This is a genomic window from Paludibacterium flexuosum, from assembly GCF_037076605.1.
In the GTDB taxonomy this organism is placed as follows: domain Bacteria; phylum Pseudomonadota; class Gammaproteobacteria; order Burkholderiales; family Chromobacteriaceae; genus Paludibacterium.
This window is the reverse complement of sequence record NZ_AP029060.1, coordinates 3,072,457-3,130,127: the sequence shown is the minus strand read 5'-3', so window position 1 is coordinate 3,130,127 and position 57,671 is coordinate 3,072,457. Positions and strand designations below refer to the sequence as shown.

The following is a 57,671-nucleotide window of genomic DNA, read 5'->3' as shown; positions in this document are numbered from 1 at the left end:
CAACACCAGCGGCGCCAGCGCCCCCTGCAAGCCCATGCCCGTCAACACCCGCTCGGCCAGATCCAGCGCGGCATCTCCCTCGATCTGTACCCGCGGGCGCAGGCGCGCGGCCTCGGCACCACGCAAGCCAGCGACTACGGCGGTCAGCGCGCGTCCCGGCAGACTGCGACGCAGCAACTTGCCCACATAGCCCAGACCGAGCGCCTCGACCTGCAGGAAAGACGAAGCCGGCATGCGGGCAAACGGCTGCGCCGCCTGACGGCGCAGCAGCCGTCTCTGTCTCAGGGTGGTCAGACGCTGATCCAGCCCCGACTGTCCACTACTCTCGACCGCCGTCATCGTCGGACTCAGCAGACCGGGCAACTGCGGCTGACGCAGCGCCATCCCCAGCGGTTCAAACGCAATCGGCAAGCCGAAAAAGCCGGCAAAGCCACGCGTCTCGATGCGGCTGTCCTGTTGCTCCAGATGGCGCCGCAACACCTCGGAACGCACATCAATGCAAAACACCATCTGCACCGACGGCGTGGTTGCCGCCGCTGGCCGTACCCCGGCCAGCTGTCGCGCCAGCGGCAGCTGATAGGCCAGCTCGCGGGCACGCAGCCACAAGGCCGCCGCCTGATCGACCCGGGGCGAAGGCCGTTGCTGCCAGGCCTGCAGCCAGTCATGCCACACGCTGCCTGCCTCACGCCGGCCATCATCCAGCAGACATTCCCAGGCCAGCCGGATGGCCAGCAACTCACGCAACTGACCCGCCTGCGGTCGCTCGGGCCAGTCACGCCAGGCACAATGCGCTGCCCAGCCATTGACCGACAACAGCAGGGCCTGCAGATAGTCTGCCCACAACGGCTCGGGCAGCCCCAGCACGGAGAGGGCATGGCACAGCAGCGCCTCAGCCTGATCGGGCAAGCCACGCGCCCGCGCCGCCAGCCAGGGCGCGTTCAGCAACAGACTGACGGCATGATCATGCTGCACACCATGCAACCAGGCCTGATACAGGCTGCCCTCATGCGGCGCATGCCAATCCGCCTGACCATCGTCAAACCAGGCGGCACAAAACTGGCTGATCTGCTGCGTCAGCACCGTACTCCAGGCCGGGGCATGCCCCAGATCTCTCCGCGCATCCAGGACATGCACCAGCAAAGGCCAGCGCTGCGCGGGTGGCTCAGGCTGATCCAGCCACGCGATCAGCCGGGCACGCGACCAGCTGTGGTCGCCCTCCTGCAAGGCCAGATCCAGATGCCCGGGCTGAATACGGCCCTGGCGCCAGTCTTCGGCAAAACGCTGACGGGATGGAAACAGCGAACGCCCCATCAGCCGCGTCAGTCGTGCCCCCTGCTCGGCAAACGGCAGGTCGATGGCGCCCCAGTGCGGATTGACCGCAATCAGCTGATCCAGAGGCCAGGCCGGGGCAATGCCGCCACAGGCACGCTCCACCGCGGCACACAAGGTCGTCTGCTGGCTGACGGCAGCGTCGCTACGGGCATTCATGGGCGTTCTCCTGCAGACAGCGGCCGCGCCAGCGGCCAGAGACGAAAAGTCAGGCGGGTAAACCACTCATCCAGATAGAAACCACCATATGCACGGGGATAGAGCCACTGCGCCAGACGTCCGGCCGGATGACAAGCCAGCCAGCTCTGCAGGCCATACAGCAGCGTCAGCCAGGCCACGGCCCACCAGGCCGCCCCTTCGGGGGCAAGACCATGAGGCAGCCACTGGCCAAATACCGCATGCCAGAGCAGATACAGCGCCAGCAGGCCAGCCACGCGCAAGCCCCCCCAGAGCGCCAGTGACGGCGAAGCCACCTGCCACAGGCAGGGTGCCAGCCCCAGGGACAGCATCCCGCAAAGGGGAGCAGGCAACCCTGTCGGCAGCAGCATGACAAACAGCAGCAGCGGCACCACACACAGCCAGGGCCAGCCAGGCAGGGACAGCGCCGGCCACCCCTGGCGCTGACGATAATGCTGCAGCACCTCGCCGGCCGACAGGAAGGCATGCGCTTTATAAAGTGAATGCGCCAGCAGATGCAGCAGAGCCAGCGAATACCAGCCCAGACCACACTCCAGCAACATGAAACCTATCTGGGCGCAGGTCGACCAGGCCAGCCGCAGTTTGATACTCACCCGGGTCATCATCACCAGGCCGGCCACCGAAGCCGTCAGACTGCCCACCAGCACCAGCAGCCATTGCGCCAGCGGGACGACCTCCAGCAAGGGCGCCAGCCGGATTAGCACCACCCCCCCCAGATTGACCACTCCGGCATGCAGCAGCGCCGACACCGGCGTCGGCGCCTCCATCACCTGCAGCAGCCAGCCATGCACCGGCAATTGCGCCGTCTTCAGGCACACGGCAAACACCAGCAGGATGGCGGCAAGCTGCAGCCCCGGCGTCCCTCCCTGGCGCGCCAGCTCGCTGCTCAGCGCCGCCAGCGAACCGCTGCCGACCTGTTGATAGATCAGGGTCAGTGCCAGCCACAGACAAACATCGGCCAGCCGGCTGGCAATGAACTTCTTGTGCGCAGCCACCTGCGCCGCCTCACGCCGCGGATAAAAAAGCAACAGACGGTGCAAGGTCAGGCTGGTGGCGGTCCAGGCCAGCGCCAGCCACAGCAAATGATCGGTCTGCACCACCGTGGCCGCGCCGGCCAGGGTCCACAGCATGGCCAGCAAATAGCGGCGCTGTCCGGGCTCGCCACGCAAATAGCGCCGTGAATAGCGCACGATCACCCAGCCCAGCAAAGCGATCAGCAGGCTGACGGCGACCATCACCCCCTGAGCAGCCAGCCAGGCCGGCCAGGCGCCCGCCAGCACAAAAAACAAGGCCAGCAGACTGATGGCCTCGGCCCATGACCACGCCTGGTCATCGCGCCGAAACACTGGCAGCAGCGCCCCGGCCAGCAGATAGCTCAGTGGCAACAGCGCGAGCAGAGAAAGGGAATTCGGCATGAGCGCCTCCTGAAAACAACCATGGCGCATACTTTGCCTTGCCCTTTAACTCTCGTAAAATAGAATAAAATTCACATTACGTTCTATTTTAAAGAACCATGCACAGACTGAACTTCCACCACCTGCATTACTTCTGGGCCGTGGCACGCGAAGGCCACCTGACACGCGCAGCAGAGCGCCTGCATGTGTCGCAATCGGCGCTGTCCTCACAAATCCGTCAGCTGGAAGCGCAGCTCGGCCAGCCATTGTTCGAGCGTGAGGGCCGCAGTCTCAGCCTGACCGAGACCGGTCGCATGGTATTGAGTTACGCCGAGAGCATTTTTTCTCTGGGCAAGGAAATGATGGCGGCGCTGGACAACCACCGAGCCGCCGGGATCCGGCGGCTGCGTGTCGGCAGTGACGCCACCCTGTCGCGCAATTTTCAGGAGAACTTCCTGCGTCCGCTGCTGGCCGCGAGCGACACGCAATTGTTGTTGAGGTCCGGTCAGCTGGAAACCCTGCTGCCCCTGCTCAAGGCCCACGAGCTGGACGTGATTCTGTCCAACCGGCCAGTCAGCAGCGATGCACGCCAACCCTGGCGCTGCCGCCCGCTCTCACGCCAGAGTGTCTGTCTGGTCGGCCCGCCGCGCCGGGACGACCAGCCCTTCCGGCTACCGCAGAGCCTGCAGGATTGCGCCATGATCCTGCCCGGTCCGGACAGCGAACTGCGCGGACGCTTCAGCACGCTGTGTGAACAATGGGGGGTGACGCCGAAGATCCGTGCCGAAGTCGACGACATGGCAATGCTGCGCCTGCTGGCGCGCGATGCCGGCTGCGTGGCGCTGGTGCCGGCTGTGGTGGTACAGGATGAATTGCAACAGGGGCAGCTGGTGCAGTACTGCACCCTGCCCCAGGTCGAAGAGACGTTTTACGCCATTACTGTCGAACGGCAGTTCCAGCCGCCGGGACTCGCGGCGCTGCTGGCGGCATGGAAGACTTAAAGGATCGCATTGATTCCCTTCGACATTTCGTCAATTAAGATAGGACCTACAGACAACATCGGGTACAGGACAAGAAGATACGCACGTCACACTGACAGCAACCAAAACCATCGGCGTCAGGCACGTGTCGTCGTCGAATTTTTTATTTTTGTCCTGCACCAGACGCGCCAGGATCACGGCAAGGCTGAGTGCTGGCTCTGACTTTTCTGGCCAAGATGATCAAAAAACACATTCTTTCCTCCATGCTTTCCACCTGTTTGCTCCTCGGCGCGTCCACAGGCGCTCAGGCGGCCCCCGTCAGTCTCCCGCAGGGCGCTGACAACGCCATGCCGGGTTATTCCGCCACCATCAATATTCCGGAAAACTGGCAATGGGGAGGGAATGCGCTGATCGTACGCATCTATCAACCCTGGGGAGATGGCAGCGAAACGGGGTGGCAAAAAGACATGACCCCACCCACCGTCACGCTGGACGACGGCAGCACGGTTGATCTGCTCTATCTCAGCGGCTTTGGTGGTCTCGATTATCTGGGGGGATCCAATTTGCTGGGCTATGACCAATATGCGCAATACTATGCCGCGTTTGTTCCGGCTTATGCGAACCAGGTGACCATACATGGCACCTTCCAGCAGTACGCCTTCATGAACGTTTCGCTCGACAATCTCTCCTCCGGCGAGCAAATCCAGATCTACGATCAGGATATGGCCACCAGCAAGGCGAACCCTTTCCGACAGCTGAACCCGTCGGTGTTCGCCTACCAGGAACCATTCAGCACTCAAGCAAACAAGGCGGCGCAACACAAAGCGGCACCCCAGCCCTCTGCCATCCCGCCGTTGCGGTCTGCGCAGTTGCTTCGTCCTGCCACGCTGAGCAGCAATGATGATGGTGCCATTGCGTTTTACCGCCCTGATCAGCAGACATCGCAAAATGGCAATAACCATCTGGACGGCATTGCCGCAGATGGCTGCAGCGCCAACTACCTGACTGCCTACAAACAGCCCAATCAGGAAATGATGATCATGCGCATTAAGGTCCCCAAGACTTTCATCAGCGCTGACAAACCAGATCTGGTCTTCAAGTCCTATCAGGCCCGTTACTTCAGCGTCAGTGCCAACACCACGCAAAGCAACCCGACCATGCCCTACTGGACGGTCAACGGCCGCATGCTCGACAGCCAGAAAGACCAGGATGGCTATGCCTACGTCTTCTTTGGTCCAAACAGCGACTCGCGAGCCAAGAGTTTGCAATACAGCGACGATCCCAACACACCGCCGGTCATTACCTGGGGGAAATACAGGGGCTATTATCTGGGCAACCCGGATTACGCTGTGATCTTGCGGTACAAGCTGGCGGATGAGAACTGGCAAGGCTCCCCGATTCATGCGGCTTGTTATGCCTCACCGGCCGTACAGCAGCCGGTGACTGCCGCGGAACTGGGGGATTATTTGCCGGAGATGTATGGTGACAGCATGGATAACTTCAATGCAGGCCATATCGGCGCTGTTTCCCAGAATCAGGACTGGCCGTCTCATTGACCATCCGGTAGTGATCAAAAAAACCGCATGCTGCTGGCGTGCGGTTTTTTTATGGAGAACGGAAAGCCATTTCGTCAGACCGGCTGACTGGCGCGATGGAGGCGGTCGTGCACGGCCGCCCAGGCGGGCGTGTCGGGCGGGGTTTGAATCAGCAAACGGCTGATGCCCTCAAGGTGATCGAGCTGGTAAAGCGCATCGTACAGCGCACGCGCATAGGCTTTGGGATCGTCCCCCAGATCCAGCGCCGGACCGGCGCTGGCCTGGGCACCACCGCACCACAGCCAGGCACAGCCAGCATCCGCCAGCGCTTCGGCCGGCACCTCACTAAAGCGCCAGGCCGGCGTATGCGGGGCATAGTGACGGTGATGCTGGCCGGGCACGCGCAGCCCGCCTTTGGCACCGACCTCCAGCTTGCAGCCCAGCACCGCTTCCAGCTCGGCCGCAGACAACATGCCGTGGCGCAGCAGACGCGGCGGCTCGCCGGGCAGCAGGCCGACAATGGTCGACTCCAGTCCGACCTTGCAGGCGCCGCCATCCAGAATCAGCAAATCCTCGCCGGCAAACTGGCGCGCCACATGCGCCGCCGAGGTCGGACTGATCGACATATAGCGATTGGCTGACGGTGCCACCAGCCCGCCGCCAAAACGATGCAGCAGTTCGCGTGCCTGCGGGTGGGCCGGCACACGCAGCGCCACACTGCCCTGACCGGCGGTAATCACCCGCGACACATGGTCGGCCGCCGGCAACACCAGCGTCAGCGGCCCGGGCCAGAAGGTTTTCATCAGCTTTTCTGCGGCGGGCGGGACATCCTTGACCCAGTTGACCGACTGCGCGGCTTCCGCCAGATGCACGATCAGCGGATTGCTGGCCGGACGACGCTTGAGCCGGAACACCTTCTGCACCGCGTCCAGATTGCAGGCATCGGCCGCCAGTCCATAAACGGTTTCAGTGGGAATGGCAACCAGTTGGCCCACGCGCAAGCGTGCACAGGCCTGATCGATATCGGTGGTAACAGTGGGATTCACGGCAGCAGCAATCGAGACAGAGAACCGCCATTATCCATGCTGCGGCTGCAGCATGCAAAAAACGGTCCGGGGCAGTGCCCCGGAACCGTCTCATTCCTGCTGTCAGACCCTGCAAGGGTGCTACGCCGTTTCCGGCCGGATCATCTCAGACCAGCGCGGCTGACCGTCATCAGTCAGCGTCAGCATGCGCAGCGCACCATCGGCACACGTCAGCCACAAAGCCGTGCCGCGGGACTGCACTGCGCGCACACCACGCAGCGGCAGGCAGCTCAGCGCCCCACCTGGTACGCCCGCCTGCAAGGCCTCACTCAACCACAGCTGGCCGCTGGAGGCTGACCAGCACAACAGGCGCGCACCGGCCGGCGTGTGCCAGACATGAACCGGCACCTGGTCTGCAATCCCGGCCTCCAGCACCTGCCAGCACCCCTGCGCCGGCAGGCAGACCAGGCGACGCGCGGTGCTCGTCTCCATTAACAACCAGGGTGCCAGCACCGTCTCGATCACCTGTGGCGAGGTCAGCTGTACGCCACGTCCTGGTGCGGCACCGGTCAGCAGCGACTGCCAGGGCGCCAGCAGATTTTCGCCCGCCACCGGGGGCCGCCAGCCGGCCAGCCAGGCATGCAGCGGGCGCTCTTCCAGCCCCTGCACACTGTGCAACACCATTTGCCCATCTTGCAGCACATAACGCAAGCCGAGCGCAGGCCGCCCTTCGCCTTCGATGCGCTGGCTCACCAGACAATGCGCCCCGGCGGCTACCACCGACTCGATCAGGCTCTGCTCGCCGCCAAAACACAGCGGGATGCGGCCGTCAAACCGGTCGCTGTCACGCGCACTGCGCCAGAACGCCAGTTGCAGCGGATTAAAGTAATAGGCATGTTCGGCAGTCACGCCGACACAACGCAGACCGATCGCCAGACGACCAACATCGTCAATGCCATTGGACAGCAGGCGCCCCTGCCGACTGTCGTACCATTGCTCCCTGCAGTATGACTGTTGCTCGGACCATTGCCGGCGCCAGACTGCGCGAGCTGCGGCGGATGCCGAAGCGGGCAGCGGCGCCGGCAGTTGCCCGTGAATCAGCCGCACCAGCGGGGCGACGCGCCCCTGGCGCTGCCACTGCTGCCACTGCTCGCGTGCCGGCACAGGCGATCCGCTGCGCAAATCCAGCGCCTGCAGGCGCACCACCCCGCTCAACAGATCGATCTGCCAGCGACCGATACTGCCCGCCACCTGCAAACTGCCGCGCAAGCCATGCATTCCCACCGTCAATACGCCACCCTGATCATCGTGCAGCAACAATTGACCATCTTGCAGCTGCACGGTCTCCGGCGTGGCCAGCCGGGCATCCGGCAGCGACAACTCGAAATGTGAAGGCTGCGCCTCGCTCAGCTGCAGACGGACACCGGCATGCAGCCCCATCAGCCGGTAGCTGCCCCCCTGCCCCTGCAGGCGATACGCCATCTCGCCACTGCCCCGGCTGAACCACAACGTCTGCGCCCCGCGTGCCAGGATCACCGACAGGGACAGCGCCTGACGGCGCAGCGTCAGCGCCCCGGCCGAGTAAATACCGCGGGCAAAGGCAAACACCCCGGCCTGCTCCAGCAACGTCACCACTTGCTGCTCGCGCTCGCTCAGACTGACCCGGCCGGCGGTGTACTGATAATCCAGCCACAAAGCCGGTGTCGACGGCAGTACCCACTCGGCATCGCTGTCCGGCAAGGCCAGCTGGCGCGGCACGCCGAACGCCTCGCGCAAGGCGAAATGCTGGCCATGACGCCGACTGGGGCGACTCAGCGCATCGTCATAACCGCTCTTGACCATCTGCTGGCTGCCGAAGGTCAGCTGACCGTTGAGAAAGTCGAGCTGTTCGATCACCACATAAGGGTCGGCCACCATGGCGCCGCTTTCCTCATCACGCAGAAAACCACCACGCCGATAGCCATCGCGCACCTTGCTCAGGTAGTCCAGCAAGCCATGGCTCTGCTGCTGATGCGCGGCGATCTGCCCCGCCAGCGCGGAAAAGCCGAAACCGGCCGCCGCCAGCGGCAGTGCCAGCAGGCCAAAGGGCCCCGCCAGCGCCGCTTCAGGCAACAGGCGCGTCAGCACACCGCTGCCCAGCTGCAGCAACAGCGCCGCCGAAGAAAAGCCGAACTGTGTTCCCGCTGCCGCACGGCTGACCGGGTCCGGCGCATGAAAAAAGCGCCAGCCATCCCAGACCACCGACCCGGCCATGAACAGCATGTTACCGGTCTCGAAAGCCCTGGCGAGCAAGGCCAGCGAAGACAGCGCGGCACTCTCCGGCGCTGCCAGCTCAAGCACCAGACGGCCGAACTGCACGCCGTCACCGGCCACGGCGGTCCCCATGGCGGCCAGATTCCAGTAAGCGGACAGGCGCGCCTCGGTCGACAACGCGCGTCCGGACAGCCAGGACATCAGCGCCATGATCAGGAAGGCCGAGTTCATGCTGTTGAGCCCGCCGGCCTCCCCCTCCACAGCGGGCTTCAACCGCAACGCCGACCCTGCCGGGCCAACCTCGACCTGTGACGCCAGCTGCCGCCAGAGATCTCGCAACGATGCCTGGGCCCGCGCCAGTGCAGCCCCTTCGGCCAACATCACCTGGCGCACCTCGCCACGCTGACGATGTACCAGACTCAGGCGATACCCCCCGTCAGCCAGACGTTGCAGACTGTCCGGCACCGCCAGCCATTCCCTGCGCGACAAGCCCTGCGTCTCGTAGACCGCGCTCAGGATGCGTTCCTGCGTGCCCAGCCAGTCCTCGACCTGCACCTGTGCCGCCCGGGCCTCCGCCTGCTGCTGCCACAGATCGAAGGGGCCCACCACCCCGTGGCCCCCATCGTTCACCACCGTGGTCGCTCGGGGATAGGGTGACGGCACATGACGCGCTACCTGCAGGCTGCCGTCAGGCTGGGGGGTCAACTGCCATTTGCCGACATGGCCGCCATGCTGCAACTGATTGCCCACCCGGTAGACATGGCGACCGGGCTGAATGGTGCCCTGCAGCGGGCCGCCACGCCGCACCAGATAAACCTGTTGCTCAGAGCCGCTCAGGCGCGACAAGGACAACTCGGGATGAGCCTGACGCAAGGCGTGATAGAGCAAGGCACCGGTTTCGGGCTCACTCTGGCAGGCCAACAGTGCCAGATGCCCGATGGCCCGCACCTCGGACAGCATCCCCGCCAGTTGCGCCGGCAAATCCGGCTGGCGCATGGCACTGACCAGCCCCAGATCACCCTCGCCATGCCCCAGCACCGTCAGCTTGGCGAAGCGACCACGCAGGGGCTCGGCCAGACGCACCCAGCCATCACGCCCGCTGCCCTCGCCGAGCGGGCGCATCACCCACTGACGCCAGACGCCATCCTGCTCGCTCAAGGCATAAAACTCGGTCTCCGGATGTTTGTGCCGCAAGCTGTACACCGCCTGATGAAACAAGGTGCCGCCGGCACGCTGCAACACCTCCTGCGGCACCACCAGCAGCACGGCGCGCCGGCTGACCGCCTCGCCCGGCAGAGCCACGGCATAGGGCGGCTGATAACGCGCCAGCCCGGGCACACCGGCCTCAGGGACCGGCTCACGGACAAACTGCTCGCCCTCCAGCCGCGCCAGATAGCGCAGGCCGCCGCCACGCTGCCAGGACTCGCCACCCGGCATGTCGCTCTGCCACACCTGGCCGAACACATCGACCACCAGCTCACTGCCATAACTCTTGACCGTCGCCCCGTCGACACCTTCGGCACGCAGCGCGCGCAGCAGGTTTTCCACATAGTCCGGCCCGCGGCCAGGTGCCAGCGGCAGACTGGCATTGGCCACCAGCTTGATGCGGGCAATCTGCCCGCCAGGCGGGAGCAGCTGGGCGATCAGCCGCGCCAGCGCCGCCGCCGGCAGATCGCCCAGCTCGCGCTGATCGGCGCTCAGTTGCCCGACCAGCACCAGACGGCTGTTGTCATCCCACTGACTGGCATCCAGTTGCTGAACCAGACGGTTGTCCAGCCGCAGCGCCCCATCCCCCTGGCGCACGATATGCCGCGAGTTCGGGTGACGGTTGTTCAGATAGCGGGCGGCGGTCTGCGTGAGTTCACGCTGGTCGAGCGACAACACCAACTGCCGGGCATACTTCGACGCCTCGCTCAGCGACAGACGCGCCGGCAAGGGGGCGCCGCGCCAGGACGACTCGATATCCGCCGGGGTATCCGACGCCAGCCACGCCGGCGCGGCATACAGCGGCAAAGCATCCTCCGCCGTGAGTTGCTGCCAGTCGCGCCAGGCCATCCAGGGCATGGCATCGGCCTCACGGACAGCAGAACCCTCCTCCTCATCGCTGATCTCGCTGGCGGCACTGTCCCCCGAGGTGTCACTCTGCGCACTGTCGTCGCTGTCATCTTGCGGCTCATCCGGTGCCAGCGCCTGCAAGATGGCGCGTGCAAAGGCATTCGGTCCGGTCAGATAGCCGGTTACCCCCGAATCCACCTCCATGCCATCCAGCCGGTACAGACCGTGGGCACGCTCACGATAGTCGGCATCTTCGGGCAGGGCTTGCGGGAGGTCCGGATACCACAGCAACTGTCGTTCAGACAGCTCGCGATAGCGTTGCTGCACCAGTTGCCAATAGTGGGCAAAGGCGGGAGCCCCGGCACGAGCATGCATGACATCAATGTCGAAGCCGATGGTCAGGCGCGGACGACGCTGCATCGCCAGCCCCACGGCGCCAACCGTCGCCCGCGGGATCGGCTCGAACAAGGCCGGCAACACCTGCGAAAGTTCCTGCCCGATCCCTTGCAGGCGCCTGGCCGGTGCTCCCTGCACTTCCTGCAAATATCGCTGAGCCAGCTCGGCAATCTCCGGCACGAACTGCACCATCAGATTGTCGCGCAGCGCCTGATAGGCCTGATCCCCCGCCAGCGCCGCCACGCCGAACGGATCGCCCGGCCACTGCGCAAGATGATTGTGAGTCGCCTGCACCCGAATGGCGTGCAACTGGGTGGAGAACACCGCCAGATTACCGGTCAGGGTGTCTGGCGAACTATGACGTGCCACCCGTGCCAGCAATTCACGCTCCAGCGTGGGCAAGGTACGGCCGCTGAACACCTCGGCCCGCGGCCGCAGACTGACATCGGCATCCAGATAGCTGCCGCCGTACTGGTTCAGCAGCAGGGAGCGCCCCAGATCCGCCGCCGCCGGCAAATTGCCGCGCAGCCATAACTCCTGCAGATAAATCGGGTACAACGCATGCTCCGCCGGCAACAGGCTGGCCAGATCGACGCGTTGCAGGCTGCCGGCGCCGAAACGCTCGGCAAAGATCTGCTCGACCGAGGCCCACTCCTGACGCGCCGCCGCCAGCCAGGCTTGCAACTCGGCCCGTGGCTGACCATGTACCTCGACCATGAAATCGATCACCACCTGCGACGGGTCACTGCCCGACGGCATCAGCCGCGGCAGCAGGGCCTCATAGGCCTGGTTCTGCAACTGCAGCCAGCGTTGCCGGAACAGTGCCGTGCGCTCGCTGTCAGCCGGGAGGCCATTGATACTGGCCAGCGCCAGCTTTTTCAACAACTGATTCAGGCGTGGCGCCATCAGCGCCCGCTCGTCACTGGCCAGATAGAAGCGCAGCGGCACCGCATCGGCAGCCTGCTGACGAGCCAGAAACAGACGCAGACTGGCCTTGAGCGTGGCCGGCAACGCCCCCAGCCAGAGAAAGTGCACATTGCCCGGCACCGGCTTGGCCAACTGCTGCAGCCGTGCCGTGGCCTGGCGTGCCAGACGGGCCAGCGTGGCGCTGGCACGCGGCACACTCCGCAGTGCGGCTTGCAACAGCGCCAGACGCTGGGTCTGCGCCATACGACTCAGCCCGGGCTGCAGGGCGTTGATCAGATAAAGCCGCACATCCTGCAGGCGCATCAGCCACAAGGGACGGTAATGCCCGCCGGACGGGTTCAGTACGATGCCCTCGGCTTCCAGGCCCTGACGCCATGCCGCCTCCGACATCAATTCACCGCTTTCCGCCACCTCGGCCTCATCGGTCTCATCCGCCAGTTCGATCTGGCCAAGCTGTTCGGTGCGCAGGGCCTGATGGGCGGCACGTGCCGCCGCGGCGGCAGACTGCCACAAGGCACGGGCCTGTTGCAGGGACTGCTCATAGTGCTGGCGGGCCTCGGCCAGCGCGGCACGGTCGGCCGACGGGTCCTGGCGCAAGACACGCAGCGCCTCGTGCGCCTGCTCGCACTGCAGTCGGGCTGCATCGGCCTGGTCCAGCGCCTGCTGGATCGCTGGCAGGGCCTCAACGGCCAGCGCTTCGTCCATGGCGGCAGCCTGACGCACTGCCTCCAGCGCGGCAGCCGCCTGCGGGTCAAGAGACAATGCCGACACCCCGGGCTCAAGAGGGAAATCTGTATCAATCATGAATGGCTTCGCTTTCCAGCACCGGTCCTGGCCGATGCCCATCAAAAAGAATCGAGGCGTCCCGATGGAACGCCCCGATACTCTAGACAACCCGCCTTCACGCAACTTGCAGGAAGCGCTCACGCGTCGACGACTAACCCTCCAGCGTCACCCAATCGCAGTGTTGCTCCTGTCCGCCGGCATCCACGACCACCAACTGCTGATCACCACACACCAGCCAGACCAGCCCGCCCTGATGGTCCACCGCGACAATGCCCCGGGTCGCCAGCGGCTGCACCGCCACCAGACCATGTTCATCCAGCTGCAGCCGCCAGGCTCGCCCCTGACGCGGCGACCAGCACAGCAGGCTCACCCCGGCATCATGCGGCCAATGGTGTGCCAGCAAGACATCGTCCGCGCCGGTCTGCAGCAGATCGACCACCCGTCCCTGCATCAATTGCACGGCATGACGGAACTCGGCCCCATCCTGATGGCGCCCCTCCACCTGCAACCAGGGAGCCAGAGCGACCTCGTGCTGTGGCAGCGATGGCGACAGCTGCCGTGCGCTTGCTGCCTGCAGTCCCAATGCCACGGCCAGCGCCGGCCAGAGTGCCTCCCCAGGCTGGTGCACCATCTGGGCCAGCATGGCCTGCCAGGCAGTCAGTGCCTTCCCCTGCAAGCCACCGAGCACCCGCAGCTGCATCGGGCCATCGGCGGTCATGCCATAGGCCAGCTGTAATGTGTCCCCCTCCAGCACGATGCGCTGGCGCACCAGCAACAGATTGCCCTGGAGGCGTACTTCTTCGACCTGGCCCTCAGCATGGTTCAGCGGCAGCACATACTGCGCCACGGCGCGGTCATCCTGACGCGAGGTGCACCAGAAGCCCTGATGCAACCCATTGAAAAAGTAGGCGTGCTGCTCAGAGGCCCCGACAAAGCGCGTACCGAACTGCAGGGCTGTTTCGTGCTCCAGTCCATGACGCAACAGACGTCCCTGCCCGGCATCGAACACCGTCTGGTTCGACAGACGGGTCATGGCCGCCAGGCGCAGCGCCTCGTCTTGTGCCGGCAGATCCGCCACGGGCAAGGGCAGCTTGCCCTGAATCACCCGTACCAGTGGCGCACATTGCTGCTGTGCAGCCAGGCGGCTGAGGCGCAACAACCAGGGCGCATCCCCCAGACGCCGCACATCCAGCGTCATCAGCACCATGCGGCCACGCAGCGGATCGATGTCCCAACTACCGGCCGTCCCGCTGACCAGAAGCCGCCCCTGCAGCCCCGAGACCCCTACTGACAACCAGCGCCCCTGATCATCGCGCAGCCGCAACTGCCCCTGCGCCAGCTGCAGATCACCCGCGTCCATCAGACGGGCCTCCGGCAACTGCAACTGGAACAACGACGGGGCCGACAGACCGTCAGCATCGGTCAATTGCAGCGACAGACCGGCATGCAGACCTTTGAGCTGATAGCAGGCTCCATGCCCCTGCAGGCGATAGCTGACCGGCTGTGCCGTCTGGCTGAACCAGCAGGTCTGCGCCTCACGTGCCAGCAGCACCTCGATCTGCAGAGGCGAGGCCAGCAACTGCAGCTTGCTGGCGGAATAAATCCCGCCATCGAACCAGAACACCCCGGCCTGCTCCAGCCGGCTGACCAGCGCCTGCTCCTCTGCGTTCAGCGACACCTCGCCGGCCAGGTACTCATAGTGCAGCGACAACTGTGGCGTCGAAGGCAGTAACCACTCATCAGCCGTGAAACGCAGGGGCACCGTGGCCGGCAGACCCAGCGAATCGCGCAGCGGAAACTCGTGATACATGTCCAGATGCGGCGCACTGATCGGGCGCGGGCTACTGCGCAGCAGCATCTGACTGCCAAAGGTCACTTCGCCGCGCACAAAGTCCAGCCGGGTAATCACGGCATAGGGGTCGGCAGCAGCACGCAGGCCGCTCTCCTCCAGCTGGAATCCCCCCTGACGGTAGGCCTTCTGCGCTTTGAGCAGATAATCCAGCAGTTGATGGCTTCCCTGCTGATGGGCGGCAATCTGACTGGCGAATGCCGACCACCCCAGACCCAGCGCCATCACCGGCGCCGCCAGCAGACCAAAGGCCGTGGCACTGGCGGCCCCGGGCAGCGCCCAGGCCAGCAGACTGGCACCAAACTGCAGTGCCAGCGCCCCGCTGGTCATGCCCAACTGCACCGCGCGGCTCACCTGGCTGACCCAATCCTGGCTGTTGCTCAGATGCCAGGCGTCCCACACCAGCGACCCCGCCAGGAACAGCAAATTGCCGGCCTCGAAGACCCGGGACAGCAGGGCCAGCGATTGCGCCACGGCGCCATCCGGGGCCGTGGCGGCCAGCACCAGTTGCCCCAGCTGCACGCCGTCCCCGGTGGCGGCGGTGCCCATGGCGGCCAGATTCCACCAGGCAGACAACCGCGCTTCATCACTGAGTTGTCCTGCCTGCAGGCAGGACATCAGCGCCATGATCAGGAAGGCGCCATTGCTGCTGCCCGGAGTGCCGCCCTGCCAGATCTGCCCGGAAGCCGCCCCATGCCATTGCAGCCGGTGGGCATCATCACGCTGCAACTGTGGCGCCAACTGGCGCCACAGCGTGGACAAGGCACCGTGCACAGCGGCCAGGCGCTCACCGTCAGGACACACCACCTCACGCACCACACCCTGGCGACGATCACTCACCGACAGGAGATACTGCCCGCGGCCATCACGCCGCAAGCTGTCCGGCAGCGCCAGCCACTGCGCCCGCGGCAAATCGTGCTCGCCATAGAACCGGGTCAGCAGATCTTCCTGCTCATTCAGCCAGGCTGCGACCTGACGCCGTGCCTGGACCGCCTGCCGCTGCCAGAGCAGCAGATCAAACGGCCCGATCAGTGGTGCCGCCAGCGGACGCAACTGCACCGGCTTGTCGTGCAGATTGGCCAGCAGGCTGTCGACCTGCAGACTGCCATCCTCCCTGGCGCTCACCTGCCACTTGCCGGCATGGCCGCCGTGCTGCGCCACCTCGCCGACACGATACAGACGACGCCCGGCCGACAGCGGGGTCGGATTGACATCGCCCGGCCCCATGATGAACACCTGACGCTCCGAGCCGGTGATACGACCGATGCGCGGCCCGGGCGAGGTACTCAGTGCCCGCAGCAACAACACGCCATTCTCCGGCCGCATGGCGCAGGCCAGCACACTCAGGTGCCCGATGGTCTGCACCTCGGACAACATCGCCGACAATGCCGACAGCCGTGCCCCATCCTGCAGCAAGTCCACCAGCCCCAGATCCCCCTGGGCGTGCCCGAGCAAGGTCAGCTTGGCGAAAGCGCCGGCCAGCGGTGCCGGCAGGGGCTGCCAGCGCATGCCCCAGGGACGGTCCAGCCCCGGCGGCATGCGCTGCACCCACTGGCGCCATACGCCATGCTGCTCGGTCAGGGCATAAAATTCGGTGGTGGGGTGTTTGCGGGTCAGGCTGTCGATGGCCAGATGGAAAGCATCTCCGCCCATCCCCTGCAGCGCGGCCTCCGGCGCCAGCAGCAACACCGCCCGCCGCTGAGTCGGCACCAGCGGCAAGGGCGCAGCAAACGGTGGCAATCGCGGTGCCGGCAACGCGGCCGTGCGGCCCTGCACCGGCACACACTCGAAGCGCTCTCCCTGCAAGCGCGCCAGTAAACGCAGCGACTCCGCATGGCGCACCGGCATGCCGCGCTGCCCGTCCTGCACCCAGACATGGCCAAACACATCCACGGCAATCGGTCCGGCATAGCCCTTCAGCGCACCGATGGACACGCCGACCTGGCGCAGAGCGCGCAACAGCTGTTCGGCATAGCTCGGCCCGCTCAACAGGGTCCCGGGAGCCGGCATGGCATGACTGGCCACCAGTCGCAGTCGCTCGATATGCAGTGGCGTCTCGCTGTCAGACGGCAGCAAATCCCCCAGTAACTGCGCCAGCGTGCTCGCCGGCAACTCGCCCAGCGTGCGCTGATCGGCGCTGAGGTGTCCGACCAGCACCACCCGGGGACGACTGCCCCAGTCCTCCAGCTTCAGTTGCACGATGGCCCGCTTGCCGCTGAGCAGGGTGCCATCGGCCAGGCGCACGATCAGCATGGAGTGCGGATGGGCGTTGTTCAAATAGCGCGCCGCATTCAGCGAGGACATCCCCTTGTCGAGCAACACCACCACCTGGCGGTCATAGGGCGAGGAACCCGGCTCATCGCGCAGCGCCGACAGGCCGCTGGCGCGCCAGGAAGAGGCCAGATCCCCCGGCGTATCCATCTCCAGCCGCACCGGCGCCAGACACAGGGCCTTGCGATCCAGGAAATCCATCCTGGCCCAGAGACTGCGTGCCGGCTCTTCCTCGGGTTGAAGACTGTCGTAGACCGCACGCAAATAGGCTTGCGGCCCGGTCATGTACCCGGTCGCCGCCGACTCCTCGACCAGGCCATCCAGTCGGTATATGCCATGGGCCTTGCCGGCGAACATTGAATCAGGTGCCAGTGACTCAGGCACTTGCGGGAACCAGCGCTGACCGCTGGCCGACATCGCGCGGTAGCGCCGCTGCACCGTCTGCCAGTAGTGCGCAAACACCGCCGCGCCAGCCTGGCCATGCATCACGGAGATGTCCACCCCCAGATCGATGTTCAGCTGCACCTGCAGGGACAGACCGGCAGGACCGACGACCCCGGGACTCAGCCGCTGGAATAACTGCGGCAAGGCCTCGCCTGGCGCGATACCAAGCGCCCGCACCCGCGCAGCCGGCGCCTGCGCCACCAGCGGCAGATATTCGGCGATCAGCGCGCGCAAACCGGGCAAATGCTGGCACAGCAGACTGTCGCGCAAGGCCTCATAGGCCAGCTCACCTTGCAGCCCCCTCACCCCATAAGGATCGCCCGGCAACTCAGCCAGATAATTGCCGAGCGCCTGGATACGTGCGGCACACAGTCGGGCAGAGAACACAATGCGATTGGTCAGTCTTTGCTCGCCCGGCTGGCTGGCCAAATCGATCTCGCGCAGGATTTGCGTCTCCAGCGCCGACACGCTCTGGCCGAACGCCTCATCCACGGGTAACAGGCTGACATCGGTATCCAGATAGGTGCCGCCATAGCGGTGCAGCATGGTGGAGCGGGCCAGATCGGCAGCCGCCGGCAGATTGCCGCGCAGCCACAGCTCCTGCAGATAGGCGTCGTATACCGGATGATCCGGTGGCAGCAGCTCGCCCAGATCGACCAGGGTCAGCGCCCCGGCCCCGAAACGCTGGCGCAAGTCAGCGTCGAATTCGATCCAGCGCTGTCTGACCTCGCTCAGCCATTGCGTGAGTTCGGCCCGCGACTGCGCCTGAAACTCGACCAGAAAATCGATGGCGGCCAGATTGAAATCGCCGCCATTTTGCTGCGCCCCGGCCAGTACCGCCTGATAAGCCTGGTTCTGCATCTGCAGCACGGCCCGCTGATAGCGCAGATCCCGCGCCGCGCCCGGCGGGCTGCCGGCCACACTGGCCCGGCCAACGCGGGCAATGATCTGACGCAGCCGCGGCGCCATCAGCGCACGCGGATCATGACCAAGATAAAACTGCCATGGCAACTCGCCTGGTAAGGCATCTGCCTGCATCTGGCGCGCCAGCAACAGGCGCAGGGCAGCACGAGCCGCATCAGGCAGATCGCCGATCCACAATGCATGCACCCTGTTTGGCGCCGGTTCACCCAGGGCCGCCAGCCGGGCCATGGTCTGCAGACGCAGGCGACGCAGGGTCGGACTGAGTGCCGGATCCACCTCTGTCGCAGACAAGGCCGCCAGCAAGACCCCCAGTTGTTGCGCCTGGCTGCGTGGTGTCAGGGTCTGTTGCTGCAGGGTCTCCAGCGCCGCGCGCACGTCGCCGAAATGCACCATCTGCGGACGGGCATAGGGATCGTCACTGACCGCAACCATCAGTCCCTCCGCCTGCATCCCGCGCTCAAAATCCTCCGGCGACATGAGTTGAGGATCGCCGTGCAAGGCATCGGCCCCTTCCTGAAGCGCCACGCGCTGCGCGCCCATCCGGCGGATTTCCCCCGCCACCTGACGCGCCAGCTGCTCGGCCTGCTGGCGCATTTGCTCGGCCTGCTGGCGCTGAACCTCATACTGCCGATAGGCCGCATGCGCCTCAGTAGCCAACTGCACGGCGTGCGCCGCGGCGGACTCGGCTTCGGGACCGGGCTGTGACATGGCCATGACCTGTTGCGCCACGTTCAGCGCCAGGTTGGCCTGCTCGACCTGGCGCCGGATGACCGGATAGCGACTCAGCAGTTGCTGGCGCGCCTGGCGAACCGCCTGCATGGCACGCGCCACCTCCGGCCAGCGCTCGACCGTTTCGGCTTCGGTAATGGCGCCTTGCCACTGCGCATCGGCCAGCTCTGCGGCCAGTGCCGGCTCGACGCCATCCGGTTCGGGCGGCAGGGGAATGGGATCGGGAAGAATCATGAGTGTCTGCTTTCTCTGCGCGGATACAGCGCGTATCCGCCATGGTGGATGAACAACGGTCGGCAGGAACCGACGCGCCCATCCTGCGAGAAAGCCGACAAGCCGCCTTGCAGATTTCACTCATCCGGCTCAATGCCGGGGAAAAACAGCCGATAACAGGTCACAACCTGTCTGGGAGAGCATCATGCCTCATCCGGTTGACCGCCTGCAGCTGGCCGCCGCCCGACATCAGCGACTGGCAGGGATACTGCATCACGGCATTTACCAGTACTGCAGCGATTGTGCCGCGCGGCACAATATTGAAGCGCTCTATGTCTGCCTGGCCTGCGGACGCACGCGGTGTCAGGCCTGTGCCCGCGAGCGCGCCGGTCGCCACCCGGACCGGCTGCGCTGCGCCTGCGGTCAGCCGCTGGCCCGCGTCGCCCGCTGGGCCGCGCTGCCGGACGCTGACTGAATCCGCTCAGTCAGCCATTGTCGCCAGCCAGCGCCTGCAGCCGATGCAGGTGACCGGCGATGTCCAGCCCTTCCGCATACTGACCGGCAATGCGTTCGGCGGCACTGCCGACCAGACTCAGAACGATGTTTTCCTGGTGGTCGGTCAGTCCCAGTGTCGGGAATGCCATCTGCAACTCAGTCAGGGTACTTTCCAGCCAGGCTTCGGTCTGGCTCTGATGGCGATGAAAGGTGGCATCGATCTCGGCCAGCGCCGCCATGGCCTGCTCGCCAAAATGCGCCCGGGCGCGTTCGCGCACGCGCAGCTGGTTCATGGCCTCGATCATGCGCAGGCAGGCCTGCCCCCCCTCGGCCAGCATCGCCAGATGGTCGCGCAGCCGACCGGCCCGATCCGGTTCCTGATCCGGCATATTCTTGATCAGCAAGGTCAGCCCCCCGTAATTGAACACCGACTGCCGTCCCAGACTGACAATGCGCTCGCCGGTGGACAGCAGATCCAGCACGCCGGCCTCGACCCGGGTCAGTACCCCCTGCTGGCTGCGGCCATACACCCCGGCGCTGGTCTGCAGCCGCACGCAGGCCTCCAGGCCGAACTCGGCACAACCGGACAACAGGCAGGCCGCCAGACCGCTTTCGTCGCTGACGGCAAAGCAGCGACGCAAAATCCCCAGCAACACCCCCAGCTCACTGGCCGAAGACATGGCCGTCATCGCCACGCCCATGGCATCCCGCGCCCCGCTTTCCAGTCGCAGACGCTCGGCCACGTTCTTCAGGGTCAGCGACACCTTGGCGCGCAGCTCATCCGGTTCGACCGGCTTGCCGATGAAATCCTCACCACCGGCCTCATAGGCGGCCAGCCGGTCAGACAGGCTGACATTGGCCGAGATGAACACCACCGGCACCTGGGCCAGGGCGGCATGCTGCTTGAGCTGGCGACAGACCTGAAAACCGTCCTGATCCGCCAGGGTAATATCCAGCAACACCAGGGCCGGCACATACTCGCGCGCCAGCATCAGGGCATCGGCCCCGCTTTCTGCCTCCAGCAGGCGATAGTGCGGCGTCAGGGCATCGGCCGTCAGCATGCGGTACATCGGATCATCATCCACCAGCAGGATGGTCTTGATTTCACTCATGGCGCTTCCTTTGCAGCCAGGCTTCGTTGGTCAAAGAAACGCAGCGCCGGGCCGAACTCAAAGCTGTCGACCAGCCGCAGCAGATATTGAAAATCCTCTTCATGCATCCAGAGAAAGGCCGCGCGCTGTTGTGCCAGCCAGGCGGCACTCTCGACATCATGCGTCTGCAGACGGTGACGCAGGCGCTGTTCGGCAGCCTCCCCGTCCTCGGCAGCCTGCGGACCGAGCAGAACGCGCTCCAGCCGCGCCACTTCATGGCACAGCGCCCGGCAGTCTGCCTGCGCCGGGGTGTCGCCGCGCAACACCCCCTCCAGTCGCTCAGCGGCCAGACGCAACGCGTCCGCCCCCAGGGACATGCCGGTGCCCTTAAGGGTATGCACGATGCGGGTCGCCGCGCTCAGATCCCCGCCGGCCAGCAAGGCCGGCAAGCCGGCCGCCAGCGGCACATGGTGCTGCAGGAACATGCCCAGCACGCGCTCGATGGTGTCGGGATTGCCCTTGGTCATCTTTTCCAGGTAGGCAAAATCCACCAGCCCGGCTTGCTGCAGCCGCTGCCCCAGCGGGCCGAAGAGCGCCGCCGGAGCCTCCGGCAAGGCAATACGCTCGGCGTCGCTGGCAGCTGCCGCCGGCAGGTAGCGCGCCAGGCGCTCGCGCAGCACCAGCGGCTCGATCGGCTTGCTGAGAAAGTCATTCATACCGGCCTGCAGGCAGGCATCGCGGTCTTCGGCATAGGCGTTGGCGGTCAGGGCCAGGATCGGCAAATGACGTGTCTGAGCGAACTGACGCAGCTCGCGGGTGGCACTGAGGCCATCCATCACCGGCATCTGCATGTCCATCAACACCAGATCGAACGACTCGTCCAGACAGGCGGCCACCGCACTCTGGCCATCGCCAACCACCTTGCAGCTCAGCCCCAGATCCTGCATCAGTCCCTGCATGAAATCCTGGTTGAGCGGATTGTCTTCGGCGATCAGCACATGTCCGGCAAAACGCAGTGGTACCGGCAGGTCCCCTGTCTCCTCGGCCAGCACCGCTTCCGCCTGCGGCGTCTCCATGGGGCGCAGCGGCAGGGTCAGCCAGAAGCAGCTGCCGCCACCGGGCCGGCTCTCGCCTCCGACCGAACCGCCCATCAGCTGCGCCAGACTGCGGCTGAGCGCCAGGCCGAGGCCGGTGCCACCGAAACGTCGGGTAATCGAGGCATCCGCCTGGACAAAAGGCACGAACAGCCGGGCAAATTGGGCCGGGTCGATCCCGATGCCGCTGTCCAGGACCTCGAAGCGCAGCCACACCAGCTCACCCTCCCGGCCCTCCTCGCGCACCACCAGTTCGATCCGGCCCTCGGCGGTAAATTTGGCAGCATTGCTGACGAAGTTCCCCAGAATCTGTCCGATGCGCAGGCTGTCCCCCAGCCAATTGGCCGGCACCGTCCCCTCGACCCGGATTTCGAAGCTGACCGGCTTGTCGGCCAGCCGCGGCATCACCATGTCGCGGATGAATTCCAGCAAGGGTTGCAGGCTGAATGGCTCGCTGTGGATTTCCACATGGCCGGCCTCCAGTTTGGAGAAGTCCAGCACATCATTGATGATGGCCAGCAGGTGCTGAGCCGCGCTGTCGATCTTGTCCAGCCAGGCCTGGGCACGCGGATTCTGCTCCTGGTTGCGCACCAGATGGGCGAAACCGACGATGGCATTGAGCGGGGTGCGGATTTCATGGCTCATATTGGCCAGAAAGGTACTCTTCAGCCGGGTGGCACTTTCGGCCGCTTCCTTGGCCTCCAGCAAATCACGGGTCCGCTCCTCGACCAGCGCTTCCAGATGGTGACGATGCGCCTCCAGCTCGGCGCTGGTGCGCTTGCTGTCGGTCACGTCCTGCGCCACGCCAACGTATTTGCCGACCAGCCCCTCCGCATCAAACAGCGGCGAAATGACGTAAAAAACCTGATACTCACGGCCATCTGGTCGTTTCTGACTCACTTCACCCTGCCAGGGCTGGCCGCCCTCGGCGTTGCGCCAGGGCATGGCCGAAACCGTCCCCTGATCAGCAGACTGCCACAGCGCCTGCAACGCCATCTCCTTGAGCTCGGCATTCGGCAGGCCGGTCAGTTGCTCATAGGCACGGTTGGCATACTCGATCTGTCCGTCGCGGTCGATCATGACAAACCCGACCGGACTCTGACCGATGGCCTGTGACAGCTCCAGCAGGGTCTGCTCGTAGGCCTCGCGCTGTGTCACATCGCGGCCAATGGCCATGAAGTATTTGCCCTCGGGCAGGCTGACGGTCGCCAGCGTCACTTCGAGCGGGAAGTGACTGCCATCACTGCGCTTCGCGCGCACCTTGCGCCCGCCGGCCATGCTGCGGCCATAAACTTCTTCACTGGCAAAGCGCTCGAAAAGGCGGGTATGGCGCTCGTGACTGTCAGTCGCCATCAGAATCGACAGCGGCTGCCCGATCAGGTCGGCAGTGCTGTAGCCAAACAGCTGGCCGGCGGCCGGGTTGGCCGAGACGATGGTCTGCTGGCTGTCGACGGTGATGATGGCATCCGGGGCATTGAACACCAGTCCGACATACCGCGCCTGCATGGCGCGCAGGCGCAGGGCGGTTTCACGCTCGCTGCTGATATCAGAGAAAGTGCAGACGCACATGCACTCGCCCGAGCTGGGCTCCTGCATCGGGTGGGCGTTGATCTCGATCCAGCGGGTATCTCCGCTGGGCAGATTCACCCCCATGATCACCCGCTCGATCGCCACACCATGCTCCAGCACCTGCATGGCCGGGTGATCCCCTCCCGGAAACGGGCGGCCATCTTCATGAATGCAGTGCCAGGCAGGGTCGAGCGAGCTGCGGCCGAGCAACTGAGACTCCTCCAGGCCGAGAATTTCCAGCGCCCGCCGGTTGTGGCCGACGATATGGCCATTGGCTGCCTGGATGACAATCCCTTCGTTCATCGACTCCAGCACGGTATCCAGGCGAAGCTTGGCGGCCGACAGCAGGCGTTGTTCCTGTTGCCGCTGCCAGGCGGCCGCCGCCATGATCAGCGCAGGCAAGGGCGTCAGCAGCAGCGGCAGAGCCGACATGGCCTGATCGGCCTCGGTGAGTACCGGCGGTGGCAGATACAGGCCACTGGCCAGTGCCCAGCTCATCAACAGGGTCTGCAACCACAGCAGGATGAACAGCTCATTCAGGCTGAGCAGCAGGCTGGCCAGTACTTCGACGGCAATAATGACTTCGAACGGGGAGGACAACAGACGCAGCGCCAGCCAATCCAGCAAGGTCACCAGCAACAGGCCGCCACCAAAGTGCAGGATCGCCGGCATGCCCGGGCCGCGCAGCTGATTCGGCTGACTCAGCCACAGCGCCAGCGGCAAGGCCGTCAGGGCGCCCAGCATATGTCCCTGACCGAATAACAGCGCCTGGGCGGCAAACCCCTCGCCATATCCCCAGGTCGACACCACGGCGCCGGCCACACCACCGAGCATGGCAGGCAGGATGGCACCGACACTCAGCGTGAGCACCATCTGCATGGCCCCGGCATGGAAACGGGAGGGCAGATCAAAATGGCGCAGCAGGGCAATGGTACTGAGCACTTCCAGTATGGACATCACGGCCGCCGGCAGTCCGCTGCCCAGTCCGCCTATCCATTGGCAACCAGCCAGCCCCAGCAGCAGCACGGGCAGGCTGCGCCGCCAGGGCAGGCGGCACAACATGCCGGCCAGCCAGGCATTGGCCGGCCACCAGGCCAGCGCGGCCAGGGCATGCCGGTCCAGCCAGACGGCCAGCAGCGCCAGCAACCAGCAGCCCGCCAGCGTGCGCAGTTCAAGTCGTCCGGGCATGGAGACCTTCCTCAAACCTGGCGGTGCGGCACCACACGATCAGCTCGCCACACTGCTGCATAACCCACAGGCCAGCACACTGCCAATGCATGCCCCCTCCCGAATTCTGGAACCGCCCATGAAGATGGTCGCTGCCTGCGATCTAGTCCAGACAACCTTTATTCCAAAAATATAGGAAGAAAAACAAAATAATTACAGGTGCATCAAGCATTTAGCACGGCCAGACACCGCAACTCAGTGCCACCAGGCTTTGAAGCGCGCCCAGGGGCCACGCTGATAGAAGGGAACAACGGATTGATGAAAGTAGTCGGCCAGGCCTCCCTCATTGGCATGAATCTGCAGCAGGTCGGCCACTTCGCCGGCGGGCAGCAGGTCAGCCAGCACATTGCCGGCTTCGCGCAAGACCTGCTCGATATCGCCCTCGCCCTCCAGGCCGATCACCAGGTGCGGCTGCTCGCTCTGACTGGTGTCGTGCATCAGCGCCAGATAGGCGCGCTGCACAGGCGGATGCTTGAGCAACAGGGTAGACAGCGCCTGCTTGAGATCCTGCGGGTCATGCAGAGGCTGTCCCAGCAATACGCTCGTTTGCTCGCGGATTTCGCGCTGCTCCGGCGCATGGGTCAGACCGCTGGCCAGCAGCTCGCGGATTTCTGCGGCCTCGAATGACTTGCCGCAGTCCGAGCCGGGATTGAGATCCAGTGCGCTGCCCAGTGTCAGCTCGAACAGCGAGCGGGCCGGCAGCGCCAGGTAGCGGCTCTCTTGCTCGATGGCCTGCTGCAGCAAGCCGAGCGAGGTGAAGAAGGGAATGGTACTGACCCCGTCCGGACGCTGCCAATGCTGGATATGCAGCTGGCTGCCGGCCTGTATGGTCGTTTCGCCCGGCCCCAGATCGGTATGGCCGATGATGAACACTTCGGCCTGCAGCAGCGCCGCGAAAAACGCCGGCCGATGCGCCGGATCGGCGGCAGCCTGGCGCAGCAAAGCTTCCAGTGGACTTTCGCGAATCACCTCCATCAGTCGCCATCCTCTCCCGCAAACTCACCCAGGCCGGCCGGATTGAGTACCAGAATCTCTCTGCCGTTCACCTGGATCAGCTGCGCCGTCATTAACCGCTGCAACATGCGCGAGAAGGTTTCCGGCGTCAGGTTGAGGCGCGAGGCAATCAGGTTTTTATTCAGCGGCAGGGTAAACGCCTGTGACGGCTCGCCGGCCTCGCGCCAGCTCTGCAGCAGATAGCCGCTGACACGCTGCAAGGTGCTTTCGGTCGAGTAGCGCTCGACATCACGCACCAGGCCGTGCAGTCGCATCGACATGCCGGCCAGCAGGCGCCGGGCGAAATCAGCATCCGCCGACAAGGCCTGCAGAATGCCATCCGCATCAATTTTCAGCAGCAAGGCATCATCCAGACATTGCGCCAGCACCGGCATCGGGTAGCCAAGAAACATCACCGCCTCGGCAAAACTCTGCCCGGGCTGGATCACCTCCACGACCTTCTCGCTGCCCTGAGCAGAGAACAGCGACAGCTTGACGCGACCGAAGACCACCACATACATGCCATCGCAGGGATCCCCCTTCTGAAACAGCACCTGCCCCTTGTCGGCGCGCACTTCCTGCGCATGCGGCAGCAAGGCGCTCAGTTGCTCGGGCGAGAGCGCCTGGAACAGGGGTTGGTGACGCAACAGGGCAGCAATATCGACGTGGGGCATGGGATCTTGAAATCCTTGATTCAAATCATTCTGGCTAATAAGGGCGTGCCGACATACTGCCACGCAATGTCTGATGCTTCACTCATTTTTGATTTCCGGAAGGCGATGCCATGAATGCCATAGAAAGACTGATCGACCAACACCGTACCTGTGATGCCCATCTGGTGGACTGCGAGTCTGCCGTGCGCGCCGGCCAGTGGCAGCCGGCCCTGAGCCATTGGCAGGCTTTCGAAACTGCCATGCTGGCGCACTTCACACTGGAGGAGACACAGCTGTTTCCGGCTTTTGAAGACGCGACCGGTATGCGCATGGGGCCGACCGTGGTAATGCGCAGCGAGCATGAGGAAATGCGCGCGTTGTTGACCGATGTGCAGGCGGCGCTCAGCCAGCAGGATGCCGCCGCCTTTCTCGGCCATGGCGAGACGCTGCTGATCCTGATGCAGCAACATAATATGAAAGAAGAAAACGTTCTCTATCCGATGTGCGGCCAGCATGTAGCCGGGCTGGAGTCGATGGTGGCCGAGCCATGAACGCCCGCGACTTGCGTCATCTGGTACCGCCACAACCGATGGAGATCATTCTGGAAGACATTGAGTCACTGCAGGCAGGCCAGGCGCTGGCGTATATCCTGCCGCACCACCCGGTGCCACTGTTCCCGCTGCTGAACCAGGCCGGAGTACAGCATCAGTGCAGTCTGACCGAGGATGGCGGGGTGCTGATCACCCTGACCCGGACATGATCGGCAGCACACTGGACTACGACAAAGCGCCACCGCTTTGGCTGCCGACAGGTTTTTTCCTGGCGGCCATTGGCTGGCTGCTGGTGCTGGCGCTCAGCCTCGCCGCCGCCAGTCCGCTGGCGGCGGATCGCTATCAGCCGCTGGTCGTCGCCCTGACCCACATGCTGGCACTGGGCGTGCTGGGCAACATCATGCTGGGCGCCTTGCTGCAATTGCTGGCCGTGCTGGCCGGCGTGGCGCTGACGCGACCGATACGCCTGCTGTGGACAGTGTGGCTACCCTGGCAGGCCGGCGTCGCGCTGCTGTGCCTGGGCTTCGCCCGGGGCTTCAGCCCGGACGAACTGCTGGCCGGAGTGATAGGGCTGGCACTGGCGCTGGCGGTGTTTCTGACACACGGCATCGTCGGACTGCATCGTTCTCCGGCGCGCGATGGCGGCAGCCGCGGCATGTTGCGCGCCATGACGGCACTGATGGTCACCGCCCTCCTCGGACTGGCGATGGTGGCCACCCTGCGCGGCAGCGCGGCACTCCCCTTGTTGCCCCTGCTGCACAGTCATGTGCTGTGGGGCGGGATCGGCTGGCTGCTCGGCCTCTTGATCGCGATCAGTCAGACCGTGTTGCCGATGTTCCTGATCACACCGGCTTATCCGCGCCCGGTGCGCTGGCTGAGTGCGGCCCTGCTGCCACTCTTGCTGCTGGCCACACTGTGGCGTCTGCTGGCTCCCGCCATGCCAGATCCCTCTGCGCTGGCACTGTGGCTGGCCGTCATGCTCTATGGCGCCCTCACCCTGCGCCTGCTGCAGCAGGCGCGGCGCCCGCAGGACCCGGCACGACGCAGCTGGCAGCGGGCCGTCTGGTGTCTGCCCGCATCGGCACTGCTGGCCCTCGTCGCCTGGTGGTCCCCAGCTGCTTGCTGGCCGCTGCTGGCGGGGTGGCTGTGGCTGGGCGGGCTCGGCTTCGGCGTCATGCTGGCCATGCTGGGCAAGATCGTGCCTTTCCTGTGCTGGCTGCACCTGAAGGCCCTGCAACCGCCGCGCGGTGCCCTGCCCTCCACGCACGGCTTCCTGAGCGAGCAGGTACAGCAACGACTGGGCTGGCTGCATGCGCTGTGGCTGGCAGGCGGGATCGGCTGGTGCCTGTCCCCCGCACTCTGGCAAGGTGTGTTTGCGGCATCCAGTACCCTGCTGGCAGGCAGTCTGGCCTGGCTGGCCTGGCGCATCACCCGGCAATACCGCGCGCTGCGCCGGCAGTTTCTGGCCGACGCGCCGCACCCAGCTAGCCACTATTAGCCACCACATGCATAATTAGCCATCACATAGCTAAAGGTGGCTGACATGCCGGATGATGCCCTGCACTACCCGCGTCAGAAACTGGCCGAATCGGTGTTGATGATGCTCGACAGCGGCCTGTCTTCTGCCCTGACGCTGTTTGCGCCGCGCCGCATGGGCAAGACCGAATTCCTGCTCAAGGATCTGTTGCCGCTGGCGGAACAGCATGGCTGGCGCGTCGGCTATCACAGTTTCATGGAGGATGACGGCCATGGCGGGGCTCACCACTTTCCGGCCATGCTGGCCGCCTTTGCCGACGAGGAACACTGGCTGGCGCGGACGCTGGACAAGATCGGCAGTCATCTGCTGATCCGTGGCCAGTGGGGGCCGGCCAGCATTGAAAACCGTCCGCCATCCCCGACGGCACCGCTGCCCGCCGTCAGCCAGTTGATCGGCGACCTGGCCGCACAGAAGAAACCGGTCCTGTTGCTGCTGGATGAAATCCAGGAGCTGGCTCGCCGCAGTGGCAGCGCGACGCTGATCGCCTCGCTGCGCACGGGACTGGATCTGCATCGTGACCGGGTCAAGGTGATCTTTACCGGCTCATCACAAGCCGGCTTGCGCGCCATGTTCGGCGATGCCCGTGCCCCGTTTTTTCACTTTGCCACCCTGATCGACTTCCCGCCGCTGGACGAAGGCTTCACCCGCCACATGGCGCAAGGCTACCAGCGCATCACCCGTCGCCCCCTGGATGAGGCCGCGTTGTGGCAGGCCTTCCTGCAACTGGGTCGGGTCCCACTGCATCTGCGCGCGCTGGTGGAAGAGCTGGCATTGAACCCCGAGCGCACGCTGACCGAGGCCCTGACGGCACGGCTGAACCTGTTGTCGGATACCAGCGCCTTTGAAAGCCGCTGGCTGGGGCTGGCGCCGCTGGAGCAAAGCCTGTTGCGCGCCATTGCCGCCGGCCAGCACAGCCCGTATCGCCAGGGCAGCCGGGTGGCACTGGCGGCCGAGCTGGGCCTGCCGACGCTGACGCCCTCTCAGGTTCAGACGGCACTGCGCAAGCTGGAGCGGCGGGATGTGGTGACCCGCGACGCGCAGGGCTGGCGTCTGGCCGATCCGGTCTTTGCCGAATGGCTGAAGGAACACGACTGACACCTCTCCCGGGCAGACCGGAACATACCATCCGGTCTGCTTGGTAAATATCGACCTATATCAAAACGGCTTTCTTTTTGACGTGAAACAATGATTATTTGATAGTCGATAGTTATTTTTAGCTAGAACATTTAACCGTAATGGTTATTATTCTGATATCTGACCGGTAGCAAGCATGGACGGTTGCCGTGTCGCCGACGTGCCACCTGTCAACGGGGTATTTCTCGCCCGGACAGACACATTAACCATGAGTCAATGATCTGCAACCGGCATTCGGCCATTCGGGCAGCCGCAGCCTGCCCCGCCTGTTGCGATCACCAGTCCTGGTGACTGGTTTGCCGAGGTGCCAGATGCTGGGATCGTTAGTGGATGATGCGCGGGTAGATGCCTTGCTGGGGTTTTTTGAGCGCCTCGGACAGCAAGCTTTCTTCATCGCCATCCGCCGCGGCCTGGCTTTCTCCCTCCCGCCGATCATGGTCGGTGCCCTGATCATTCTGTTGCGCCACTTTCCCTCGCTGGTTCTGCAACGCTTCTTCAGCCAGCTATTGGGCGAACAATGGTTTGCCACCCTGGATGACGTGGCCCAGGTGGCCTTCAGCATGGTCCCGCTGGCGATTCTGGCCGGCTATGCCAGTACCCGGACCGAGATGTTCAACGAGCAGCACCAAAGCCGCACGGCCATCCCCCCGCTGATTACCTCGGTCGTGATGATGGCCTGCCTGCTGATTGTGTCGGTGCCGGGCAGCACTGGCAGCTGGTCGGGGGTGCTGTCGGTGGAGCGCGGCTTGCTGGCGGCCATTGTCATCGCCGCCCTGGGCAGCCCGCTGTTTCTGCGTCTGGCGAGCATACCGCGTCTGCAACTGTCGCTTGGCTCGGCGGGCTTCGACCCCATGGTGCGCGATATCGTGGCCATGACCCCGGCGGCCATGTGCACCATCCTGCTGTTTTGCGGTCTGCGTGCCCTCCTGCTGGCCTGGGGATTCGGCGATCTGCATGCCTACCAGACCCATCTGCTTGGGCTGATTTTTACCGGCCATCAGGACCCGCTGCACTTTGTGCTCAGCTACGTCTCCATCGGGCAGCTGCTGTGGTTTTTCGGCCTGCATGGCCCGAACATCCTGGCGCCGGTGACCAACACCCTGCTGATTCCGTCCTCGCTGGCCAATGTCCAGATCGCCGGCCACGGCGCCGGCTCGTATTACATCGTCACACGCGAGTTCATCGATGCCTTTGCCCGTCTGGGCGGCTCGGGCAGTACGCTGTGCCTGATTGCCGCCATCCAGCTCGGCTGCCAGGATCGCGGGATACGCCGATTTGCCCTGTTTGCCCTGATCCCGGCGGCCTTCAACATCAATGAACCGCTGTTGTTTGGCATCCCGCTGATTCTCAACCCGGTCTACCTGATTCCCTTCGTCTGCGCGCCGCTGCTGCAGATCTGCCTGGCTTACGCCGCCACGCAGCTCGGGCTGATCCCCTGCACCACCCAGTTGACCGTCTGGACTACCCCGCCGCTGCTGAATGTCTATGCCATGACCCACTCGCTGACCGCGGTCTGGGTGCAGGGCTTGTGTCTGCTGCTGGGGACGCTGATCTATCTGCCCTTTGTCAGGTTGTCGGATACCCTGCGTGCGCGGCGCAGTCGTTTGTTACTGCGTGCGCTGGCCAGTGCGGCGGAAATGACCGACGCGGGCGGTACAGAGCGCAAGGTGTTGAGTTTGCCTGGTGAGCTTGGCCTGCTGGCCGAGGCGCTGGCTTTCGATTTGCAAAAAGCCCTGCAGCACCCGGGAGAATTATTTCTCGAGTACCAGCCGCAAATCATGGCCGACCGTCGCGAGGTATACGGGGTGGAAGCGCTGCTGCGCTGGGCGCATCCGGTTTACGGCCGCATTCCCCCGCCGCTGGTGATTGCGCTGGCGGAAGATATCGGCTGCCTGGATGAGCTGGGCATGTTTGTCTTGTCCAGTGCCTGCCAGCAACGGGCCGCCTGGAGCGGCCTGGTACCGGCACAGCTGAAAATGTCGGTCAATATCTCGCCCAGACAGCTGATCAACCGGGAGTTTGCCACTCAGGTATTGCAGACCCTGTCCGGTTACCGGCTGGACGCGCCCTTGCTGGAGCTGGAGATCACCGAAACCACGGCGCTGGAGCCGGATGACTTCTCGCTGAGCGCCCTGCAGGACGTGCGCCATTCAGGCGTGCGGATTGCACTGGATGATTTCGGCATGGGACATACGTCGCTGCGTTATCTGCGGGATTTGCCCATCGACACCATCAAGATCGATAAATCACTGACCCGCTGCATCGGCGAGGAAACCTCCAGCCAGATCGTGCGCAGCATCGTTGAACTCAGCCACAGCCTGGCCATGGCCACCATCGTCGAAGGGGTGGAGGATGAGACCCAGCTGGCGCAGTGCCTGGCACTGGGCTGCGACTGCTTCCAGGGCTATCTGTTCAGTCCGCCCCTGCCGGCTGAGCGCTGCCTGGACTATATCCGCGCCCTGCCCGGCGACAACGTCCCGGGTCTGCCTGCAAACGATTAGACCCTAGGCCTGCAGCAAGGCCTGCAACATGCCGCTGGCCAGCCCGTCCGGCAAACTGTCCAGCAGTTGGCGAGCCTCTTCGATCTCCGCACGTTCAAACAGCATCGAGCCCAGCGCCGTCATGGTGTGGCGCTCTTGCGCCGTCATTCTGGGCGCCAGTTGTACCTGCATGATGGCATAGGCCATGGCACCGCTGCTGCGCTGTCCGTTGTAAGAATCCTTCTTGTTTGAAGCCATGTTTTGCAGCAGGCCGATCACGGCATCGTGACCGCCGGCCAGGGTGTTGTCATTCACGTCAGGGGCATCCATAAGCTAGACAGGACGGCAATATGCCATCGACATTAAGCATTTATAAAATGTGGTCAAAAACAAACATACCATTTGGTATTTTACGGTTTAATGTAGGAATAAAACACATAATTCTTTAGACTCTCTTGACGTGAATCTATAAAAAAACGGAGCAAAGAATGACTATCTCAAGGCGGCTGGTTTTGACCCTGCTGGTGGCGCTCAGCGCCCTGCTGATCGTCGGGGGCTATGGCATCTGGGAACTGGGCCGTAGCCAGACCAGCCACGAAGCCATGATGGATAATATTTTTCCCAGCATTGACGATATCACCAAGGCGCAGCATGGCCTGACCAATATCCGCGTCGGTATCCGCGACATCACGCTGGCCGCCAACGAGACCGAACTGGCCGATGCCAAGGCCAAAATTGAACTGGGCAAATCCAAAATTGATTCGGCACTGGATGATTACCAGCAGAAGAATATCTACAACGAGGAAGACCAGCAGGCGCTGAACAAGGTCAAAGACAGCTATAACCAGTTTTGGCAAGTGATTCAGCCCCTGGTGCAGCACGCCTCGTCCATGTCTCATGAGCAGCAGATTGCGCAGCTGAAAAACGCCACCAAGGCGGCACGGGCCACGGAAGCCGCCATGGATGCCCACTATACCCTGAACAAGGTACTGACCAAGCAAGATGCCGCTGAGAGCCGCAAGGCCTATGAGACTTCCCGCCTGATCTCGCTGGCGGTCATTGCGCTGGCCTTCCTGGTGTCCGGCCTGCTGGCCGTGAGCCTGTACCGTGCCATCCGCACCGGTCTGGGCCAGATTCGCCAGGCCTTGCATCAGATCAGCGATACCCTCGACTTCAGCCAGCGCGTGGCGATCGTCCATCAGGATGAGGTCGGCGATGCCTGCCAGGCGCTGAACCGCCTGCTGGATACCTTGCAAACCAGCTTCAAGTCCTTGCGCCATGTAGCCGACGATGTCGGCAAGGCCTCGCTCGAGCTGAGCGCCACCGCCCAACAGGTGTCCACGGCCTCGGCAGCGCAAAGTGAGGCGGCGTCCAGCATGGCGGCCACCATTGAGCAGATGACGGTCAGCATCAACCATGTCGCCGAGCAGGCAGTCACCACCAAGGCCGGGACGGAAGAAGCCCGTGAACTGGTGCAGTCTGGTTCGGCCATCATTCGCCAGACGATTCTGGACATTCACGAAATCTCCAGCATGGTGAAATCCTCGGCCACCGACATTCAAAAGCTGGAGCAGGAAAGTGCCCAGGTCGGTACCGTGGTAAACGTGATTCGCGATATCGCCGACCAGACCAACCTGCTGGCCTTGAATGCCGCCATCGAAGCGGCGCGCGCCGGTGAGCAGGGGCGCGGCTTTGCCGTGGTGGCGGACGAGGTGCGCAAGCTCGCGGAGCGTACCACCAAGTCGACGCAGGAAATCGCTGCCACGATCGAGTCCATGGTCACCATGGCCAAGCGCACGGCGGAATCGATGGAAGCGGCCGACACGCTGGTGGAAACCAGTGTGTCGCGTGCCGATGAGGCCAGCCGGGCCATCGAGACGATTGGCGAGCATGCGGCGCACTCGGCCAGCAGTATTGGCGAAATCTCTGCGGCCATTCAGCAGCAGGGGGTGGCCAGCAACAATATCGCCATGCAGGTAGAACGTACGGCCCAGATGTCGGAAGAATCCAGTGCGGCTGCGCAGAATACCGCCGCCAGCGCACATCATCTGGATGCGCTGGTGCAGCAACAGTTGCAGACGCTGTCGAACTTCAAATTGTGACCCCGCTTGCATGACAACTTGCTTTTTGCTTGATCCCGTAGATAATGGCGGCATTCAAGCAGTGGCAGGTTGTCATGTCCTTTTTTCACCATCGTCCCAAACAGCCTGAGCGCGTCAAGGCAGGACTGATTTCCGCCAGCATCGAACTGCTGGTCGGGGTGGGCCTGCATGCCGTGACGCTTGATGCCGTCTGCCGCCGGGCAGGGGTGAGCAAAGGCGCACTGATTCATCACTTCGAGAACCGTGCCGGCCTGCTCAATGCCGTGACCGACAGCTTGCTGGATGGTTTTCGCAGCCGTTTCGAACAAGCCTTGCAGCAGGAGCCGCCCGGCCCCGGGCGCTATACCCGCGCCTATATTCAAACAGCCTTTACCGATTCGGCCGACACCACCAAGGCCTTGGCCCTGTTGTCGCTGGCCTGGCCCTATTGCATCGAGCAATGTCGGCTGGTGCAGATGGCGCTGGAGGAGGAGGACGGTTGTGACACGCCGCTGGCCAATCAGTTGCTGTTGCTGCGACTGACGGCGGAAGGGATCTGGTATGCCCGTGTGCGTGGTTCGCCGGAGATGGATGCGGCAAAGAGCCGATTGTTGCTGCAGGGTTTGCGCGATCAGTGTCTGCAGTTGCTGGGCATGGTCAGCGGGGGGTGATGTGATCGCTTGGTCGGCGAGGGCCGGCCGGGTGTGTTGTCGGTTCTGACCGCGCTGGCTTGCTTGTCTGTCGGTGCATTGAGTAGTGTGCTGTCTGCGGCATTTGCCGTAACGGGCGCGGGCCCTTGGGTGCGACAACACCCCCGGGCCCGCTAACCACACACACTCATGCAAGGAGTTTGTATGGCTGCGTATGATGGTAATTCACCCCTGGTCTATCCACCAAGTCGTCAGCAGCGCGATCTGCAGTTGTTGCAGCTGGTTTCCCGGCTTTGCCCCCCGCGTGACAGCCTGCCCGAGCAGGGCCTGTGCCGTCTGATTGTCGATAGCCGCCTGGCCTGGGCGGTCGAGGCGATCGACGGCCAGTCGTCATGGCTGTATCTGCCCAGTGCAGCGCGGGCACGGCAGGTGGCGGGTTGTACGGTGTTGTTGGCGGAGTAGGCAATCTTGCGGAGGCCGGGGGGTGAAAGCCCCCCGGGGGGCGCTACTGGCACTCGGCCTGCCAGTCCAGAGCCTGGATCCTGGCCATGTCCGCCGTGTTGTCCCGCTGGATGGCGGCGAGTTTTTCCTGCAGGTTTTCACCCGGGATCGCGGGGTACTGGCGGGCAAATTGCAGGTTGACGATGCCTCCGCAGGCGGTGCGGGCAATCCAGACATCGGACTCGTAGGTTTGCAGTTTGGCGCTCCCGGCAACCGGCAGATAGATCATGCTGAATTGCGCCTGACTTTCCCCGACTTGTCGCATCTCATAGCGCGGCGGCGGATTTTCCTTTTGCAGGGCTTGTGCCATGCTCTGCATCCATTGCGCCATGCTCGACAGCTTGTTGACTTGTGTGATGGTCACCAGGCTGGTCCACTGCCAGTTCTGAACATCCTCTCCCTCAAGACCGTACTCCCAGGTGGACCGCATCACGCCGGTGTGGGAAAACGCCAGACGATAGGACTTGCCATCGAAAGCGAAGGTCTTCGGGGCGACAACACTGCCCGGCAGCGGATTGGCCATGCAGGCAGCAGCGGTCATGATGGTGGCGATGCTCAGCAGTACAGAGAGGCGATGGGTGTTCATGGTAGCCGGTGCCCGGTCAGGAGGTGGTGTTGAGTGGATGCCGACATTTTAGCCCGGCGATGCAAGCATGGTCACTCGCTCGTTCTGTAATAGAACGCCTGCGTCAGCAACTTGCCTGAAGCGGATAGCGAAAAGGCTCTCAGCGGTTAACGCGCTGAGAGCCTTGATGTGTTTGGTGGGCCCTGCGGGGCTCGAACCCGCGACCAAAGGATTATGAGTCCTCTGCTCTAACCAACTGAGCTAAAGGCCCGTGGGGTGCGGATTATAACAAATCCGCACCGCCGTGCCACTAGCCTTTACTGATTGCCCGGTTCGTTGTCGAGGAAGCTGCGCAGGCGTTCCGAGCGGGTCGGGTGACGCAGTTTGCGCAGTGCCTTGGCTTCGATCTGGCGGATCCGTTCGCGGGTGACGTCGAACTGCTTGCCGACTTCTTCCAGCGTGTGGTCGGTGTTCATGTCGATGCCGAAACGCATGCGCAGCACCTTGGCTTCGCGCGGTGTCAGGGTATCGAGCACTTCCTTGGTGGCGTCCTTGAGGCTGGAATACATCACCGCTTCGGACGGCGCCAGGGTCACCGAGTCTTCGATGAAGTCGCCCAGATGGCTGTCGTCATCGTCGCCGATCGGCGTTTCCATGGAGATCGGCTCCTTGGAGATCTTCATGATCTTGCGGATCTTCTCCTCGGGCATTTCCATGCGCTCGGCCAGTTCCGCCGGATCGGGCTCGCGACCGGTTTCCTGCAGGATCTGACGGCTGATGCGGTTCATCTTGTTGATGGTCTCGATCATGTGCACCGGAATACGGATGGTGCGCGCCTGGTCCGCGATGGAGCGGGTGATGGCCTGGCGAATCCACCAGGTGGCGTAGGTCGAGAACTTGTAACCGCGGCGGTATTCGAACTTGTCCACCGCCTTCATCAGCCCGATGTTGCCTTCCTGGATCAGGTCGAGGAACTGCAGGCCACGGTTGGTGTACTTCTTGGCAATCGAGATCACCAGACGCAGGTTGGCCTCGATCATTTCCTTCTTGGCGCGCCGTGCCTTGGATTCACCGGAAGACATCTGCCGGTTGATTTCCTTCAGCTCCTTGATCGGCAGCATGGCCTTTTCCTGCAGCTCGGCCAGTTTCGACTGCTTTTCAATGATGGCGTACTTGAAGCGGGTCAGGGATTCCGACCACGCCTTGCCGGCATTGATTTCTTCTTCCACCCAGGTCAGGTTGCATTCGTTGCCCGGGAAGCACTTGATGAAGTGGGCACGATCCATGCGCACGCGGGTCACGCAGATGTCCTGGATGTCACGCTCGAAGGTACGGATTTCGTTGACGCGGCGGCGCAGCGATTCGCACAGGCTTTCGATCTGACGGGTGGAGAAGCGAACCTTCATGAACTCGGCCGAGATGGCTTCCTGCAGCTGCAGATAGGCCGGGCTGTGCGAGCCGTTCTTGCCCAGCTCCACGACCATCTTGTCGAACAGGGCACGCACGGCGCGGAAGTGCTCCAGCGCCTGCTGCTTGAGTTCTTCCAGATTGGCACTGGCAGCGGCTTCGACATCGGCTTCGGCGTCGGCGTCTTCGGCATCTTCGTCGTCGATCAGCTCTTCTTCTTCGACCACCGGTTCGGCAAAGGCCACTTCTTCAGTGTCTTCGGCGTTGGGGTCGATGAAGCCGTCGACCACTTCGTCAACGCGAATTTCTTCGCGTTCGACGCGGTCGATCAGTTCCAGCACGTCGGCAATGGTGCCCGGACATGCCGAAATGGCCTGGATCATGAACTTGAGGCCATCCTCGATACGCTTGGCGATTTCGATTTCGCCTTCGCGCGTCAGGAGTTCGACCGAGCCCATTTCGCGCATGTACATGCGCACCGGGTCGGTGGTACGGCCGAATTCGGAATCGACCGAGGACAGCGCCGCTTCCGCTTCTTCAACCGCATCCTCGTCGGCCACCGCAGGCGCCGCATCGGACATCAGCAGCGTGTCGGCATCCGGGGCTTCGTCATACACCTGGATACCGAGACCGCTGATCATGGTCACGATGTTTTCGATCTGCTCGGCATCGGACACATCTTCAGGCAGATGGTCGTTGATTTCCGCGTAGGTCAGGTAACCGCGCTCTTTGCCCAGGGCAATCAGCTGACGCAGCCGCTTGCGCTGTTCTTCGAGGCTCATCGCCTGTTCCTGTACTTCCTTTTGATTTTCGGGAGAGGCCGCCATTTCGCTTCCTGCTTGAAAAAGCCGAAAAAAACAGTTGAGTATAGCACCGATGGGTTGAATTCAGGTCTTGCGACTCAGCAATTCGAGCATCAGTTTCGATTCTTCCGTTGTCAATCGCTCGCTCCGGGACTTCTGTTTTAGCCGATCAAGCTCGGCCTCGCGCAGCAGTTGCAGCAATTTCTCATTGCCATCGCGAAACTGCATTCTGTCGTCGTCGTCCGGTGCAGCGAATTCTTCCGGGTCTTGCATGGCCTGCTGCAGCACACCATCCACCAGCGACTCCCAGGGAGTACCGCGAATGGATTCGATCAGCTGCGCCGTGGTCAGGTCGGTTCCGTGCTCGCGAGCACGTTCGGCCAGCATGGCAAAACAGGCCAGGTCATCCGAGAGCGTCAGGCTGTCTGGCATTTGCACGTCTTCGGCCCAGTTCGGGTTCATCAGCAGCCATTTCAACTGGCGGCGTACGATGGACATCTGGGACGGCCTGACGGATCCGGCCGGCAAGCGGTATTCGCGCTTGCCCTTGCGCTCCGGCTTTTTGTTGCCCATCAGCATGTCGAATTCATCGACATCTATGCCGGCGAGTTCCGCCAGCCGCTTTTTGATGATCAGGCCAAGTGCCGGTGCTGCAATCTGTGCCAGAAGCGGCATGGCCTGACGAATCAGGTCGGCACGCCCTTCCGGCGAATTCATGTCAACGCGCGTGGTCAGTTCGCGCGTGAAATAGGTCGAGAGCGGCAGGCTTTGTTCCTGCAACAGTGTCTCGAATTTCTCCCTGCCCTGTTCTCGGACAAAACTGTCCGGATCATGTTCTTCCGGCAGGAAGAGAAAATGTAGCGATTTGCCGTCCTGCAGCTGCGGCAGGCTGTTCTCCAGCGCACGCCAGGCCGCTTTCTGGCCGGCGCGGTCACCGTCGAAACAGAAATACACGTGGTCGGCATGGCGCATCAGCTTGCGCACGTGCTCGCCGGTGGTGGCGGTACCGAGGGTCGCGACGGCGTAATCGATGCCGTACTGCGCCAGGGCCACCACGTCCATATAGCCTTCGACCACCAGCACGCGGTTCTGGGCACGGATGCCCTGTCTGGCTTCGTACAGGCCGTAGAGTTCACGCCCCTTTTCGAACAGCGGGGTTTCCGGCGAGTTGAGGTACTTTGGCTCGCCTTTGCCCAGAACACGTCCGCCAAAGCCGATGATGCCGCCGCGCTGGTTGCGGATCGGGAACATCAGCCGGTCGCGGAAACGGTCGTAACGTCGTCCTTCTTCGTTCTGGATGACCAGTCCGGACTCCACCAGGCGTTCATCCTGGTAGTCACTGAAGATCGCCGCCAGGTTCTGCCAGCCATCAGGGGCATAGCCAAGGCCGAAGCGGGCGGCGATTTCGCCGCTCAGGCCGCGGCCCTTGCAGTACGAAACCGCATTGGGCGAGGACTTCAGTTGCTGCTTGTAATAGCCTGCGGCCTGCTGCAGACCTTCTTCCAGCGACAGCCGGCGTACGCGGGCGGCCTGTTCGGCCACCGGATCCAGGCTGCGCACCGCCTGCGGCACGGTCATGCCGACGCTTTCGGCCAGCAGTTTGACCGCATCGACAAAGCCCAGCCCCTGATACTCCATGACGAAGCCGATGGCGGAGCCGTGCGCACCGCAACCAAAGCAGTGATAGAACTGCTTGGACTGGCTGACGGTGAAGGATGGCGACTTTTCCTTGTGGAAGGGGCAGCACGCCAGGTAATTCTGCCCGCCTTTTTTCAGCGGGACGTAGCGATCCACCACGTCGACGATGTCGACGCGCGTCAGCAACTGATCGACGAAATCCTGCGGGATCACGGCAGCATGCAGCGCTTAGCGCGCCAGCCGGGCCTTGATGCGGGCGGAGACCGCTCCCATGTCGGCGCGGCCGGCCATTTGCGGCTTCAAGAGCCCCATGACCTTGCCCATGTCCTGCATCGAGGCGGCGCCGGACTGCTGCACGGCGGCTTCGATCAGGGCATCGATTTCGGCTTCACTCAGTTGCTGCGGCAGATAGGTAGTCAAGGTTTCCAGCTCGAAACGCTCTTTCTCCACCAAATCCATGCGACCCGCGGCTTCGTACTGGCTGATCGAATCGCGCAATTGCTTGCACATCTTGTCGATGACCGCCAGGATGGCCGCGTCGTCCAGCTCGATGCGCTCGTCGACTTCTTTCTGCTTCATGGCGGCCATGAGCAAACGAATGGCCGCCAGGCGCTCGGTTTCCCGCGCCTTCATGGCGGCCTTCATATCATCCTGGATACGGGCTTTGAGACTCATGCTTGACTGTCCAAATGAGGGGGATCGAAAAACCGGTCGTACAAACGGCAAAACCGCAGGTTAAACCTGCGGTCCTGCGGGACTGCCGAATGGCGAAGCGATTAGAACAGCTTCGGCGGCAGCATTTGGCTGCGGATGCGCTTGTAGTGGCGCTTTACGGCAGCAGCATGCTTGCGCTTGCGTTCGGTGGTCGGCTTTTCGTAGAACTCGCGGGCGCGCAGTTCGGTCAGCAGACCGGTCTTTTCTACCGAACGCTTGAAGCGGCGCATTGCAACTTCAAACGGCTCATTCTCTTTAACGCGAATGTGAGGCATTAACCATCATCCTTAAAAATTCAGATGAGCACAAAGCTCGAATAATCCAATATTGTAACCAATTGACGGACTTAATGAAAGCCCGAATACGACAGTGCAAGGCGACATCATCATGCCTTGCGGGTCGAAATCACCCCCAGACTCGGCGAACTTGGTGTAGCACTATAAAAACGTTTAGGCATCCGCCCTGCCCTGAAGGCAGCACGGCCAGCCTCAACAGCCTGTTTCATGGCATGCGCCATGAGCACCGGATCGTTTGCTGCCGCGATCGCGGTATTCATCAGAACGCCGTCACAGCCAAGCTCCATGGCAATGGCCGCATCCGACGCGGTACCGACACCGGCATCCACCAGCACCGGCACATTAACCGATTCAATAATCAACCCCAGATTCCACGGGTTGATGATTCCCATGCCGGAACCGATCAGGCTGGCCAGCGGCATGATGGCGCAACAGCCAATGGCTTCGAGTTCGCGGGCCACAATGGGATCGTCGGAGGTATACACCATCACGTCGAAACCTTCGTTGACCAGCGTTTCGGCAGCCTTCAGCGTTTCACGCACATTGGGATACAGCGAGGTAGCATCACCCAGGACTTCCAGCTTGACCAACCGATGATCGTCGAGCAGCTCGCGCGCCAGCCGAAGGGTACGTACCGCCTCGTCCGCGCTGTAGCAGCCCGCCGTATTGGGCAGCAATGTATACCGGTTTTTAGGCAAAAAGTCGAGCAAATTCGGCTCGTTAGGGTTTTGCCCCAGGTTGACACGGCGGATGGCCACCGTAACGATTTCACACCCCGAGGCATCCAGAGCGTCCGCTGTCTGCTGGAAATCACGGTATTTCCCGGTCCCTACCAGCAGGCGGGAATCATAGCTTTTTCCTGCAATCACCAATTGGTCATTTTGCAACACTTGCACGATCTCCCGGTCAGCCACCGCCGACAGCAACCACAATCTCCAGCACATCCTGCGACGCCAGCGCGGTCTCGGCATGACGGCTGCGCGGCACGATTTCACCGTTCAGCTCCACGGCGATGCGCTTGCCGCCCAGTGCCAGTGCCGCAATCAGGTCGGCCACGGTAGCAACATTATCGAAGCGCTGGGCTTCGCCATTGATACTCAACTCAAGCATCGAACTCATTTCCTCTCGGCGCGCTGGACGAACTTCACCTGACCGATTTCGGTCAGCACCCGCTCCAGATGTGCCAGCCCTTCGACCTGCACGCGGAAGTGGATATGCAGGAAGTCGTCGCCCATATGGGTGTCGAGGGTATCGACGCCCTCGATATTGGCCGAGGCCAGCGAGATGGCCGTGGCGATTTCGGCCAGGGCACCGCGCTCCTTGCGAGCCAGGACACTGATGGTCGCGCCGAACATGCGGTCCTTCTGGGCATCCCAGGTGACGGCCAGCAGTTTGTCGGCATCGGCGCGCTTGGCATTGGGACAACCGGAACGGTGAATCACCAGCCCCTGCCCCTTGGTGATCACGCCGATGATGTCATCGCCGGGAATCGGGTTGCAGCAGGCGGACAGTTGCACCGAGCCACCTTCGTTGCCGCGGATGGCGACCGGCGCCAGGTGCAGGTCCTCGCCCAGCCGCTCGCCGGCCAGTTCGATCAGGCGGCGCGCAGCCACCACCGGCAGCAGCTTGCCGACGCCGATTTCCACCAGCATGTCCTGGAAGCTGCTCATTTTGTCGCCGTGCTCACGCAGATAGGCTTCGCGCAGGGCATCGTCGATCTGCAGCGGCTCGGCCGCCAGGGCTCCGACGGCCTGGCGCAGCATTTTCTCGCCCAGCTGGGCGGCCTCGCTGCGCTGCATGCTCTTGAGGTAGCTGCGGATGCAGGAGCGTGCCCGACCGCTTTGCACGAAGCTCAGCCAGGACGGGTTGGGCTTGGCCTGGGTCGAGGTGATGATTTCCACCGTATCGCCATTGCGCAGTACGGTACGCAGCGGCACCAGGGCATGGTTGACGCGCGCGGCAATACAGCGATGACCGACATCGGTATGAACCGCATAGGCAAAGTCTACCGGGGTCGAGCCTTGCGGCAGCACCAGGATCTTGCCCTTGGGGGTGAAGACGTAGGCTTCGTCCGGGAACAGGTCGATCTTGATGTGTTCGAAAAATTCGACCGGATCATCGCTTTCCGCCTGGATGTCGAGAATGCTCTGCAGCCACTGATGGGTACGCTGCTGCGCCGTATCCAGACTGGCATCGCCGCTCTTGTACATCCAGTGCGACGCCACGCCGGCTTCGGCCACGCGGTTCATGTCGCGGGTACGGATCTGCATCTCCACCGGCGTGCCATAGGGGCCGAACAGGGTGGTATGCAGACTCTGATAGCCATTGCCCTTGGGAATGGCGATGTAATCCTTGAACTTGCCGGGGATAGGTTTGTACAGGCTGTGCAGGGCGCCGAGCGCCAGGTAGCAGCTCGGAATATCGTTGACCACCACGCGGAAGCCGTAGATATCCAGCACCTCGGAAAACGACAGGTGCTTTTCCTGCATTTTCTTGTAGATGCTGTAGAGGTTTTTCTCGCGCCCCTTGATCACCGCTTCGATATTACAGCTCACCAGCTTCTGACTCACCGCCTGCAGGATCTTGTTGACCACTTCGCGCCGGTTGCCGCGCGCGGCCCGCACAGCCTTGTTGAGCACGTGATAGCGGTGGTAGTGCAGGTGTTTGAACGCCAGATCCTGCAACTCGCGGTAAACGCGGTTCAGGCCGATGCGGTTGGCGACCGGGGCGTAGATCTCCAGGGTTTCGAGTGCGATGCGTTTACGCTTGTCCTCGCGCATCGAATCGAGGGTGCGCATATTGTGCAGACGGTCGGCCAGCTTGACGATGATGACGCGGATATCGCGCGCCATGGCCAGCACCATCTTGCGGAAATTCTCTGCCTGGGCGGTTTCGCGGGTCTGATACTCGAGGCGTTCCAGCTTGGAGAGACCATCGACCAGATCGGCGATGGTACGACCGAATTTTTCACTCAGCGTGGGCTTGCTGACCCCGGTGTCCTCCAGGACATCGTGCAGCAGCGCGGCGGCCAGCCCCTGGGCGTCGATGCGCCAGTCGGTGAGCATGGTGGCCACGGCCAGCGGATGGGTGATGTAGGGCTCGCCGCTCTTGCGGGTCTGCCCTTCATGCGCCTCGCGACTGAGGGCGAAGGCCTGCTGCAGCAGCTTGACATCATCCGGTTTCAGATAGCGCGCTGCAGCAGAAAAAAATGCCTCGGCGTCGCGCTCGATGATGGCTTGATAATCGATGGGCGAGACTGCGTCGGCATTCATGGGGTTGTGCTACCGTCCCGGATCAGGTGCGGCTACGGGTCAGAACTTCCTTGCCGACGTGGCCGGCGGCGATTTCGCGCAGGGCAACCACGGTCGGTTTGTGACGACCGGCATCCACGAATGCCGTGGCACCGGAAGCGACCTGACGGGCGCGGTAGGCTGCAGCCAGGGTCAGGTCGAAGCGGTTGGTGATACGGTCCAGGCAATCATCTACAGTAATACGGGCCATGTCGGAACTTTCTCTCAAAATGAATGAAAACTATAACGAAAAACCGGCGGCAAACCAATCGCCTCAGCGCTGGGTTCCCATATGGGCCAGTTTGTCGGCAAAACGCAGCCGTTGCACCGGAGTGCGCAGCCGCTGGGCACGCACGATGCTGATCAGATCCAGCCGTGCACGCTCAAAATTCTCATTGACCACCATGTAGTCGTATTCCGGGATCATGTCGATCTCGTTGCGCGCCGAGGCCAGACGGCGCTCGATGACCTCGGGACTATCGGTTGCCCGGCCGCGCAGGCGGCGCTCCAGCTCTTCGATCGAGGGCGGCACAATGAAGATGCCCACCGCCTCGGGGAAGACCTTGCGCACCTGGCGCGCACCCTGCCAGTCGATTTCCAGCAAGATGTCCTGACCCTCGGCCAGACGCGAGCGGATCCAGCCGCTACTGGTGCCGTAATAATTGCCGTACACCTCGGCATACTCGAGGAAATCACCCTGGCGGATCATGGTCTCGAACTCGGCATGCGAGATGAAGTGATAATGCTTGCCGTCGATCTCGCCTTCACGCGCCGCACGCGTGGTATGGGAGACAGACAGGCAAACGCTCGGCTCGGCCTCCAGCAGGGCCGCGACCAGCGAAGTCTTTCCTGCCCCGGAAGGGGCCACAACGATGAAAATCGTGCCGCTTGCCTGTGTCATGATCAGCCGCAACACCCAGTAAAAATATAATTTTTCAGGATATCACAAATCGCTAACCGATGGAATCCAGGCAGGTATTTTCACGTCAAAGTTTAGGAAAATCACCAACTTACCGCTTAGAATCACGCCCTTTGTTGTTATGCAATGACGTAGAGGGAGCGAATACCAATGCAGTTACTGGAAAGTTTTTTCAAACTGAAAGAACACCATACCACGGTCAAGACGGAAGTGCTGGCCGGGTTTACCACTTTCCTGACCATGGCCTACATCGTCCTGGTCAACCCGCTGATCCTGTCCTCGACCGGCATGGACCTGAACGCCGTCTTCGTCGCCACCTGCCTGGCTGCCGCGCTGGGTACCGCCATCATGGGCCTGGTGGCTAACTACCCGATGGCCCTGGCCCCGGGCATGGGTCTGAACGCCTACTTCACCTTTACCGTCGTCAAGGGGATGGGCGTGCACTGGCAGGTCGCCCTCGGTGCGGTCTTCATCTCCGGCCTGGTCTTCCTGGCGGTCAGCCTGTTCAAGGTACGCGAGGCCATCGTCAACGCCATTCCGCAGTCGCTGAAATTTGCCATCTCGGCCGGTGTCGGCATGTTCCTGGCGATCATTGCACTGAAGAACGCCGGCGTCGTCGCCGCTCATCCGGTGACCTATCTGACGCTGGGTGACATGCACAATCCGACCACCCTGCTGGCCATCTTCGGCTTCTTCCTGATCGTGGCCCTGGAATATCGCCGCATTCACGGTTCGATCATCATCGGCATTCTGGTCGTCACCGCGCTGTCGATCCTGTTCGGCCTGTCGAAGTTCGAAGGCATCGTGGCCCCGGTACCGAGCATGGCACCGACCTTCATGCAGATGGATCTGCATGGCGCGGCCAACATCGGCCTGCTGGGCGTGGTGTTCGTGTTCTTCTTCGTCGACCTGTTTGACACCACCGGTACGCTGATCGGCGTCTCGCACCGCGCCGGCCTGCTGGACAAGGATGGCAAGCTGCCGCGCCTGAAGCGCGCCCTGCTGGCCGACTCCATCGCCATTACCGCCGGCGCCGTGATGGGCACCTCGTCCACCACCGCCTACATCGAGTCGGCGGCAGGCACTGCCGTGGGCGGCCGTACCGGCCTCACCGCCACCGTGGTCGCCATCCTGTTCCTGGCCTGCCTGTGGTTGTCGCCGCTGGCCAAGACGGTACCGGCTTATGCCACCGCGCCGGCATTGTGCTATGTCGCCGTGCTGATGGCTCGCGGCCTGGCGGAAATCGAGTGGCACGACCTGACCGAATCGGCCCCGGCCGTGATGACTGCACTGGCCATGCCGTTCACCTTCTCGATTGCTGACGGCATCGCCTTCGGTTTCATCAGCTACGCCGTGATCAAGATCCTGGCTGGCCGCTACCGCGATCTGAAACCGGCCGTGGTCATCATCGCCGCCCTGTGGATTTTCAAGCTGGCACTCTTCTGATTGGGTACAATGACGGTATGGAAAATCTAAGCAACCTGGATTATGCCAGCTACCTCAAGGGCTGGATCCGTACCGTCCCCGATTGGCCGCACGAAGGCGTGATGTTCCGCGACATCACGCCCCTGCTGCAGAACCCGAAATCCTTCCGGGTGCTGATCGATCTGTTCGTGCACCGCTACATGTCCGAACAGGTTGACCTGATTGCCGGGCTGGACGCACGTGGTTTCATCATCGGCTCGGTACTGGCCTATGAACTGAACATCGGCTTCGTCCCGATCCGCAAGAAGGGCAAACTGCCCTACACCACGGTGGCCGAAGAATATGTGCTGGAATACGGCAACGCCACGGTCGAGATGCATACCGACGCCTGCAAGCAGGGCGACCGCGTGGTGCTGATCGACGACCTGGTCGCCACCGGCGGCACCATGATCGCCGGCTACAAGCTGCTCAAGAAACTGGGCGCAGATGTCCTGGAAGCCGCGGCGATCATCGATCTGCCGGAACTGGGGGGCAGTCAGCTGATCCGTCGGGAAGGGCTGCCGCTATTTACCGTGTGCGAATTTGAAGGCCTGTGAGCCAGCCGGAAAAGAGCCGCCGCCAGGCGGCTTTTTTCATGCCATAAAAATCCTTGCTGCACTCGCACAAATGACATTGTTATTTTAACCACCCCTGCTACATAATGACTTGAGCTCATTCCAATCAGGAGTCAAGTCATGACCCCCGTGCGCAAGCCGTCCGCCAATCCCAAATCCGTCGCCCTGATCCTCGGCGGGGGCGCACCCAATGCCACCCTGATGGCAGGCGCGCTGGAAGCCTTTATCGATCGCCAGGTACGTTTCGAGCTGATCTCGACCTCGGGCGCAGGTGCCCTGATTGGCCTGCTCTACAGTGCGCCCAGATCGGGCGATCCGCGCGCCGCCCTGCGGGCCCTGATCGACATGGGGGTGGATGACGCCATTTATGCGCAGTTTCCCGTCAACTACAAAGTGTTCAACAAGCCCGGCCTGCTGGCTGATTTCTGGCGCCAGCTGTGCGCAGCCAATCCGCTGCTGGCCGCACTGAGGCAACAACAGGACAGCAGCGAGGCGGCACGTTTTGTGAACGACTGGACGCAACTGATGCTGGCCTCCCTGTGCCCGAGCGATCTGAGCGCAGACAGCACCGGCCTGTGCGCGCACGTCCCCTTCATCGACAGTGTGGTGGACTTCGACGCCCTGGCCAACAGCGGTCCGCAGTTCTATCTCAGTGCCTACAACCTGAGCCAGCGGCGCATGGACAGCTGGGACAAGACCGAAATCGGCAAGGCACAGTTTCTGGCCGCCATGTCCTTCCCCTTCCTCTATCCGCCCTACCTGCTCAATGGCGACTACTACATCGAAGGCGCCGCACTCGACACACTGAATTTCAAGGGGCTGTTCCAGCGTCATACCGCGCCGATCGACAGCGTCGTGGTGTTTGACGTGCTGGGCAGCGAGCGCATTCTGCATCCGCCGCGCGACCTTTACGACGCCTGGGTGCAGTCGATCATCGTGCCACTGACCGAACTGGCACGGGATGACCTGAAGCTTTTCCAGGCGCTGCACAATGTCGATCCGGCCACTGGCAAACCACGTTGTGAACTGCTGCGGGTCAATTTCGAGGAGCGCATGAGTGCCAGCGACAACCTGCACGAACTGGACTGGTCGCACAGCAATCTGGCACGGCTGTACGACATTGGGTATGAAACCGGCCATGCATTCTGCAAGCAGCATGCCGAAGCACTGGGGCTGTAAATGAAAAAACCCGGACAGAATCTGTCCGGGTTGTCATCTTGCCGATCAGCCGCGATCAGTCACCCAGGGTGGCGACCAGGATCGCCTTGATGGTGTGCATGCGGTTTTCAGCTTGTTCGAACTGCAGGGCCATCGGCGACTCGAAGACGTCTTCGGTCACTTCCACGCCGTCCAGACCGAAGGTCTCGAAGACCCACTGACCGATCTTGGTTTCCTTGTTGTGGTACGCCGGCAGGCAGTGCATGAACTTCACGTTCGGGTTGCCGCTGGCCTTCATCAGCGCCATGTTGACCTGATACGGCTTCAGCAGGTCGATACGTTCCTTCCAGGCCGATTCCGGCTCGCCCATCGACACCCAGACGTCAGTGTGAACGAAGTCGGTACCCTTCACGGCTTCGACTGGATCTTCGGTCAGCGTGATGCGGGCGCCGGTTTCAGCGGCGATCTTCTTGCACTCGGCAACCAGTTCGTCGGTCGGCCACAGGTGCTTCGGCGCACCGATGCGTACGTGCATACCCAGTTTGCAACCGATCACCAGCAGCGAGTTACCCATGTTGTTGCGGGCGTCACCCATGTAGGTGTAGCTGATCTGGGACAGCGGCTTGTCGCTGTTTTCCCACATGGTCAGCACGTCGGCCAGCATCTGGGTCGGGTGGAATTCGTCGGTCAGACCGTTGTACACCGGCACACCAGCGTAGGCAGCCAGTTCCTTCTCAACCATTTCCTGGCTGAAGCCACGGTATTCGATGGCATCGTACATGCGGCCCAGAACGCGGGCGGTATCCTTCATCGATTCCTTGTGACCGATCTGCGAGCCGGACGGGCCGAGGTAGGTCACGTGCGCGCCCTGGTCATAGCAGGCCACTTCGAACGCACAGCGGGTACGGGTCGAGGTCTTTTCGAAGATCAGGGCAACGTTCTTGCCCTTCAGGTGTTGCTGCTCGGTACCGTTGTACTTGGCGCGCTTCAGGTCACGGGCCAGGTCCAGCATGTAGCGGATTTCACGCGGGGTGAAGTCCAGCATCTTCAGAAAATGACGGTTGCGCAGATTGAAAGCCATGTATCGCTCCTAAAGCTGTTGATTGCTGACTACCGGGCGTCAAAAGGGAGTGGCGGGCGTTTTTGCTGCCCGAGTGCCACTCCCTGCACCCTATTCGGATTTAGATTTTTACTTCGTCGCGGATCAGCGGGCAGGTCATGCAGTGACCACCACCACGGCCACGGCCCAGTTCGGCGGCCGGGATCTCGATCACTTCCACACCATGCTCGCGCATCAGGCGGTTGGTATGGGTGTTGCGGTCGTAAGCCACGACCACACGACGGTCCAGGGCCACGACGTTATTGCCGTCATCCCACTGTTCGCGTTCGCGCTGGTAAGCGTCGCCACCGGTTTCCAGGGCGCGGATTTCGCTCAGGCCCAGGGCTTCGCGAACCACTTCCAGCAGATGCTTGCCTTCGTGACGCTCGAAGCGGACTTCACCGGCCTTGTCACCCTGGTACATGCTGGTGCAGACGATTTCGTCGACCACGTCCGGGAACACCGAGATGAGATCGATGTCGAGGAAGCTGAACACGGTATCCAGGTGCATGGCACCACGGCTCTTCGGCATCTGGCAGGCGATGACGCGGGTCGCGCCGCCTTCCTTGCCCAGAATGTTGCGAGCCACTTGTACCACGGCTTGCGGGCTGGTGCGTTCGCCCATGCCGATCAGGACCACGCCGTTGCCGATCGGCATCACGTCGCCGCCTTCCAGGGTGGCCAGGCCATAATCCGTGTCGCTGTCGCCCCACCATACGTTCACCTTGCCGGCAAAGTACGGATGGAACTTGTACACAGCTTGCAGCAGCAGGGTTTCCTGGCGGCGAGCCGGCCAGTACATCGGGTTCAGGGTCACACCTTCGTACATCCAGCAGGTGGTATCGCGCTGGAACAGAATGTTCGGCACAGCCGGCAGCACGAAGTCGGAACGATCCAGATAGCCACCGAACAGGCCCTTGGCGTCGAACGGCAGTTCGAACTTGGCGATACCGCCAATCATGTGTTCAGCCAGTTGAGCAGACGGCATTTCATCCAGCCAGGCACGCAGTTCCTTTTGCATGCCGATGCCGACGTTGTCGGCCTTGACCTTGCGATCCAGCACCCAGGCACGACCGGCCTTGTCATCCATCACCTTGGCCAGGGCATCCATCAGCTCGACCACTTCAATGCCACGCGAACGCATTTGTTCGACGAAGAAGGCATGGTCTTGCTGCGCACGCTCAACCCAGATCACATCATCAAACAGCATGCTGTCACAGTTGCCCGGGGTCAGACGCTTGTGCGCCAGATTAGGACGGCTGACGAGAACACTTCGCAGCTTGCCGCATTCAGAATGGACACCAAACTTGGTCATGTTGCACTCCTTGGACTTACATCCAAATTGGTTTTGGCGATCACCGCCCGGCGACCGCTTTGCGGGGTGTAGATTGCGGCCAGGAAACCGCATTTCCCGGCGCACATGGCTGGCCTGAAGGCCCGGCTCATGCTCATGGCAGCAATATTATTAAATAATGAAACGTTAAGATAGCCGTGACTCAGCTTGAAGATAGCAGACCATCATGACTTTACGACTTGATCAATCACAGATTTATTCAATATAGATAGCGAAAGCCTGTTTTCCACGTACAAAAACCGGCCTGTTTCCCACCAGAGAAACCGTCTATTTACCTTTGAATTTCATCTACTTAGGCTAGACCAAAGACTCAAACACTGCACAAAGGGACAGGCAGGCTTATTCACGCCGTCATTCGCTGCAGTGCACCAATCAGCCGGAATGACGCATAAAAAAAGCGACCCGAAACAGATATTCCGGGTCGCATTTGGGCAAGACAAAAAAGCCGCTTTTTATTTGCCCTGCATGTCCTTGGCCAGGAAGAAGGCATCGGAGAAGAACTCGCTCTCCGGCAAGCCGCGCTCGGCGATAAAGCTGCGATGCGCGGCCTCGACCATCACCGGCACGCCGCAAGCGTAAACCTGATGGCCGGACAGGTCGGCAAAGTCATCCAGCACCGCCTGATGCACGAAGCCGGTCCGGCCGGTCCAGGCGTCTTCGACACGGGCTTCCGACAACACCGGCACAAAGCGGAACAAGTCCGGATGCGCTGCCTGCCACTGCTCGGCCAGGGATGCCATATAGAGATCCGGCTTGGTACGGGCGCCCCAGTAGAGCACCATCGGACGCTGGCTGCCGGTGAACAGGGCATGCTCGACAATCCCCTTGATCGGGGCAAAGCCGGTGCCACTGGCCACCAGAATGATCGGCTTGTCCGAGTCTTCGCGCAGGAAGAACGAGCCCATCGGCCCCTTGAAGCGCATGATTTCGCGCTCCTTCATCTGATTGAACACATACTCGGAGAAAGAACCGCCAGGCTGGTGACGGATATGCAGTTCGATGAAGGCATCATCGTGCGGGGCATTGGCGATGGAGAAACTGCGCGACTTGCCATCTTTCATCAGGATGTCGATGTACTGGCCGGCCATGAACTGCAGACGCTCTGAAACCGGCAATTTCAGGCGCAGCACTGCCACGTCGTGGATTTTTTCGATGGTTTCGACACGGCACGGCAGGGTCTTGATCTGAATCTGGCCGGCGCTGCTGAGCACGTTGGCCTCGATGGTGAGATCGCCTTGCGGACGGGCACAGCAAAACAGCGTGTAGCCCTGCACACGATCCTGCTCCGACAGCGCCGAATCGGCATACCCTTCGGTGCTCACCTCGCCACTGACGACCTTGCCGCGGCAGGCACCGCAGGCGCCGTTGCGGCAGCCGTACGGCAGGCCGATATTCTGGCGCAATGCCGCCTCAAGAATGGTTTCGTGCGCTTCGACACCAAACTCATGCCCACTCGGTTGCACTTTGACTTGAGATACCATCTTGCCCTTACCCTGAATTCGCTAAAATATTGAGCATGCAAACATTACTGATAGCCGGCCTGGGCGATGTCGCCCGCCGTGCCATACCGCTGCTGCGCGGTCACTGGCGGATCGTGGCGCTGGTACGCGGCGCCGATCAACAACGTCGCGCCCGTGAACTCGGCGTCCTGCCGGTGCTGGCCGATCTGGACGATGCCCGCAGTCTGCGACGTCTGGCCGGACTGGCCCAGGCGGTACTGTACACCGCCCCGCCGCCGCTGCACGGCCAGCAGGATCCTCGCCTGGTTAAGCTATTGTCTGCGCTGAGAAAAACCATCAGCATACCACAGCGTTTTGTCTACATCAGCACTTCAGGTGTCTACGGCGACCAGCAAGGCAGAAGGGTGACGGAATGTACGCCGCTGGCCGCCCGCACGCCGCGTGCCCTGCGCCGCATTGCCGCCGAAGCCGCCCTGCGCCAGGCCGCACATTGGCCGATGACGGTGACGGTGCTGCGTGCGCCGGGGATTTATGCCGAGGATCGCCTGCCGCTGGACCGGCTGCGTGCCGGCACCCCGGCGGCCATTCGCGAACAGGATGGTTTCGGCAATCACATCCATGCCGATGATCTGGCACGACTGTGTGTACGGGCGCTGCGACGAGAAGGTGGGATCAGGGTGTATAACGCCTGCGACGATCTGCCCCTGCCCTTCGGCGACTGGTTCGATCTGCTGGCCGACCGCTTCGGCCTGGCGCGGGTGACACGTCTGCCGATGGCCGAACTGCTGCAGGTGCTCAGCCCGATGCAGGCTTCCTTTCTGACCGAATCGCGGCAACTGGACAATGGCCGGCTCAAGCGCGAGCTGGGCGACGTGCTGCAATACCACACGGTGCATGATTTTCTGGCGGTCGCGGACGATGCCCTCGCCCTGCAGGCCAAGTTTCGGTAACATCAGCTGTTTTTCGATTTTGGCGCTCAATACGATGGAAAACCCGGATTTTCAACGGCATATTCGCAGCTTTGTCCTGCGGCAAGGTCACCTGTCTGCAGCGCAGAAGCGCGCCATGGACGAAGGCATGCCGCGCTGGGGCATCGAGTATCAGCCGGCAGTGCTCGACCTGACGCAGGCGTTCGGACGCAGCGCGCCCAAGATTCTCGAGATTGGCTTCGGCATGGGCACGGCCACGGCGGAGATCGCCGAGCAGAATCCTGACCGCGATTATCTCGGCATCGAGGTACACTCCCCCGGTGTCGGCAACCTGCTCAAGCTGATCAATGAGAAGCAACTGAGCAATCTGCGCCTGATCCGCCACGATGCAGTCGAGGTCATCGACAATATGCTGGCCGATGGCTGCCTGGACGGCATTCATATTTTCTTCCCCGATCCCTGGCCGAAGAAGCGGCACCACAAGCGCCGCCTGATCCAGTCGCCGCTGATTGCCAAACTGGCCACCAAGCTGCGTCCCGGCGGCTATCTGCACGCAGCCACCGACTGGGAGGAGTATGCCCAGCAAATGCTGGAAGTGTTCAGCGCTGAGCCGCTGCTGGCCAATAGTGTCGCCGAAGGCTATGCGCCGCGGCCGGATTACCGCCCGCTGACCAAGTTCGAGCTGCGCGGCATCCGCCTCGGCCATGGTGTCTGGGATGTGATTTTCCAGCGCAAGGGCTGAGTGTCCTGCCCAGCAAAACCATGCCGCTCGCAGCCAGACTGCCAGCGGCATTTTTCACGCCCTTGCCTCAGGGGCGCCGCAGCAGGCGATGGATATCTTCTACCAGTTCATAGGGCTCGACCGCTGGCTCGAAGCGCTTGACCAGCCGCCCCTGCGGATCGATGAGGAATTTGGTGAAGTTCCACTTCACCGGCTGCGGGTAGTCGCCGGCGGCACCGGTCAGCCATTGCCACAAGGGGCTGGCCCCCGGGCCGTTGACCTCACATTTGGCCATCACCGGGAACGTCACGGCAAAGCGCGTCTGGCAAAAGGAGACGATGTCGGCATGACTGCCCGGCTCCTGCGCACCGAACTGGTTGCAGGGAAAGGCCAGCACGCTAAACGGCGACAGACTGAAGTGCTGCTGCAGCTCCTGCAGGCCGGCATATTGCCGTGTATAGCCGCACTCGCTGGCGGTATTGACGACCAGCACGACCTTGCCGGCATAAAGCGCCAGGGACTGCTGGCCACCCTCTCCGGTCTCGGCGCTGAAATCATGGAACGTGGGCATGGCATCTCTCCATCGCGTATAATCCGGTTTCCCGTTTTTCTCAGGTCGTTCCCCATGTTCAACCCAAGCCGTCAGGACGCGCGTCGCTTTTTTTTTGATATCTGGTCGAAGCATAAAGCGCAAGAAACTTTGGCAGATCTCGAACGCCTGACCCTGGGAATCCTGCTGGCGCACCCGGAATATCACCCGATCCTCGACAATCCGGAGCAATATCTGGAGCAGGAATGGCCGCCGGAGCTTGGCCAGACCAATCCTTTCCTGCACATGAGCCTGCACATGGCCATCGAGGAGCAGCGTTCGATCGATCAGCCGTTTGGCATTCGCTCGCTGTATGCGCAACTGGCGCTGCGCCTGGGGGACGAACATGCTGCGCAGCACGCCATGATGGACTGCCTGGCCGAGATGATCTGGCAGTCGCAGCGCAACCACACCCCGCCGGACGTCAACGTCTACCTGAGCGCAGTACGCGCCAGGCTGGGCATGGGCGCGGAAGAGACCCCGCGCCCGACGCTGGACGAACTCTAGCCGCCGCCTGTCCCCGCTGCGTGGACAGGTCCAGCCTCACACCACCCGGTTTTGCAAATTGCCGGCGTAATACGAACTGACATTGTCCACCACCTGCTGTGCCAGCCGTGTCATCGCCTGCTGACTGGCCCAGGCCACATGCGGCGTGACGATCAGATTGGGCAGCGCGACGCGGCTCAGAATGTGGTCTTCCGGCGCCGGCTCGACACTCAGCACGTCCAACCCTGCCCCGCCCAGCCTGCCGCCCTGCAGGGCCGCCAGCAAGGCCGCCTCATCTACCAGTTCGCCGCGGGCGGTATTGATCAGCAGCGCATCTCGACGCATCAGCGACAGCGCCGCCGCATCGATCAGCCCGCGGGTCTCCGGCGTCAGCAAACAGTGCAGCGACAGCACGTCGGCACGACGCAAACCGTCCTCAAACAGACAGTAACCAGGCCTTGGCGTGGAGACGCCCCGGCGCTCGGCGAAAACCACCTGCATGCCAAACGCCCGGGCGCGGACGGCCAGCGCCTGACCGATCCCGCCGGAGCCGATGATGACCAGCGTACGCCCAGCCATGTCGCGCACGGGCTCGCCATACAGGCAAAACTGGCGCGAACGTGCCCACTCGCCGGCCAGGACGGCCTGGCGGTAGTAGGGCAGATTGCGCGCCAGCGCCAGCATCAGCATGAAGGCATGCTCTGCCACCGTGTCGTCGCCGTAATGGCGGACGTTGCACACGGCAATTTCCTGCTCGTGGCAGGCAGCCAGATCCACATTGTTCACCCCGGTCGCGGCCACGGCGATCAGCCTGAGCTTGGGCAATTGCTGCAGCAGTTCACGCCGCAGCGGCACCTTGTTGACGATCAGCACCTCGGCGTCTGCACAACGCTCCAGCAACTGGGCCGGAGCGGTTTCGCCATGACACTGCAACTGGTGGGGGAAGGCAAAGGCAGGCAGTTCGACAGGCAGGCTGTCACGATCGGGAAAAACAATCTGGACGGTCATGCATCGCACCTCGGGTCGGGTCGCAGACCCGGCCCGGGCGGATCTGCCTCAATATTGGTAGGAGACGGTATCGCGGTAGGCGTGCCAGCTGGCGAGAGCGATCAGAGGCATGGTGAACACCAGACCGATCAGGTAGGTTGCCAGGCCGATACCAGTCAATACCACGATGATAGCGGCCCACCATGTCATTGTCTTGATGTTCTTTTGCACCACCCGCAGGCTGATGAGCATGGCGGTCATGGTGTCGACCTCCTTGTCCAGCATCATCGGCACGGCAATGACACTGGCGACGAAGGCCACCAGGGCAAACAGCAGGCCGGCGGCAAAGTAGCTCAGCAAAAAAGCGGCATTGGGCGTGCGCGACAGGTGCAGCAGGATGTCGCCAAGGGAAGGCAGCATGGCGGCACCAAAAAACAGGGTAAACAGCAGCAGCGACAGCCGGAACCAGCAGAAGGCCAGCACCGCCAGCATGGCCGCATAGAGCGAGATGCCCTGCAGATTGTGGCGCCAGGCCAGCAGACTGCGCCACAGCGAGACCTGCCCGTGCCGCTTGATCCCTTCGCGCTGGCGCGCCAGGTCATACAGGCCGATGGCCATGAACGGCCCGGTCAGCAGGAACAGCGAAGACAAAATCAGCACCACCAGCGGCGTGGCGGAGAAGAAGCCGGTAGCGGCATAGCCCATCAGCACGAAGATCGCCCCATAAAACAAGGCATCGGCCGAGGCGCGCTGCAGATCCTCCAGCGCCAGCTGCAGCCAGTGCCGGATCCGGCCTGGCAGGACTTCGCGAATGATGACGTGCTCGGTGACGGAATCATGGGTCAGCTCCATGGCACCTCCAGAACGGTCGGAAAAGGATGGCTGCTGATTTGATTGTTATGGTTTGGCCGCGGAAAAACAAGCCGCGAATACAACAGGGTAAGCCATGGCCTGCTACAATCCGCTTCGCTTATTCATTTCCACGGAACACATCATGACCACTGAACTGATCATCGAAGACATCACCGTTGGCGAAGGCGCCGAAGCCACGCCGGGCAAGGAAGTCACCGTGCATTACACCGGCTGGCTGACGGATGGCAAGAAATTCGACTCGAGCAAGGACCGCTTTCAGCCGTTCAGCTTTCCGCTGGGGGCCGGGCATGTGATCAAAGGCTGGGATCAGGGCGTGGCAGGCATGAAGGTCGGCGGCGTCCGCAAGCTGACCATCCCGCCGGAACTGGGCTATGGGGCACGTGGCGCCGGCGGCGTGATTCCGCCGAACGCCGTACTGGTCTTTGAAGTCGAGCTGCTGAAAATCGACTGAGCGCGATTCACTGATCACCCGCTTCGGCGGGTGAGGTGTTTTTGAGGCGGGCCTCTGCCGCCGCACGCTTCTTGCGGGCACGGCGGATCAGGTAGATCCCCAGCAGCACCCCGCCGACAGCCAGGGTGAGGATGCCGGCCTGACCGCGGTGGATCCAGGTCAGCAGCACGTCGCGGTTGGCGGCACCGTAATAGCCCATGTACACCCACAGGGGGACCGAGATCAGCGCGGCAAAACCATCGAGCAGCAGGAAACGCCAGTAAGGCACACGGCGGGTCATGCCGGCCGTGATGAAAATCGGTGAGCGCAGTCCGGGCAGGAAACGGGCCACGAACAGCACCCAGTGGCCGTAGCGGGAGAACTGCTGCTGGACGGCACGGAAACGCGCCGGGGTCAGAATGCGGGCGATCGGCCGGAACTTCAGCACCCGTTTGCCCAGCCGGCGGCCGAGCAGGAACATGGCCCCATCACCGATCAGCACACCCAGCATGCCGACGAAGAACATCGTGTGGACATTGGTATACCCCAG

General features: G+C 62.6%; 45 protein-coding genes and 1 tRNA gene (2 of these 46 only partly in view). 18 read left to right on the top strand and 28 right to left on the bottom strand.

Annotation, left to right across the window (positions count from 1 at the left end):
- Together AACH39_RS14865 and AACH39_RS14860 are read right to left on the bottom strand one after the other, a co-directional pair.
- Positions 1-1,488 carry the 5' portion of a DUF2309 domain-containing protein gene (locus AACH39_RS14865; RefSeq protein WP_338620487.1) on the bottom strand. Its footprint begins 942 nt before the window's first position, so the window shows 1,488 of its 2,430 coding nt (coding positions 1-1,488); its start codon is at positions 1,486-1,488; its stop codon lies off the left edge, out of view.
- Positions 1,485-2,942, bottom strand: coding sequence for an NADH-quinone oxidoreductase subunit L (locus AACH39_RS14860; RefSeq protein ID WP_338620486.1), 1,458 nt, complete (start codon positions 2,940-2,942; stop codon positions 1,485-1,487). The genes AACH39_RS14865 and AACH39_RS14860 overlap by 4 nt, the downstream gene beginning before the upstream one ends.
- Before the next feature lie 98 nt (positions 2,943-3,040).
- On the opposite strand from AACH39_RS14860, the gene AACH39_RS14855 reads away from it, so the two are divergent.
- Positions 3,041-3,922 (top strand): LysR family transcriptional regulator, encoded by an 882-nt coding sequence (locus AACH39_RS14855; protein WP_338620484.1) that lies wholly within the window; start codon positions 3,041-3,043, stop codon positions 3,920-3,922.
- Positions 3,923-4,248: 326 nt separating this feature from the next.
- Complete coding sequence (locus AACH39_RS14850) at positions 4,249-5,457, top strand: hypothetical protein (RefSeq protein WP_215778114.1); 1,209 nt, start codon at positions 4,249-4,251, stop codon at positions 5,455-5,457.
- A gap of 74 nt (positions 5,458-5,531) precedes the next feature.
- Here AACH39_RS14850 and AACH39_RS14845 read toward each other — a convergent pair whose 3' ends face one another.
- From AACH39_RS14845 to AACH39_RS14835, 3 genes are all read right to left on the bottom strand, one after another.
- Positions 5,532-6,482, bottom strand: coding sequence for an L-threonylcarbamoyladenylate synthase (locus AACH39_RS14845; protein ID WP_215778117.1), 951 nt, complete (start codon positions 6,480-6,482; stop codon positions 5,532-5,534).
- 120 nt (positions 6,483-6,602) lie between these two features.
- Positions 6,603-12,896, bottom strand: coding sequence for a TcdA/TcdB pore-forming domain-containing protein (locus tag AACH39_RS14840; RefSeq protein ID WP_338620483.1), 6,294 nt, complete (start codon positions 12,894-12,896; stop codon positions 6,603-6,605).
- A gap of 133 nt (positions 12,897-13,029) precedes the next feature.
- The gene (locus tag AACH39_RS14835; RefSeq protein ID WP_338620482.1) at positions 13,030-19,329 is read right to left on the bottom strand and encodes a TcdA/TcdB pore-forming domain-containing protein; all 6,300 of its coding nucleotides are present in this window, start codon (positions 19,327-19,329) and stop codon (positions 13,030-13,032) included.
- A 184-nt stretch (positions 19,330-19,513) separates the two neighbouring features.
- On the opposite strand from AACH39_RS14835, the gene AACH39_RS14830 reads away from it, so the two are divergent.
- Positions 19,514-19,783, top strand: a complete 270-nt coding sequence (locus AACH39_RS14830) for a hypothetical protein (RefSeq protein ID WP_215778128.1) — start codon at positions 19,514-19,516, stop codon at positions 19,781-19,783.
- 10 nt (positions 19,784-19,793) lie between these two features.
- Here the strand turns inward: AACH39_RS14830 and AACH39_RS14825 are convergent, their stop codons facing one another.
- From AACH39_RS14825 to AACH39_RS14810, 4 genes are all read right to left on the bottom strand, one after another.
- On the bottom strand, positions 19,794-20,915 hold the full coding sequence (locus AACH39_RS14825) for a response regulator (RefSeq protein ID WP_338620481.1): 1,122 nt from the start codon (positions 20,913-20,915) through the stop codon (positions 19,794-19,796).
- A complete protein-coding gene (locus AACH39_RS14820; RefSeq protein ID WP_338620480.1) occupies positions 20,912-24,745 on the bottom strand; it encodes a PAS domain S-box protein in 3,834 nt (1,277 codons plus the stop codon). Before AACH39_RS14820 ends, AACH39_RS14825 begins: the two co-directional genes overlap by 4 nt.
- Positions 24,746-24,979: 234 nt before the next feature.
- Positions 24,980-25,759: an enhanced serine sensitivity protein SseB C-terminal domain-containing protein gene (locus tag AACH39_RS14815; protein ID WP_338620479.1), complete on the bottom strand. Its 780-nt coding sequence runs from the start codon at positions 25,757-25,759 to the stop codon at positions 24,980-24,982.
- A complete protein-coding gene (locus tag AACH39_RS14810) occupies positions 25,759-26,451 on the bottom strand; it encodes a Crp/Fnr family transcriptional regulator (protein WP_338620478.1) in 693 nt (230 codons plus the stop codon). The genes AACH39_RS14815 and AACH39_RS14810 overlap by 1 nt, the downstream gene beginning before the upstream one ends.
- 110 nt (positions 26,452-26,561) lie before the next feature.
- On the opposite strand from AACH39_RS14810, the gene AACH39_RS14805 reads away from it, so the two are divergent.
- The 5 genes from AACH39_RS14805 to AACH39_RS14785 all read left to right on the top strand — a co-directional run bounded on the left by AACH39_RS14805 (position 26,562) and on the right by AACH39_RS14785 (position 32,153).
- Positions 26,562-26,981: a hemerythrin domain-containing protein gene (locus tag AACH39_RS14805; RefSeq protein ID WP_338620477.1), complete on the top strand. Its 420-nt coding sequence runs from the start codon at positions 26,562-26,564 to the stop codon at positions 26,979-26,981.
- Positions 26,978-27,190, top strand: coding sequence for a DUF2249 domain-containing protein (locus tag AACH39_RS14800; protein WP_338620476.1), 213 nt, complete (start codon positions 26,978-26,980; stop codon positions 27,188-27,190). Before AACH39_RS14805 ends, AACH39_RS14800 begins: the two co-directional genes overlap by 4 nt.
- Positions 27,187-28,479 carry a hypothetical protein gene (locus tag AACH39_RS14795; RefSeq protein WP_338620475.1) on the top strand — a complete coding sequence of 431 codons (1,293 nt, stop codon included), beginning with the start codon at positions 27,187-27,189 and terminating at the stop codon, positions 28,477-28,479. The genes AACH39_RS14800 and AACH39_RS14795 overlap by 4 nt, the downstream gene beginning before the upstream one ends.
- A gap of 45 nt (positions 28,480-28,524) precedes the next feature.
- Positions 28,525-29,613, top strand: a complete 1,089-nt coding sequence (locus AACH39_RS14790; RefSeq protein ID WP_215778152.1) for an ATP-binding protein — start codon at positions 28,525-28,527, stop codon at positions 29,611-29,613.
- A gap of 350 nt (positions 29,614-29,963) precedes the next feature.
- Positions 29,964-32,153 (top strand): EAL domain-containing protein, encoded by a 2,190-nt coding sequence (locus AACH39_RS14785; protein ID WP_338620474.1) that lies wholly within the window; start codon positions 29,964-29,966, stop codon positions 32,151-32,153.
- Positions 32,154-32,156: 3 nt separating this feature from the next.
- Here AACH39_RS14785 and AACH39_RS14780 read toward each other — a convergent pair whose 3' ends face one another.
- Positions 32,157-32,447: a hypothetical protein gene (locus AACH39_RS14780; protein WP_215778158.1), complete on the bottom strand. Its 291-nt coding sequence runs from the start codon at positions 32,445-32,447 to the stop codon at positions 32,157-32,159.
- A 173-nt stretch (positions 32,448-32,620) separates the two neighbouring features.
- Between AACH39_RS14780 and AACH39_RS14775 the strand changes: the two genes are divergently transcribed.
- The 3 genes from AACH39_RS14775 to AACH39_RS14765 all read left to right on the top strand — a co-directional run bounded on the left by AACH39_RS14775 (position 32,621) and on the right by AACH39_RS14765 (position 35,325).
- Positions 32,621-34,234 (top strand): methyl-accepting chemotaxis protein, encoded by a 1,614-nt coding sequence (locus AACH39_RS14775; RefSeq protein ID WP_215778161.1) that lies wholly within the window; start codon positions 32,621-32,623, stop codon positions 34,232-34,234.
- Positions 34,235-34,308: 74 nt separating this feature from the next.
- Positions 34,309-34,884, top strand: coding sequence for a TetR/AcrR family transcriptional regulator (locus AACH39_RS14770; RefSeq protein ID WP_215778164.1), 576 nt, complete (start codon positions 34,309-34,311; stop codon positions 34,882-34,884).
- A 183-nt stretch (positions 34,885-35,067) separates the two neighbouring features.
- Positions 35,068-35,325 carry a hypothetical protein gene (locus AACH39_RS14765; RefSeq protein WP_338620473.1) on the top strand — a complete coding sequence of 86 codons (258 nt, stop codon included), beginning with the start codon at positions 35,068-35,070 and terminating at the stop codon, positions 35,323-35,325.
- A 43-nt stretch (positions 35,326-35,368) separates the two neighbouring features.
- Here AACH39_RS14765 and AACH39_RS14760 read toward each other — a convergent pair whose 3' ends face one another.
- From AACH39_RS14760 to gmk, 11 genes are all read right to left on the bottom strand, one after another.
- Entirely contained in the window at positions 35,369-35,950 is a 582-nt protein-coding gene (locus tag AACH39_RS14760; RefSeq protein ID WP_215778166.1) for a hypothetical protein, read from the bottom strand.
- 173 nt (positions 35,951-36,123) lie between these two features.
- A tRNA-Ile gene (locus AACH39_RS14755) sits at positions 36,124-36,200 on the bottom strand.
- 46 nt (positions 36,201-36,246) lie between these two features.
- Positions 36,247-38,163, bottom strand: a complete 1,917-nt coding sequence (rpoD, locus tag AACH39_RS14750) for an RNA polymerase sigma factor RpoD (RefSeq protein ID WP_215778168.1) — start codon at positions 38,161-38,163, stop codon at positions 36,247-36,249.
- 60 nt (positions 38,164-38,223) lie between these two features.
- Positions 38,224-39,990, bottom strand: a complete 1,767-nt coding sequence (gene dnaG, locus AACH39_RS14745) for a DNA primase (protein WP_215778170.1) — start codon at positions 39,988-39,990, stop codon at positions 38,224-38,226.
- A gap of 15 nt (positions 39,991-40,005) precedes the next feature.
- Positions 40,006-40,452, bottom strand: a complete 447-nt coding sequence (locus tag AACH39_RS14740; RefSeq protein ID WP_215778171.1) for a GatB/YqeY domain-containing protein — start codon at positions 40,450-40,452, stop codon at positions 40,006-40,008.
- A gap of 101 nt (positions 40,453-40,553) precedes the next feature.
- Positions 40,554-40,766, bottom strand: a complete 213-nt coding sequence (gene rpsU / locus AACH39_RS14735; protein WP_133678739.1) for a 30S ribosomal protein S21 — start codon at positions 40,764-40,766, stop codon at positions 40,554-40,556.
- A gap of 110 nt (positions 40,767-40,876) precedes the next feature.
- Positions 40,877-41,674 carry a thiazole synthase gene (locus AACH39_RS14730; RefSeq protein WP_338621283.1) on the bottom strand — a complete coding sequence of 266 codons (798 nt, stop codon included), beginning with the start codon at positions 41,672-41,674 and terminating at the stop codon, positions 40,877-40,879.
- A gap of 19 nt (positions 41,675-41,693) precedes the next feature.
- Positions 41,694-41,897, bottom strand: a complete 204-nt coding sequence (thiS, locus tag AACH39_RS14725; RefSeq protein WP_215778174.1) for a sulfur carrier protein ThiS — start codon at positions 41,895-41,897, stop codon at positions 41,694-41,696.
- A gap of 5 nt (positions 41,898-41,902) precedes the next feature.
- Entirely contained in the window at positions 41,903-44,059 is a 2,157-nt protein-coding gene (locus AACH39_RS14720) for a bifunctional (p)ppGpp synthetase/guanosine-3',5'-bis(diphosphate) 3'-pyrophosphohydrolase (RefSeq protein ID WP_215778177.1), read from the bottom strand.
- 22 nt (positions 44,060-44,081) lie between these two features.
- Positions 44,082-44,288, bottom strand: coding sequence for a DNA-directed RNA polymerase subunit omega (gene rpoZ / locus AACH39_RS14715; RefSeq protein WP_215778180.1), 207 nt, complete (start codon positions 44,286-44,288; stop codon positions 44,082-44,084).
- 63 nt (positions 44,289-44,351) lie between these two features.
- The gene (gene gmk / locus AACH39_RS14710) at positions 44,352-44,978 is read right to left on the bottom strand and encodes a guanylate kinase (RefSeq protein ID WP_215778183.1); all 627 of its coding nucleotides are present in this window, start codon (positions 44,976-44,978) and stop codon (positions 44,352-44,354) included.
- A gap of 168 nt (positions 44,979-45,146) precedes the next feature.
- Between gmk and AACH39_RS14705 the strand changes: the two genes are divergently transcribed.
- From AACH39_RS14705 to AACH39_RS14695, 3 genes are all read left to right on the top strand, one after another.
- Positions 45,147-46,442 carry an NCS2 family permease gene (locus AACH39_RS14705; RefSeq protein ID WP_215778185.1) on the top strand — a complete coding sequence of 432 codons (1,296 nt, stop codon included), beginning with the start codon at positions 45,147-45,149 and terminating at the stop codon, positions 46,440-46,442.
- A 17-nt stretch (positions 46,443-46,459) separates the two neighbouring features.
- A complete protein-coding gene (locus tag AACH39_RS14700; RefSeq protein ID WP_215778188.1) occupies positions 46,460-47,017 on the top strand; it encodes an adenine phosphoribosyltransferase in 558 nt (185 codons plus the stop codon).
- Between the two features lie 138 nt (positions 47,018-47,155).
- Positions 47,156-48,214, top strand: coding sequence for a patatin-like phospholipase family protein (locus AACH39_RS14695; protein ID WP_338620472.1), 1,059 nt, complete (start codon positions 47,156-47,158; stop codon positions 48,212-48,214).
- Between the two features lie 55 nt (positions 48,215-48,269).
- Here AACH39_RS14695 and AACH39_RS14690 read toward each other — a convergent pair whose 3' ends face one another.
- From AACH39_RS14690 to AACH39_RS14680, 3 genes are all read right to left on the bottom strand, one after another.
- Positions 48,270-49,274 carry an ornithine carbamoyltransferase gene (locus AACH39_RS14690; RefSeq protein ID WP_215778195.1) on the bottom strand — a complete coding sequence of 335 codons (1,005 nt, stop codon included), beginning with the start codon at positions 49,272-49,274 and terminating at the stop codon, positions 48,270-48,272.
- A 100-nt stretch (positions 49,275-49,374) separates the two neighbouring features.
- Complete coding sequence (locus AACH39_RS14685) at positions 49,375-50,607, bottom strand: arginine deiminase (RefSeq protein ID WP_215778198.1); 1,233 nt, start codon at positions 50,605-50,607, stop codon at positions 49,375-49,377.
- Positions 50,608-51,098: 491 nt separating this feature from the next.
- The gene (locus AACH39_RS14680) at positions 51,099-52,127 is read right to left on the bottom strand and encodes a CDP-6-deoxy-delta-3,4-glucoseen reductase (RefSeq protein ID WP_215778200.1); all 1,029 of its coding nucleotides are present in this window, start codon (positions 52,125-52,127) and stop codon (positions 51,099-51,101) included.
- A 35-nt stretch (positions 52,128-52,162) separates the two neighbouring features.
- Between AACH39_RS14680 and AACH39_RS14675 the strand changes: the two genes are divergently transcribed.
- A complete protein-coding gene (locus AACH39_RS14675; RefSeq protein ID WP_215778203.1) occupies positions 52,163-53,056 on the top strand; it encodes an NAD(P)H-binding protein in 894 nt (297 codons plus the stop codon).
- 34 nt (positions 53,057-53,090) lie between these two features.
- Positions 53,091-53,777, top strand: coding sequence for a tRNA (guanosine(46)-N7)-methyltransferase TrmB (gene trmB, locus AACH39_RS14670; RefSeq protein ID WP_338620471.1), 687 nt, complete (start codon positions 53,091-53,093; stop codon positions 53,775-53,777).
- Positions 53,778-53,844: 67 nt separating this feature from the next.
- Here trmB and AACH39_RS14665 read toward each other — a convergent pair whose 3' ends face one another.
- Positions 53,845-54,327 (bottom strand): glutathione peroxidase, encoded by a 483-nt coding sequence (locus AACH39_RS14665; RefSeq protein WP_215778208.1) that lies wholly within the window; start codon positions 54,325-54,327, stop codon positions 53,845-53,847.
- Positions 54,328-54,381: 54 nt separating this feature from the next.
- On the opposite strand from AACH39_RS14665, the gene AACH39_RS14660 reads away from it, so the two are divergent.
- Positions 54,382-54,852: a DUF1841 family protein gene (locus AACH39_RS14660; protein ID WP_215778211.1), complete on the top strand. Its 471-nt coding sequence runs from the start codon at positions 54,382-54,384 to the stop codon at positions 54,850-54,852.
- Positions 54,853-54,888: 36 nt separating this feature from the next.
- Here AACH39_RS14660 and AACH39_RS14655 read toward each other — a convergent pair whose 3' ends face one another.
- Positions 54,889-55,839 (bottom strand): D-2-hydroxyacid dehydrogenase, encoded by a 951-nt coding sequence (locus tag AACH39_RS14655; protein ID WP_338620470.1) that lies wholly within the window; start codon positions 55,837-55,839, stop codon positions 54,889-54,891.
- A 48-nt stretch (positions 55,840-55,887) separates the two neighbouring features.
- Complete coding sequence (locus AACH39_RS14650; protein ID WP_215778233.1) at positions 55,888-56,670, bottom strand: DUF2189 domain-containing protein; 783 nt, start codon at positions 56,668-56,670, stop codon at positions 55,888-55,890.
- A 142-nt stretch (positions 56,671-56,812) separates the two neighbouring features.
- Between AACH39_RS14650 and AACH39_RS14645 the strand changes: the two genes are divergently transcribed.
- Positions 56,813-57,142 (top strand): FKBP-type peptidyl-prolyl cis-trans isomerase, encoded by a 330-nt coding sequence (locus tag AACH39_RS14645; protein WP_215778236.1) that lies wholly within the window; start codon positions 56,813-56,815, stop codon positions 57,140-57,142.
- A gap of 7 nt (positions 57,143-57,149) precedes the next feature.
- Here the strand turns inward: AACH39_RS14645 and AACH39_RS14640 are convergent, their stop codons facing one another.
- Positions 57,150-57,671, bottom strand: partial view of a DedA family protein gene (locus AACH39_RS14640; protein WP_215778238.1) — the 3' portion only. The gene runs 138 nt beyond the window's last position; the window shows 522 of its 660 coding nt (coding positions 139-660); its start codon lies beyond the right edge, outside the window; it ends in the stop codon at positions 57,150-57,152.

What these genes read in the sequence shown, in the direction of transcription:
- AACH39_RS14860 (WP_338620486.1), bottom strand. Translation starts at nt 2,942, where the DNA reads ATGCCGAATTCCCTTTCTCTGCTCGCGCTGTTGCCACTGAGCTATCTG.
- AACH39_RS14855 (WP_338620484.1), top strand. Translation starts at nt 3,041, where the DNA reads ATGCACAGACTGAACTTCCACCACCTGCATTACTTCTGGGCCGTGGCA.
- AACH39_RS14850 (WP_215778114.1), top strand. Translation starts at nt 4,249, where the DNA reads ATGCCGGGTTATTCCGCCACCATCAATATTCCGGAAAACTGGCAATGG.
- AACH39_RS14840 (WP_338620483.1), bottom strand. Translation starts at nt 12,896, where the DNA reads ATGATTGATACAGATTTCCCTCTTGAGCCCGGGGTGTCGGCATTGTCT.
- AACH39_RS14835 (WP_338620482.1), bottom strand. Translation starts at nt 19,329, where the DNA reads ATGATTCTTCCCGATCCCATTCCCCTGCCGCCCGAACCGGATGGCGTC.
- AACH39_RS14830 (WP_215778128.1), top strand. Translation starts at nt 19,514, where the DNA reads ATGCCTCATCCGGTTGACCGCCTGCAGCTGGCCGCCGCCCGACATCAG.
- AACH39_RS14825 (WP_338620481.1), bottom strand. Translation starts at nt 20,915, where the DNA reads ATGAGTGAAATCAAGACCATCCTGCTGGTGGATGATGATCCGATGTAC.
- AACH39_RS14820 (WP_338620480.1), bottom strand. Translation starts at nt 24,745, where the DNA reads ATGCCCGGACGACTTGAACTGCGCACGCTGGCGGGCTGCTGGTTGCTG.
- AACH39_RS14815 (WP_338620479.1), bottom strand. Translation starts at nt 25,759, where the DNA reads ATGGAGGTGATTCGCGAAAGTCCACTGGAAGCTTTGCTGCGCCAGGCT.
- AACH39_RS14810 (WP_338620478.1), bottom strand. Translation starts at nt 26,451, where the DNA reads ATGCCCCACGTCGATATTGCTGCCCTGTTGCGTCACCAACCCCTGTTC.
- AACH39_RS14805 (WP_338620477.1), top strand. Translation starts at nt 26,562, where the DNA reads ATGAATGCCATAGAAAGACTGATCGACCAACACCGTACCTGTGATGCC.
- AACH39_RS14800 (WP_338620476.1), top strand. Translation starts at nt 26,978, where the DNA reads ATGAACGCCCGCGACTTGCGTCATCTGGTACCGCCACAACCGATGGAG.
- AACH39_RS14795 (WP_338620475.1), top strand. Translation starts at nt 27,187, where the DNA reads ATGATCGGCAGCACACTGGACTACGACAAAGCGCCACCGCTTTGGCTG.
- AACH39_RS14790 (WP_215778152.1), top strand. Translation starts at nt 28,525, where the DNA reads ATGCCGGATGATGCCCTGCACTACCCGCGTCAGAAACTGGCCGAATCG.
- AACH39_RS14785 (WP_338620474.1), top strand. Translation starts at nt 29,964, where the DNA reads ATGCTGGGATCGTTAGTGGATGATGCGCGGGTAGATGCCTTGCTGGGG.
- AACH39_RS14775 (WP_215778161.1), top strand. Translation starts at nt 32,621, where the DNA reads ATGACTATCTCAAGGCGGCTGGTTTTGACCCTGCTGGTGGCGCTCAGC.
- AACH39_RS14770 (WP_215778164.1), top strand. Translation starts at nt 34,309, where the DNA reads ATGTCCTTTTTTCACCATCGTCCCAAACAGCCTGAGCGCGTCAAGGCA.
- AACH39_RS14765 (WP_338620473.1), top strand. Translation starts at nt 35,068, where the DNA reads ATGGCTGCGTATGATGGTAATTCACCCCTGGTCTATCCACCAAGTCGT.
- AACH39_RS14760 (WP_215778166.1), bottom strand. Translation starts at nt 35,950, where the DNA reads ATGAACACCCATCGCCTCTCTGTACTGCTGAGCATCGCCACCATCATG.
- rpoD (WP_215778168.1), bottom strand. Translation starts at nt 38,163, where the DNA reads ATGGCGGCCTCTCCCGAAAATCAAAAGGAAGTACAGGAACAGGCGATG.
- AACH39_RS14740 (WP_215778171.1), bottom strand. Translation starts at nt 40,452, where the DNA reads ATGAGTCTCAAAGCCCGTATCCAGGATGATATGAAGGCCGCCATGAAG.
- rpsU (WP_133678739.1), bottom strand. Translation starts at nt 40,766, where the DNA reads ATGCCTCACATTCGCGTTAAAGAGAATGAGCCGTTTGAAGTTGCAATG.
- thiS (WP_215778174.1), bottom strand. Translation starts at nt 41,897, where the DNA reads ATGCTTGAGTTGAGTATCAATGGCGAAGCCCAGCGCTTCGATAATGTT.
- AACH39_RS14720 (WP_215778177.1), bottom strand. Translation starts at nt 44,059, where the DNA reads ATGAATGCCGACGCAGTCTCGCCCATCGATTATCAAGCCATCATCGAG.
- rpoZ (WP_215778180.1), bottom strand. Translation starts at nt 44,288, where the DNA reads ATGGCCCGTATTACTGTAGATGATTGCCTGGACCGTATCACCAACCGC.
- gmk (WP_215778183.1), bottom strand. Translation starts at nt 44,978, where the DNA reads ATGACACAGGCAAGCGGCACGATTTTCATCGTTGTGGCCCCTTCCGGG.
- AACH39_RS14705 (WP_215778185.1), top strand. Translation starts at nt 45,147, where the DNA reads ATGCAGTTACTGGAAAGTTTTTTCAAACTGAAAGAACACCATACCACG.
- AACH39_RS14700 (WP_215778188.1), top strand. Translation starts at nt 46,460, where the DNA reads ATGGAAAATCTAAGCAACCTGGATTATGCCAGCTACCTCAAGGGCTGG.
- AACH39_RS14695 (WP_338620472.1), top strand. Translation starts at nt 47,156, where the DNA reads ATGACCCCCGTGCGCAAGCCGTCCGCCAATCCCAAATCCGTCGCCCTG.
- AACH39_RS14690 (WP_215778195.1), bottom strand. Translation starts at nt 49,274, where the DNA reads ATGGCTTTCAATCTGCGCAACCGTCATTTTCTGAAGATGCTGGACTTC.
- AACH39_RS14685 (WP_215778198.1), bottom strand. Translation starts at nt 50,607, where the DNA reads ATGACCAAGTTTGGTGTCCATTCTGAATGCGGCAAGCTGCGAAGTGTT.
- AACH39_RS14680 (WP_215778200.1), bottom strand. Translation starts at nt 52,127, where the DNA reads ATGGTATCTCAAGTCAAAGTGCAACCGAGTGGGCATGAGTTTGGTGTC.
- AACH39_RS14675 (WP_215778203.1), top strand. Translation starts at nt 52,163, where the DNA reads ATGCAAACATTACTGATAGCCGGCCTGGGCGATGTCGCCCGCCGTGCC.
- trmB (WP_338620471.1), top strand. Translation starts at nt 53,091, where the DNA reads ATGGAAAACCCGGATTTTCAACGGCATATTCGCAGCTTTGTCCTGCGG.
- AACH39_RS14665 (WP_215778208.1), bottom strand. Translation starts at nt 54,327, where the DNA reads ATGCCCACGTTCCATGATTTCAGCGCCGAGACCGGAGAGGGTGGCCAG.
- AACH39_RS14660 (WP_215778211.1), top strand. Translation starts at nt 54,382, where the DNA reads ATGTTCAACCCAAGCCGTCAGGACGCGCGTCGCTTTTTTTTTGATATC.
- AACH39_RS14655 (WP_338620470.1), bottom strand. Translation starts at nt 55,839, where the DNA reads ATGACCGTCCAGATTGTTTTTCCCGATCGTGACAGCCTGCCTGTCGAA.
- AACH39_RS14650 (WP_215778233.1), bottom strand. Translation starts at nt 56,670, where the DNA reads ATGGAGCTGACCCATGATTCCGTCACCGAGCACGTCATCATTCGCGAA.
- AACH39_RS14645 (WP_215778236.1), top strand. Translation starts at nt 56,813, where the DNA reads ATGACCACTGAACTGATCATCGAAGACATCACCGTTGGCGAAGGCGCC.